57 protein-coding genes, 1 pseudogene and 2 riboswitches (1 of these 60 running past the window's edge) are annotated in these 57,671 nt (G+C 43.7%); of the genes and pseudogenes, 37 read left to right on the top strand and 21 right to left on the bottom strand.

Annotated elements, in window-relative coordinates; translation table 11 throughout:
• A protein-coding gene (locus D8S93_RS21795) for a class I SAM-dependent methyltransferase (protein WP_005397716.1) crosses the window boundary here: on the bottom strand, positions 1 to 441 show its 5' portion. Its footprint begins 183 nt before the window's first position; the window shows 441 of its 624 coding nt (coding positions 1–441); it begins with the start codon at positions 439 to 441; its stop codon lies beyond the left edge, outside the window.
• A gap of 5 nt (positions 442 to 446) precedes the next feature.
• Positions 447 to 902 carry an Lrp/AsnC family transcriptional regulator gene (locus tag D8S93_RS21790; protein ID WP_152815500.1) on the bottom strand — a complete coding sequence of 152 codons (456 nt, stop codon included), beginning with the start codon at positions 900 to 902 and terminating at the stop codon, positions 447 to 449.
• A 148-nt stretch (positions 903 to 1,050) separates the two neighbouring features.
• Between D8S93_RS21790 and D8S93_RS21785 the strand changes: the two genes are divergently transcribed.
• Positions 1,051 to 1,977, top strand: a complete 927-nt coding sequence (locus D8S93_RS21785; protein WP_047008123.1) for a DMT family transporter — start codon at positions 1,051 to 1,053, stop codon at positions 1,975 to 1,977.
• 94 nt (positions 1,978 to 2,071) lie between these two features.
• On the top strand, positions 2,072 to 2,734 hold the full coding sequence (locus tag D8S93_RS21780; RefSeq protein WP_047008122.1) for a flagellar brake domain-containing protein: 663 nt from the start codon (positions 2,072 to 2,074) through the stop codon (positions 2,732 to 2,734).
• 2 nt (positions 2,735 to 2,736) lie between these two features.
• On the opposite strand, the gene D8S93_RS21775 is transcribed toward D8S93_RS21780, so the two are convergent.
• From D8S93_RS21775 to D8S93_RS21735, 8 genes are all read right to left on the bottom strand, one after another.
• Positions 2,737 to 3,774: a DUF2955 domain-containing protein gene (locus D8S93_RS21775; protein WP_046875880.1), complete on the bottom strand. Its 1,038-nt coding sequence runs from the start codon at positions 3,772 to 3,774 to the stop codon at positions 2,737 to 2,739.
• A gap of 12 nt (positions 3,775 to 3,786) precedes the next feature.
• The gene (locus tag D8S93_RS21770) at positions 3,787 to 4,845 is read right to left on the bottom strand and encodes an HlyD family secretion protein (protein WP_152815497.1); all 1,059 of its coding nucleotides are present in this window, start codon (positions 4,843 to 4,845) and stop codon (positions 3,787 to 3,789) included.
• A 35-nt stretch (positions 4,846 to 4,880) separates the two neighbouring features.
• Positions 4,881 to 5,336, bottom strand: a complete 456-nt coding sequence (locus D8S93_RS21765) for a MarR family transcriptional regulator (protein ID WP_005397727.1) — start codon at positions 5,334 to 5,336, stop codon at positions 4,881 to 4,883.
• 296 nt (positions 5,337 to 5,632) lie between these two features.
• Positions 5,633 to 8,209 (bottom strand): quorum-sensing autoinducer 2 sensor kinase/phosphatase LuxQ, encoded by a 2,577-nt coding sequence (gene luxQ, locus D8S93_RS21760; RefSeq protein ID WP_152815494.1) that lies wholly within the window; start codon positions 8,207 to 8,209, stop codon positions 5,633 to 5,635.
• Positions 8,209 to 9,306, bottom strand: coding sequence for an autoinducer 2-binding periplasmic protein LuxP (locus tag D8S93_RS21755; protein WP_152815492.1), 1,098 nt, complete (start codon positions 9,304 to 9,306; stop codon positions 8,209 to 8,211). The genes luxQ and D8S93_RS21755 overlap by 1 nt, the downstream gene beginning before the upstream one ends.
• 320 nt (positions 9,307 to 9,626) lie before the next feature.
• Complete coding sequence (locus D8S93_RS21745) at positions 9,627 to 9,947, bottom strand: GIY-YIG nuclease family protein (protein WP_012842363.1); 321 nt, start codon at positions 9,945 to 9,947, stop codon at positions 9,627 to 9,629.
• The gene (locus D8S93_RS21740) at positions 9,944 to 10,594 is read right to left on the bottom strand and encodes a YceH family protein (protein ID WP_152815489.1); all 651 of its coding nucleotides are present in this window, start codon (positions 10,592 to 10,594) and stop codon (positions 9,944 to 9,946) included. The genes D8S93_RS21745 and D8S93_RS21740 overlap by 4 nt, the downstream gene beginning before the upstream one ends.
• A 165-nt stretch (positions 10,595 to 10,759) precedes the next feature.
• Entirely contained in the window at positions 10,760 to 10,984 is a 225-nt protein-coding gene (locus tag D8S93_RS21735) for a hypothetical protein (protein WP_005397742.1), read from the bottom strand.
• A 220-nt stretch (positions 10,985 to 11,204) separates the two neighbouring features.
• Here D8S93_RS21735 and D8S93_RS21730 point away from each other — a divergent pair, with 220 nt between their 5' ends.
• Both D8S93_RS21730 and D8S93_RS21725 read left to right on the top strand, forming a co-directional pair.
• Positions 11,205 to 11,519 (top strand): DUF496 family protein, encoded by a 315-nt coding sequence (locus tag D8S93_RS21730; protein ID WP_005373603.1) that lies wholly within the window; start codon positions 11,205 to 11,207, stop codon positions 11,517 to 11,519.
• Positions 11,520 to 11,640: 121 nt separating this feature from the next.
• A complete protein-coding gene (locus D8S93_RS21725; RefSeq protein ID WP_065646232.1) occupies positions 11,641 to 12,978 on the top strand; it encodes an MATE family efflux transporter in 1,338 nt (445 codons plus the stop codon).
• 62 nt (positions 12,979 to 13,040) lie between these two features.
• Here D8S93_RS21725 and D8S93_RS21720 read toward each other — a convergent pair whose 3' ends face one another.
• Positions 13,041 to 15,677, bottom strand: coding sequence for an ATP-binding protein (locus tag D8S93_RS21720; protein WP_152815485.1), 2,637 nt, complete (start codon positions 15,675 to 15,677; stop codon positions 13,041 to 13,043).
• A 615-nt stretch (positions 15,678 to 16,292) separates the two neighbouring features.
• Between D8S93_RS21720 and D8S93_RS21715 the strand changes: the two genes are divergently transcribed.
• Together D8S93_RS21715 and D8S93_RS21710 are read left to right on the top strand one after the other, a co-directional pair.
• Positions 16,293 to 17,726 carry a glyceraldehyde-3-phosphate dehydrogenase gene (locus tag D8S93_RS21715; RefSeq protein WP_152815482.1) on the top strand — a complete coding sequence of 478 codons (1,434 nt, stop codon included), beginning with the start codon at positions 16,293 to 16,295 and terminating at the stop codon, positions 17,724 to 17,726.
• A gap of 240 nt (positions 17,727 to 17,966) precedes the next feature.
• A complete protein-coding gene (locus D8S93_RS21710) occupies positions 17,967 to 18,188 on the top strand; it encodes a hypothetical protein (RefSeq protein WP_005397748.1) in 222 nt (73 codons plus the stop codon).
• Positions 18,189 to 18,333: 145 nt separating this feature from the next.
• Here the strand turns inward: D8S93_RS21710 and D8S93_RS21705 are convergent, their stop codons facing one another.
• The 3 genes from D8S93_RS21705 to D8S93_RS21695 form a co-directional block, all read right to left on the bottom strand.
• Positions 18,334 to 18,948, bottom strand: a complete 615-nt coding sequence (locus D8S93_RS21705; RefSeq protein ID WP_152815479.1) for a LysE family translocator — start codon at positions 18,946 to 18,948, stop codon at positions 18,334 to 18,336.
• A 95-nt stretch (positions 18,949 to 19,043) separates the two neighbouring features.
• Positions 19,044 to 19,958: a LysR family transcriptional regulator gene (locus tag D8S93_RS21700; protein WP_005396380.1), complete on the bottom strand. Its 915-nt coding sequence runs from the start codon at positions 19,956 to 19,958 to the stop codon at positions 19,044 to 19,046.
• A gap of 42 nt (positions 19,959 to 20,000) precedes the next feature.
• Complete coding sequence (locus D8S93_RS21695) at positions 20,001 to 20,456, bottom strand: Lrp/AsnC family transcriptional regulator (RefSeq protein ID WP_005396378.1); 456 nt, start codon at positions 20,454 to 20,456, stop codon at positions 20,001 to 20,003.
• A 327-nt stretch (positions 20,457 to 20,783) separates the two neighbouring features.
• On the opposite strand from D8S93_RS21695, the gene yjeH reads away from it, so the two are divergent.
• Entirely contained in the window at positions 20,784 to 22,046 is a 1,263-nt protein-coding gene (yjeH, locus tag D8S93_RS21685; protein WP_152815476.1) for an L-methionine/branched-chain amino acid transporter, read from the top strand.
• Here yjeH and D8S93_RS21680 read toward each other — a convergent pair whose 3' ends face one another.
• Positions 22,047 to 23,492 (bottom strand): PLP-dependent aminotransferase family protein, encoded by a 1,446-nt coding sequence (locus D8S93_RS21680; protein ID WP_152815473.1) that lies wholly within the window; start codon positions 23,490 to 23,492, stop codon positions 22,047 to 22,049. It abuts the gene before it with no gap.
• A 100-nt stretch (positions 23,493 to 23,592) separates the two neighbouring features.
• Here D8S93_RS21680 and D8S93_RS21675 point away from each other — a divergent pair, with 100 nt between their 5' ends.
• Positions 23,593 to 24,249 carry a pyridoxamine 5'-phosphate oxidase family protein gene (locus D8S93_RS21675; protein ID WP_152815470.1) on the top strand — a complete coding sequence of 219 codons (657 nt, stop codon included), beginning with the start codon at positions 23,593 to 23,595 and terminating at the stop codon, positions 24,247 to 24,249.
• Positions 24,250 to 24,313: 64 nt separating this feature from the next.
• Here D8S93_RS21675 and D8S93_RS21670 read toward each other — a convergent pair whose 3' ends face one another.
• Positions 24,314 to 25,315 carry an AraC family transcriptional regulator gene (locus D8S93_RS21670; protein WP_152815467.1) on the bottom strand — a complete coding sequence of 334 codons (1,002 nt, stop codon included), beginning with the start codon at positions 25,313 to 25,315 and terminating at the stop codon, positions 24,314 to 24,316.
• Between the two features lie 107 nt (positions 25,316 to 25,422).
• On the opposite strand from D8S93_RS21670, the gene D8S93_RS21665 reads away from it, so the two are divergent.
• The 14 genes and pseudogenes from D8S93_RS21665 to D8S93_RS25365 all read left to right on the top strand — a co-directional run bounded on the left by D8S93_RS21665 (position 25,423) and on the right by D8S93_RS25365 (position 40,082).
• On the top strand, positions 25,423 to 25,749 hold the full coding sequence (locus tag D8S93_RS21665) for an MFS transporter (protein ID WP_046875867.1): 327 nt from the start codon (positions 25,423 to 25,425) through the stop codon (positions 25,747 to 25,749).
• On the top strand, positions 25,749 to 26,972 hold the full coding sequence (locus tag D8S93_RS21660) for an HlyD family secretion protein (protein WP_152815464.1): 1,224 nt from the start codon (positions 25,749 to 25,751) through the stop codon (positions 26,970 to 26,972). The genes D8S93_RS21665 and D8S93_RS21660 overlap by 1 nt, the downstream gene beginning before the upstream one ends.
• A 98-nt stretch (positions 26,973 to 27,070) precedes the next feature.
• Positions 27,071 to 28,393, top strand: a complete 1,323-nt coding sequence (locus tag D8S93_RS21655; RefSeq protein WP_152815461.1) for an ABC1 kinase family protein — start codon at positions 27,071 to 27,073, stop codon at positions 28,391 to 28,393.
• A 112-nt stretch (positions 28,394 to 28,505) separates the two neighbouring features.
• The gene (locus tag D8S93_RS21650) at positions 28,506 to 29,852 is read left to right on the top strand and encodes a magnesium transporter (RefSeq protein ID WP_005396363.1); all 1,347 of its coding nucleotides are present in this window, start codon (positions 28,506 to 28,508) and stop codon (positions 29,850 to 29,852) included.
• An 805-nt stretch (positions 29,853 to 30,657) separates the two neighbouring features.
• Complete coding sequence (codB, locus tag D8S93_RS21645; protein ID WP_152815458.1) at positions 30,658 to 31,896, top strand: cytosine permease; 1,239 nt, start codon at positions 30,658 to 30,660, stop codon at positions 31,894 to 31,896.
• A gap of 9 nt (positions 31,897 to 31,905) precedes the next feature.
• Positions 31,906 to 33,183, top strand: coding sequence for a cytosine deaminase (locus D8S93_RS21640; RefSeq protein WP_152815454.1), 1,278 nt, complete (start codon positions 31,906 to 31,908; stop codon positions 33,181 to 33,183).
• Between the two features lie 250 nt (positions 33,184 to 33,433).
• The gene (locus tag D8S93_RS21635; protein ID WP_046875861.1) at positions 33,434 to 34,072 is read left to right on the top strand and encodes an HD domain-containing protein; all 639 of its coding nucleotides are present in this window, start codon (positions 33,434 to 33,436) and stop codon (positions 34,070 to 34,072) included.
• Positions 34,073 to 34,831 carry a helix-turn-helix domain-containing protein gene (locus tag D8S93_RS21630; protein ID WP_152815451.1) on the top strand — a complete coding sequence of 253 codons (759 nt, stop codon included), beginning with the start codon at positions 34,073 to 34,075 and terminating at the stop codon, positions 34,829 to 34,831.
• A 146-nt stretch (positions 34,832 to 34,977) separates the two neighbouring features.
• Positions 34,978 to 36,831: an MFS transporter gene (locus tag D8S93_RS21620; RefSeq protein WP_152815445.1), complete on the top strand. Its 1,854-nt coding sequence runs from the start codon at positions 34,978 to 34,980 to the stop codon at positions 36,829 to 36,831.
• Positions 36,832 to 36,948: 117 nt separating this feature from the next.
• Positions 36,949 to 37,566, top strand: a complete 618-nt coding sequence (locus D8S93_RS21615) for a triacylglycerol lipase (RefSeq protein WP_152815442.1) — start codon at positions 36,949 to 36,951, stop codon at positions 37,564 to 37,566.
• Between the two features lie 104 nt (positions 37,567 to 37,670).
• A riboswitch (FMN riboswitch) is annotated at positions 37,671 to 37,811 on the top strand.
• Between the two features lie 113 nt (positions 37,812 to 37,924).
• Positions 37,925 to 38,581: a 3,4-dihydroxy-2-butanone-4-phosphate synthase gene (gene ribB / locus D8S93_RS21610; protein ID WP_005373655.1), complete on the top strand. Its 657-nt coding sequence runs from the start codon at positions 37,925 to 37,927 to the stop codon at positions 38,579 to 38,581.
• Between the two features lie 105 nt (positions 38,582 to 38,686).
• Positions 38,687 to 39,232, top strand: a complete 546-nt coding sequence (locus D8S93_RS21605) for a glutathione peroxidase (RefSeq protein ID WP_152815439.1) — start codon at positions 38,687 to 38,689, stop codon at positions 39,230 to 39,232.
• A 10-nt stretch (positions 39,233 to 39,242) separates the two neighbouring features.
• Entirely contained in the window at positions 39,243 to 39,686 is a 444-nt protein-coding gene (locus D8S93_RS21600; RefSeq protein WP_005396352.1) for a DUF3429 domain-containing protein, read from the top strand.
• A gap of 152 nt (positions 39,687 to 39,838) precedes the next feature.
• Positions 39,839 to 40,082 (top strand): annotated as a pseudogene (locus D8S93_RS25365) (hypothetical protein).
• A 70-nt stretch (positions 40,083 to 40,152) separates the two neighbouring features.
• On the opposite strand, the gene D8S93_RS21590 reads toward D8S93_RS25365, so the two are convergent.
• Both D8S93_RS21590 and D8S93_RS21585 read right to left on the bottom strand, forming a co-directional pair.
• A complete protein-coding gene (locus D8S93_RS21590) occupies positions 40,153 to 40,752 on the bottom strand; it encodes a thiol:disulfide interchange protein DsbA/DsbL (protein WP_152815437.1) in 600 nt (199 codons plus the stop codon).
• An 84-nt stretch (positions 40,753 to 40,836) separates the two neighbouring features.
• Positions 40,837 to 41,217: a hypothetical protein gene (locus D8S93_RS21585; RefSeq protein ID WP_041853088.1), complete on the bottom strand. Its 381-nt coding sequence runs from the start codon at positions 41,215 to 41,217 to the stop codon at positions 40,837 to 40,839.
• 284 nt (positions 41,218 to 41,501) lie between these two features.
• On the opposite strand from D8S93_RS21585, the gene D8S93_RS21580 reads away from it, so the two are divergent.
• The 10 genes from D8S93_RS21580 (at position 41,502) to D8S93_RS21535 (ending at position 50,623) form a co-directional block, all read left to right on the top strand.
• Entirely contained in the window at positions 41,502 to 41,798 is a 297-nt protein-coding gene (locus D8S93_RS21580; protein WP_005396349.1) for an isoamylase early set domain-containing protein, read from the top strand.
• Between the two features lie 214 nt (positions 41,799 to 42,012).
• Positions 42,013 to 42,726, top strand: coding sequence for a response regulator (locus tag D8S93_RS21575; RefSeq protein WP_005396348.1), 714 nt, complete (start codon positions 42,013 to 42,015; stop codon positions 42,724 to 42,726).
• On the top strand, positions 42,726 to 44,021 hold the full coding sequence (locus D8S93_RS21570) for an ATP-binding protein (RefSeq protein WP_152815433.1): 1,296 nt from the start codon (positions 42,726 to 42,728) through the stop codon (positions 44,019 to 44,021). Before D8S93_RS21575 ends, D8S93_RS21570 begins: the two co-directional genes overlap by 1 nt.
• A gap of 117 nt (positions 44,022 to 44,138) precedes the next feature.
• Positions 44,139 to 44,531: a glycine zipper family protein gene (locus tag D8S93_RS21565; RefSeq protein WP_152815430.1), complete on the top strand. Its 393-nt coding sequence runs from the start codon at positions 44,139 to 44,141 to the stop codon at positions 44,529 to 44,531.
• A 143-nt stretch (positions 44,532 to 44,674) separates the two neighbouring features.
• Entirely contained in the window at positions 44,675 to 45,031 is a 357-nt protein-coding gene (locus D8S93_RS21560; protein ID WP_012842368.1) for a diacylglycerol kinase, read from the top strand.
• A gap of 22 nt (positions 45,032 to 45,053) precedes the next feature.
• Positions 45,054 to 46,709 carry a phosphoethanolamine transferase gene (locus D8S93_RS21555; protein ID WP_152815428.1) on the top strand — a complete coding sequence of 552 codons (1,656 nt, stop codon included), beginning with the start codon at positions 45,054 to 45,056 and terminating at the stop codon, positions 46,707 to 46,709.
• A gap of 123 nt (positions 46,710 to 46,832) precedes the next feature.
• Positions 46,833 to 47,765 carry a Gfo/Idh/MocA family protein gene (locus D8S93_RS21550; RefSeq protein WP_152815426.1) on the top strand — a complete coding sequence of 311 codons (933 nt, stop codon included), beginning with the start codon at positions 46,833 to 46,835 and terminating at the stop codon, positions 47,763 to 47,765.
• Positions 47,766 to 47,983: 218 nt separating this feature from the next.
• A complete protein-coding gene (locus tag D8S93_RS21545) occupies positions 47,984 to 48,415 on the top strand; it encodes a YccF domain-containing protein (protein ID WP_005373685.1) in 432 nt (143 codons plus the stop codon).
• Between the two features lie 633 nt (positions 48,416 to 49,048).
• A complete protein-coding gene (locus tag D8S93_RS21540; protein ID WP_006741201.1) occupies positions 49,049 to 49,387 on the top strand; it encodes a hypothetical protein in 339 nt (112 codons plus the stop codon).
• 387 nt (positions 49,388 to 49,774) lie between these two features.
• Positions 49,775 to 50,623 carry a patatin family protein gene (locus tag D8S93_RS21535; RefSeq protein ID WP_152815423.1) on the top strand — a complete coding sequence of 283 codons (849 nt, stop codon included), beginning with the start codon at positions 49,775 to 49,777 and terminating at the stop codon, positions 50,621 to 50,623.
• A gap of 143 nt (positions 50,624 to 50,766) precedes the next feature.
• Here D8S93_RS21535 and D8S93_RS21530 read toward each other — a convergent pair whose 3' ends face one another.
• On the bottom strand, positions 50,767 to 51,615 hold the full coding sequence (locus D8S93_RS21530; protein ID WP_152815420.1) for a pirin family protein: 849 nt from the start codon (positions 51,613 to 51,615) through the stop codon (positions 50,767 to 50,769).
• 391 nt (positions 51,616 to 52,006) lie between these two features.
• Here D8S93_RS21530 and D8S93_RS21525 point away from each other — a divergent pair, with 391 nt between their 5' ends.
• The 5 genes from D8S93_RS21525 to D8S93_RS21505 all read left to right on the top strand — a co-directional run bounded on the left by D8S93_RS21525 (position 52,007) and on the right by D8S93_RS21505 (position 54,913).
• A complete protein-coding gene (locus D8S93_RS21525; RefSeq protein WP_005396336.1) occupies positions 52,007 to 52,216 on the top strand; it encodes a cold-shock protein in 210 nt (69 codons plus the stop codon).
• Between the two features lie 240 nt (positions 52,217 to 52,456).
• The gene (locus D8S93_RS25100; RefSeq protein WP_053807947.1) at positions 52,457 to 52,666 is read left to right on the top strand and encodes a hypothetical protein; all 210 of its coding nucleotides are present in this window, start codon (positions 52,457 to 52,459) and stop codon (positions 52,664 to 52,666) included.
• A gap of 50 nt (positions 52,667 to 52,716) precedes the next feature.
• A complete protein-coding gene (locus D8S93_RS21515) occupies positions 52,717 to 52,857 on the top strand; it encodes a PA3496 family putative envelope integrity protein (RefSeq protein WP_005396335.1) in 141 nt (46 codons plus the stop codon).
• A 250-nt stretch (positions 52,858 to 53,107) separates the two neighbouring features.
• Positions 53,108 to 53,207, top strand: a riboswitch (purine riboswitch).
• An 89-nt stretch (positions 53,208 to 53,296) separates the two neighbouring features.
• Positions 53,297 to 54,310 (top strand): adenosine deaminase, encoded by a 1,014-nt coding sequence (locus tag D8S93_RS21510; RefSeq protein ID WP_152815418.1) that lies wholly within the window; start codon positions 53,297 to 53,299, stop codon positions 54,308 to 54,310.
• A gap of 129 nt (positions 54,311 to 54,439) precedes the next feature.
• Positions 54,440 to 54,913: a peroxiredoxin gene (locus D8S93_RS21505; RefSeq protein ID WP_139061085.1), complete on the top strand. Its 474-nt coding sequence runs from the start codon at positions 54,440 to 54,442 to the stop codon at positions 54,911 to 54,913.
• A 51-nt stretch (positions 54,914 to 54,964) separates the two neighbouring features.
• On the opposite strand, the gene D8S93_RS21500 is transcribed toward D8S93_RS21505, so the two are convergent.
• Entirely contained in the window at positions 54,965 to 55,372 is a 408-nt protein-coding gene (locus D8S93_RS21500) for an SPOR domain-containing protein (RefSeq protein WP_006741205.1), read from the bottom strand.
• Between the two features lie 214 nt (positions 55,373 to 55,586).
• Positions 55,587 to 56,756 (bottom strand): D-alanyl-D-alanine carboxypeptidase family protein, encoded by a 1,170-nt coding sequence (locus tag D8S93_RS21495; RefSeq protein WP_152815511.1) that lies wholly within the window; start codon positions 56,754 to 56,756, stop codon positions 55,587 to 55,589.
• Between the last annotated feature and the right edge of the window lie 915 nt (positions 56,757 to 57,671).

Below are 57,671 nucleotides of genomic sequence, written 5' to 3'. Positions count from 1 at the left end.
TTTCTCTGCGGCCCGGTACATTTTCTCGATCATCTCAATGGTATGATTTGGATTCGCGGATTGATAATTCAATGATCCAGAAGCAAAGACATAATCACTACGGGGCAATACCAACGTTGAAAAGTCGCCGCATACGAACTCACTTTGAGTACGAAAGTCCCGCTTTCTGGCCTCAGAGATAAACTGTTTTTGCTGATCAATGCCAATATAACTTTGGGGGCGCAGATTGTTGAACTCAATAAACGCTAATAAGTCTCCGTAGCCGCACCCAATATCTAAAAGACTTGAACCGTCTAACGTTAACCCTCGGCACAAAGCTTCAAATCGACTGATTTGGCTGTACTTATCTCTCCATCCCAGCGTTCGCGCTCTGTCTGTACCGAACTGTCGGTATCGCTTTCGGTGATAGTGAGCAATCTTAAGTCTATCGAGGAATTTCATCTTTCTTATGCATAAATCGGCAAGCTTCCATTTCCTTTCACTTGTCTAATCGCCAAGTGCGTATGGATATCTTTTACGTTTTCTAATCGTTGTAGCTTTTTAGTGAATGTTTCATAACCAGCGAGATCTTTGCTGACCACTTCTAACAAATAATCATAAGCCCCTGATACAACATGGCACGAGATCACTTCGTCCATTTCAACAACAGCATGTTCAAATTCATCAATCGAAGAAGCTTGGTGGTTGTTCAAACTGACTTCAACAAATACGGTCATCGCAATACCCACCGTGTCTCTGGACACAATGGCTCGATAACCGCTAATTACACCCTCCTGCTCTAAACGCTTAATGCGTCTTGCACAAGGTGATGCCGATAATCCTACTTTGTCAGCGAGCTCTGCCGTAGTCAGGGTTGCATCCTTCTGCATCAAGTTGATCAGTTGCCTGTCAATTTTGTCCATTTATCCTTCCATGCCAATAATCACTAACAATTAACATTTATACGCGCTTTATCACCAACATCAAGCTTAATTACGTCAAACTTTGCCTCCCTTTGGCACGAGTTTTATTCAACAATTAACACATCATTTACAAATGGACATGCCGACAATGATCTTGGGATACGCAGCTATATTAACGACCTTACTGCTTTGGTCTGGTTTCTTTATTTCTTTAAAAGGGGGCGCAATTTCTAACTTGCAGCCAGCCGATATCGCGTTAGTTCGCTTTCTAATCCCAAGTTTAATTTTATTACCATTTGTGATTAAGCATAAGCAGGCGCTTCGCGTCGTGCCTAAACGCTACCTAACTGGTGTTGTGGTAGGGAGTGGCCTGCCCTACCTGCTGGTCGTCGGCACAGCTATGCACTTCGCTCCCGTGGCGCACGGCAGTGCATTGGTACCTGGCACTTTGCCATTATTTGTTTCTGCTATCGCGGTGTTGTGCTATCAACAGTCGCTGAGTGCTCACCGCTTAATCGGGCTTTCTACGGTGCTGTTAGGGATTTTCGTATTTCTTCTTTCTAATAGCGGTGCAGAGTACAACTGGTCTCAATTACAAGGCCACATCTTGTTTCTAACCGGTAGCATTATGTGGGCTGTTTTCACCATCAGTGCTCGTGTTGCTAACCTTAATGCGCATGTCTGTGCTGGATTCGTTGCAATCGCGTCTTTGGCACTGCTCATCATTGCGGTTGGCTTCGGATGGGTAGATAGTTACCTAGCGATAACGCCGATCAGTCAGTGGCCGTGGGAAGAATTATTTGGCCACGCGATGTTGCAAGGTGTCGGCGCAGGCTTAATCGCCTCTTTTACCTTTATCTATGCAATCCGAATTATTGGCGCCGAAGCCAGTGCTGCTTTTGGGTCATTAACTCCAGTCGTAGCGACACTTCTTGCCGTTCCAATTTTTGGTGAACAACCAGATTCACTGACTTGGTTAGCGCTGATGCTGGTAACCTGCGGCAGTATTGTGGCAAGCCAAATCTTTATGAAAGATGGAATGAGCCAAACTTATCGCCCACCACTTCACAGATAGCGATAATTTTACAAAAACTTTTGTCCTACTATCTTGAATAACAAAATGGCGTTTTGATAGCCTCGATTTAACCAATAATTAAAACGCCAATGTAATGCCTGCCACTCATACTAAAGATGAACTGCATAGGTTCCTCAAACCGGGAATGAAACTTTCGACTAATTTCGAGTTTGGGCCTAAGGACCAGTATACGTATCCCACCACCTATCTTGGGATGAAAGAGAACGCGTATTTGATTCTTGATATACCGATGCGTTTGCTTGAAGAGCAAGTGATGAGAAAACTCCCAAACGCCGATGTCATCGTGCGTGGTGTATCAGATACGGAGTTAGGCCATGTCATTGCATTTAAATCCAGTGTTCTAACAACTGCGGTTCGTCCTTCGCCCCTTTTATTTATTCGAATTCCAGGAACATTTGCAACCAAACCAGTCCGGGAACACGAACGATATAAGCTGCAAATGGACTGTAAGATTGTTCACGCGGGGAATGTTTACGACGGTAGCCTTATCGACTTCTCACTGGCAGGTATTGGTATCTCAACCTTTATAGAGCCTGAATTCAACGTTGGTGAAAGTGTCACTATCGACTCTTCTCTAAGTCACTATATCGGAGAAGAAAATCGGTGTGTCATTGCCAACATTAAGAAGTTGGTGAAAGGCTGGGTAATAGGAATTAAGTTTGAAAGCCCAATAGCGATGAGTCACGAGCTAAAAACAGAGTTACTGGAGCAGTCCTTTCTAACCAGTAACGTCTGAACTTACTGCTGGCTAAAGCGCGTCGCCTCAAAGCTGTTGAGCACTCTGTGCACCGCATAGGTCACGAGCAGAGTGACAACAATAGCAAACAAAATACTACTCACGCGATACAGCGCGCTGAACATTAAATCGCCATCCGGGGTCAGGTATTGGCCAAATAAAATACCTAATGTAGTTAATCCGCCAAACCCAGCTCCTGACCCACTAGACTCTTTTACATGCATATAGCTGAACATCATCGCGCCAATCCACAGCAATGGGACGATAAACAGCAAGGTATCCGACCAATCGTATAGTACGAGCTGCCCAGCAATACCAAAGGTTACCCCCATCAAGGTCCCCATTGCTCTTTTGCGCGCATACCCTAAAGCACCGTTCCAATGCATAGGAAACAATAAAAGCAAGGTTGTCGCCTGAGCGGACATAGAATCACTGAGGTCAAATAGCTGGAATACAAGGAAAGACATTGTAGCGATGCTCGCCCCCATAAGGGCTTCATGACGCATGCGGTGACTCTGTTTAGGCTGAGATGGTTTTGCCGGTGGCTGACGAGGCTCTGCATCAGGGATCAAAAATGTCACGACGTAGGCCACGATCACTGAAATAACATTCGCTTGTAGGTTGCTGAATATCAGATCATTTAAGTCGGTTGTTGGATAACTCGCAAAATGCAGCATGATGCTCAAGCTCAGCACACTATTTGCCCCAAACAGGAATAAGCTCCCTTTTGACATACAGGCGAACTTATACAAAAACAACCCGAAGGCGATGATCGTCATCATTCCAGGATGTCCACCAAATAGCCCACCAAGAATACCGACCTCTAATCCGCATACGACCGCTGAAAAAATCAGCTGTCGTGCGGCATGCAGGCTCATGACTGGTACCATTCCAAGTAACAACATCGGTGTTACGGTAAAAAATACGCCATAATTCCAGCCAAAGACCTTACATAAGGTGAAGCCAATGGTCGCGCCAGTTGCAATGCGCAAACACTGACGGAAGTCGTTTTCCGACATGGGATGATCCCATAACTTCATATCGCCTCCCCGTTAATAAATGTAATGAAGAAGACTCAAAAATCGGATCTGACATCTCGCTAACCAGCCAGATAACGAGTTTTCTGGCAACAGTTGCACAGTCGCACGTGCCCCGGCCGGAAATGCGCGCTGTTGAGGTTCATCGATAGCTAAATGTAAACGTAAACGCTGCGCGTCTCTCACCCAACGGTTTGAGTCTGTCGGTGTCGCTAAACGGCCATCCGCATCAAACTGGCCCGAGCTTACCCCCGCATCCACACTCGTAATACGAGCTTCAAATACGGCACCTGGCAAGCTATCAAAGGCCACTAACGCCCGACTGTTCTGATTGAAGTGTTGCAGACTCTTTTCACGAAAGTCGGCAATAATATCCACGTCATCCGAGACTAAAGCCACAAGAGGCGTACCAGCTGCCGCATAGGCACCCGTTTCCAGCTGCAAGTTAGCGACAACGCCATCATGCTCAGCAATTACTTGAGTGTAAGACAGATTAAGTTCCGCTTGTTTTAGCTGGTTTTGTGCCACGCGGATATTTACATTCGTTGCACCTAAATCGCCTCGGTTTACTTCCAACTCTTTTAAACGAGCGCGCGCGGCCAGTAAGTTTGCTCTGGCGGCCGTTGCACTACTTTGTGCGTCATCACGCTGTTGTTGCGAGGTGCCATTGCGATGAAACAATGTATCAAGACGTTTGGCTTCGCGAACTTTTTGCTCGGCGACAATTTTGCTCGCTTCAACGTCCGCTTTTGCCGCTGCAATAGAGGCATCAAGCTGTTCATTATTTTGAATCACACGCTCAAGGTTAAGTTGAGCCTTTTCTACGGCGAGCTGATAAGGCTGTGGATCAATCTGGAATAGTAGATCGCCTTGGCTTATTTCTTGGTTGTTGGCAACATAAAGATGCGTAATCTGTCCACTCACACGGGGAGCTACTTTAGTTACCACTCGCGTTGCCATTGCCTGAGGCGTCAATGGCATAGCGAGATCTGCGACTAGAAAATAGGCAAAGACAAGGACAAACGCGACGCAAGAATACTTGATCCAACGTGCGAATTTTTGATCTGGAGTCATAGGCGTTTACTTCTCTTTTAATTCGGGTTTCTGACTTATTCGCTAAGTGAATCAAGTGCATTGTGAGCAATCTGATCTAGGATCAATGAAAGCTTTTGAAGCTCTTGGTCATTGATTTCCGTCAGTAGCTTGCTCCGTACTTGAAGAATTCGAGTCTCCATTTGCTTGAGTAGGGTTTTACCTTCTTCTGTAAGGCTAACAATGCGTGCTCGCTTGTCATGCTCACTGCAATGGCGAGTGATCAGAGATTGCTCTTCTAATAGCTTTAATGTGCGCATCAGCGATGCCAACTCAATCTCAAGCGCTTCAGCCAAATGCTTCTGACTAACGTTGTCGCCCATTCGATAAAGTTTCCATAACGCAGTCCAACGCGGGTACGTCAGGTTTAAAGGCTCCAACTCGCGATCTGCAACCATTTTCCACAAACGGGCAACACGAGATAACTTTTCAGCCAGAGAAAGGTCGCGCAAACTGTTGATGTCTTGAATCATAAGATCTACTCAATTACTTAGCTTGCTAAGTAATATAAAATAGTTAGCACGCTAAGTAAATAAGTTTTTGTGATTTAAATCACATAGAATATGCCATTGGGGAACAAGTTTGCGTAACGTAGTACTTGGGTTGAATAGTAGTGATATACGACACTAAAGGTGATATCAGCACTCCTGGCTTATCAACAAGTGAAGCATTGAGATACAAAAAAAGCACAACCCTAAGTTATGGCGTTGTGCTTTTCGGTTTAGTGAGCGATTGAATTATCAATTGAGGCTCATAGCGAATGAGTTCATCACGTTCGTTCAATTAAGAATCGCTGCTTGAAGTCAACAAAGGCTTCATGCAGCGCATTTTCTTTAATCGGTTTGAGCAATACGTAATTCGCGCCCGCCTCCATAAACGCATCACTGGTTTCTTTCGCCGTATCGGCAGTACAAGCATAAATTGGCGTGCCTAGCTTCAGCTTCTGTCGGATCTCTTTGGTTGTTTCAATTCCTCCAAGATGCGGCAGTTGGTTGTCCATCAAAATCAAATCGTAAGTATGATCTTTTAAGAACTCCATCGCTTCCAACCCATCTTTTGCCCAATCAACCTGCATTTTGTACTTGTTACAAAATGCTTTGAGAATGAAAGCATTAGTATGGTTATCTTCTACCAACAGTACTTTTAGACTCTCTGCGAATAACTCACCAGGTTTAACTCTCAAGCTTGAATCAAGAGGGGTAAGCACTCGTTCACGATCTTTCACTGGCATTGTAATAACAAAGGTCGTGCCTAAACCTTTTTGACTACGTACTTGAACGTCACCTTCCAGCATATCGACGAGGCTTTTCACAATGGTCAGTCCCAAGCCACTGCCACCGTATTCTCGAGTGGTCGTTGCTTCCTCTTGAACGAAAGGTTCGAACATTTGGTCAAGCTTATCGGGCTCTATGCCGATGCCCGTATCCGTAATTTCCACTACCAACACACTATTTTCAGCGCCGTAGAACTGCTCCAGTTCAGCATGCAAGCGTACGCTGCCCGAGGGGGTAAACTTAACTGAGTTACTGACTAAGTTGAATAAAATTTGGTTCAGACGAACTTGGTCAGTAAAGATTTCAACATTGGGATCAATCTTGTTTTCAATGACGAGGTTAACGCCTTTATTTTCGCAAATTGGACGATAAATGTTTTCTAACGTCCGAATCGTGTCAGTGAACGAAAACGGGTGCTTTTGAATATTAAACTTACCCTGCTCAATCTTCGAAAAATCCAAAATATCATTCAAAACAGCAAGTAAGTGCTCACCACTATGTCGAAGTACGTCGATTTGGTTATTCTGTTCTTCCGTTTCGACCGAGTCTTTTAATAATTGAGCAACTCCTAGAATACCATTGATTGGCGTTCGGATTTCATGGCTCATTTTAGCCAGAAAATCGGCACGTGCTTGGGCGGATTTTTCTGCCTCTTTACGTGCCAAGTTACTTTGTTTTTCCGCTTCAATAAGCGTCGTAATATCCTGACCTTGAACAATGATACCGCTGATATCACCGTCAACTCGAATCGGCGATAAGTTCCAGCGATATACCTTGTCTCCAATTGGTACATTGACGCCAGTTAACGTGGCTCCTTGAGCTGCCATTCGCAGGTGAGGCATCAACTTTTCTTTGAAGCTTTTAAACACTGGGTGCATGGTTTCAATGTCGTTTTCCATGACCAATTCTTTGCGGGCTGCCGGATTGATTTGGATGAGTACACCAGACTCTGACCACACCATAATCGGCGATAACGCAAAGTTAAACAGATCGCGGAATGAACGCTTTTGGGCTTCCAGCTCTTCAAAGGTGTTTTCTAGTGTCGAACCAATATGATCGAACTCCTCGATATCCGATCCGCCAAATCGTTCGAACCCTTTTTCTTCACGAGCCGAACGAGTGTATGCCATCAACGAGCCAAGCTCTTCGACGACTCGATTCTCAATCCACTCTTTGGTCATCAACGCAATCATCACCATCCCGATAACCGAAGCCAGCATCGCTAAAAGGTGCTGGATTTGCAGCGTCACAACACTCTGATTGTCTTGTACGGTTAGTAAACACAAATCCGTCGTGGCAGCATTGACTTCGATAGGGGTTTTAATAATCAACAACTGGTCAAGCTTTTGCTGAGATTCTCGCCGCTTCAGAACATCAAATATCTTGTACGCTTCATCTCCGACTAGTGAGCTGGCTAGTGGCGTATCGTTGGCCACCAAAACAACATTATCAACGTTCCCTTCGTTTTTTAGTCTTTCCATCAACCCGAAGTTGTTATCTAGAACAACAACATTGTAAGAATACCCCATCACTTCACCGGTTTTAGGTTGTAAAACCGGTACACGACGCAGTAACAGATGGCGAGTTCCCATTGGGGTATGTGAAGGAAGGTAATACCAATTGTTGCTAAAAGTCACTTGGCTCGCGAGATCATTGAGAATCAAGTTATTGATGCCATAGAAATGCGCATTCCCATCGTCCCAAATAATGCCTTGATGATCGGTGAGAAAGCGAAATTCTGGCGTATGAGAAGGATCACTCTGGTCAATACTCATGAAAAAGTAATTGAGAGCTTCTTCATCCCGTTCTGTATAAAAATCTAAAACAACATCACTCTTCGAGTTACTGTTGTGATGAATCTGAATCGCAGCAAAATGGCTATCAAAAATATTAAGAATCAGCGCTGACGTCTGTTGCTTAGTTCTATCCACTTCTTGCCAAATAATTTGCTTCGAGAAGTAATAACTCTGAACGAAGATGCCTAAAATGATCGGAGCAAGTACGAGAATGATTATTTTCGTAATAAGCGTCGACAATGAGCGACGCTTTCTTGTTTTTGATGTAGTTGTCATCAATTGTCTGAGTATCTAAATGCGCGTTTTCTTAATGCTTCAATTCTTTCTGGAGAATCAGATTTCGTGACGACTTCAAAATCACCAGAATAAACGGTTGGAACGGGTTTCCCTTCAAGATCCCACTTAATCGCTTCTGCCATTGCAATGCCAGTATCATCGTTCATACGCATAACAGTAACGTCTAACTCCCCTTTCGAAAGCGCTTCTAATTCTGCAGAGCCGCCACCCCAGCCGTTGATCATGACATCTTCACGCCCTAACTCTTTCAGCGCATCAACAGCACCTAGCGCCACATCTGTAGAACACGCATAAATAAAATCGACGTCAGGATATTTTTCCAAACTCGCTTTTGCTGCTTCGTACCCAGACTGCTTTGTCGCTTTGGTATAGTAAGCAGATTGTAGTTCAAAGTTGTTATCACGGTTGACTTGATTGATAAAGGTGTTGCCTCTGATATCGCTGATATACCCTTCTGAAAAGTAGAGCACACTATAATGGCTCTGTTTTGGAAAACGCTTACCAAACTCCACGGCAAGCTCACGGCTGCCTTCAGCATGATCAAAACCAACATAAAGGAACGGTTGGTGATCCTCCCAATCTCTTACCGGTGTAGTGATATTTTGTAAGATCAACTTGGTTTTCTTTGAGTCTAAGACGTGTTCAACAAACTTACGATGCCTAGTGGTATCGAGAGTGAAAATCAGATAATCGGAGTTGCTCTTCAGCGCTTCCATTAAAGACAAACTTTGTTGCTTAATATCTGCGTTGGGACGGGTAAATACTTGATTAAGTTGATAGTCGATATCGAGTTTATCTAAACGCTGTTCAAATGCGTCGATATTTCGAATCCAATAATCCGAAATCTGTTGACCTGGATAAACCACAGAAATTTTTAACGAACGTTTTTTGTCTCTTTCAACCGGAACAGGAGTCTCTCGCACGGCGTCAGCCAACGCATTCGTTAACTGCTTCTGTTCTGGAAACTGGTCTAAAAATTCTTGATATGCCCAATACCCATTGAGGACTTGAGTGGCTTGCGCTATCGGCGCGACAGTGGCCATTGACATCAGGGAGAATACTAACGCTTTTTTCATCTACTGCTCTTTTAGCTTTTTATGAGCCTAATTCAGCTCTATTCGTTACCTAGCCGAGTCATCCTTTACTCTTGTAATCTACCTTCCTCTGAGTGCCTGTTTCAATAATAAATTGGTTCTTAGTCTGAGTTGGAACGAATAAACGTTTATTGTGTACCTAATTGTAAGGTCACAAAATATCATTTCTCCTTTTCATACTCTGAGTGTTTAAACAGAACACCAACCCATTATGCGTCAGTTTGTTCTTACATGGTACTCCAAAACTAAAAAGAAACCGCCTCAGTGGACAGTTTCTTTGTTATTCGGCATGTCGCGAACGCTTATTTCGATAAAGCCATTTCTAACATCATCTGCTGATTTTCATCAACGACAATACTTGCTTTTGACGTAACAAGCAGCTCTTTCTTAGCTTTTGTTAGTTGCTTAATATAATACTCAGCCCGCATGGCAAGTGTCTTTGAATCAAAATCCGAAGACCACTCCAATACCAAGGGACCTTTTCCCTTTAAAGCTTTCGCTCCTTTGCCCGTTTGGTGCTGATTGAATCTTCGCTCAACATTGTTTGTGACACCGCAATACAGCGCATTGCGGTTATTTCGTATCAAATAGACACTCCAACGCTGCGCTGTATTTTCAATCATGAAAGTAGTGACTCGACCTTAGCTTTAAGTTCATCGAGCTCTTCTTTAAGCTGAGCAACTTCGAGCTCTAGCTGGCTGACTCGATCAGAATTAGAGCCAGCCGCTGACACTGGCACTGCTAGCTCAGAGACGTCAACGTCGCCACAGAACAAATGCATATAGCGTGATTCTCGCTTCCCGGCTTCACGCGGTAACTTGACCACTAATGGTCCTTTTTCTTCGCTTGCTAAGTGCTCCAAAACCGTTTCAACTTCTTTTACATCATGAAATGTCGCGAGACGATTGGTACGAGTGCGAATTTCCCCAGGCGTTTGAGCACCACGCAAAAGCATACAACATACGATTCCCTTCTCTTGTTCTGTCAGTTTTAAATCACCAAACTCCGTATTACAGAAACGGTGCTGATACTTGCTAACACGGCTGTTAAACGCACTTTCGTCACTGACGAGCCTACGTTCAATTAGAGCATCAACGGCATCGAGAACGTCTGACTCAGAGAGCGACATTACGGGATCACGGTTGCTTTTTTGATTACACGCGTTGGTTAAAGCGTTTAGGCTGAGGGGGTAAAGATCTGGGGTGGTGACTTCTTTTTCGATCAAGCAACCAATGACTCGTGCTTCAATTGCCGTTAGCTCAACTTTCATAATGCATTTCCTTATTATTTTTGCATTTGACTTGGTACCTAAATCGCTTCGATATCATGCATCATACATTGGCAAAGAGATGCAAGAAGCGTTAGCGATTCAGGTGTCGGTGTCAGGCTAAAGCATAGCGCAAGACCTGGCACCCTTTGCGAATCGGGTCAGGTATCAATGCTCCGAGAGAATTGGCACTTTCGTCAAATTGCCATCTTGATCAACCATCATTATTTTTGAACGATTCAGCTCAACTTCGATGATTTCGAGTTGCTCGCGAGCGTTGATATACGCTGTTTTTAACTTTTCAGCCACAGAGCGAGTGGCTTGCTCATTATCTTGACTACTTACTTGCTCCGCAGTGTTCCCAGAGTCCATATCAAGTTCATCATTTTGCATTCAATGGTGTTGATAATATAGTGAAGGCCACGTTATGACAATGAATCGATGGATTCTACGATGTTGCCCAAAACTCGATTAAAGAAGCGTGATTATGTGGACACATCGCAATTGGTTGAGAAATGTTCAACTCTGCATTGTGATTGATCTAAAGACTGTTATGCCACTGGATGTTGTGCTTTAATCGAGGGAGATATTCATAAAATTAGGAAAGAGAACTATGAGTAGCGTATTTGAAATCGTTAACCAAGCTCGTCGTAAAAACAAACTAAAACGTGAGCTGCTTGATAACGAAAAGAAAGTTCGTGATAACCGCAAACGTGTTGACCTTCTAGAAAACCTTCTAGATTACATCAAACCAGAAATGACTCACGATGAAATCGTCGCAATCATCAAAAATATGAAAGCAGACTACGAAGATCGTGTTGATGACCACATCATCAAAAGTGCAGAAATCTCTAAAGCACGTCGTGACATCAGCCGTCGTATTCGCGAACTGACTGAAGAAGACAAGCAAACTAGCGGCAAAAAATAAACGCTTGAGCTAGATTTTCCAACCCCGAGTAAGGCTACCTTACTCGGGGTTTATTTTTGTCTCTAAACTAAGCGCCGTGTACAATCAATCCAACTCTTATTCCTAACGCATTCAGCTTTCTATGTCCTCAACTACGACAAGTACACAACCAACACTTGCAAAACAATTATTTACGATGACTTGGCCAATGCTATTTGGCGTTCTATCTTTAATGAGCTTTCAGCTTGTAGATAGTGCGTTTATCGGTCAGCTCGGCGTTTTACCTTTGGCCGCTCAAGGTTTTACTCTTCCGTTGCAAATGGTCATTATCGGCATTCAAGTCGGTTTAGGTATCGCCACGACCGCTGTCATTTCTAAAGCGCTTGGTGCGAATGAAAGTCGTTATGCCAAACAGCTCGGTGGCTTAGTTTTGATGATTGGCTCAATCGGTGTAGCCGTTTTTGGAGGGCTAATTTGGCTTTTGCGCTACCCCATTTTATCTCTATTAAGTGCTCCAGAGTCTGTGATGCCGATTATCGACAGCTACTGGCCTTGGTGGCTGCTAAGTTCATGGACTGGCGCGGTTTTATATTTTTACTACAGTATTTGCCGAGCTAACGGCAACACCATGTTGCCTGGCACAATGATGATGGTGACCAGCGGTGTGAACCTTGTGCTCGATCCACTATTTATTTTTACGTTTGACTTGGGTATTAACGGAGCCGCAATAGCAACCATCGTTGCTTTTGGGTTTGGTATTTTAGTCGTCGCGCCTCGCGTAAAGAAGAATCACTGGGCAACAACGCAGTGGCAAGACCTCAACGTAGCTAAAAGTGTTGCGTCTATCGGTAACATCATGGGACCTGCGATGATCAGCCAACTGCTGCCTCCGTTGTCGTCCATGTTAGCAACAAAGTTATTGGCAAGCTTCGGGACCGCCGCAGTCGCCGCTTGGGCGCTCGGTTCACGCTACGAATTCTTTGCTATCGTTTCGGTGTTAGCGCTGACAATGTCTATGCCCCCAATGGTCGGGCGCTTACTTGGCGCAAAGAACTACCAAGATATCCAATCGCTAGTCAGTATTGCCGTAAAATTCATTCTGGGCTTTCAACTTTTGATCGCAGCCATTACGTTTGCCGTCGCAAACCCACTTGCACTACTGATGACCAGCGATGTTCAAGTAGAGCAAGTATTAGAAATGCATTTGCTGATTGTTCCCATCAGCTTAGGTTCACTAGGTGTATGTATGTTGATGGTTTCTCTTTGCAATGCATTAGGTAAGTCTTACACCGCGCTCACCATTTCAGCGCTACGCTTGTTTGTCTTTTTCCTTCCTTGCTTATGGGTTGGCGCTCAAATGGGGGGAATCCGAGGTCTACTGTTAGGAGCTTGTATCGGCAACATTCTGGCGGGCATTTCCGCTTACCTAACCTATCGACAAACCATACGTAAACTCGCTGGCGCTCAAGCAAACGCATAACAATACATGGTTAAAATAAAGCCCCTTTGATTGGGGCTTTATCGTCTTGAAATGTTATCGATTTAGGCGAGTTTTAATTCATTGAAGAGCTCAAATAGCTGATTCGATTTATAAGGCTTAGGTAAATAAGCATCCATACCTGCAGCAAAACAGTTGTGAATGTCTTCTTCCAAAACACTCGCGGTGAGCGCAATAATGGTCGTTTTCTCACGCCCGGCTTTCTTTTCCCAACGACGAATTTCTTTCGTCGCGGTCAGTCCATCCATCACCGGCATCATACAATCCATTAAAATTGCATCGAATTCTTCTCCCTTTGTGATGGCTTCCAACGCTTCTTGTCCATTGCTTGTTATCAAATAGTCATATCCTGCTTTATCCAGAAAGAAACTCGCTATTTTCTGATTCATCAAGTTATCCTCCGCGATTAAGATCCTCCTGTGAGAGCGCGACGTTCGATATTCAGACTTTGGAATACTATTAGTGACAGCGTCACTTGAAATGGTTTTTTCTACCTTCGCTAAATCGTCAATGACATGCTTAAATCGATTGCCAAGAAAAGGCAATGTGAGCACAGCATGTACTCTTTCTGCATTGTCGTAGGGAGTGGATAGATGATGCTGACAAATAATCACACGACGAAGATCATACTTGAGTGACAACTCATCTAAGGCTTCATCCGTATTGGAGTCGTCACTATGGCACAGAAATATGACATCAAAGTCATCGTTTATTGCTTTTACTTCATTAACATTATTCGCACCAAAGAGATTGATTTTCGCTAATCGACACTCTTTCAAAAGTTGATCAGCGTAATCGTAATTTGTGCAGATCAAGAGCCCTTTATTTATCACGTCCGAGCGCCAGCCAAACATCGGAATAACGTCAACCTCAATAGAGAATTCAAAGCATGTGCCCACTCCTTTTGTGGATGTCGCTATAAGCTGCCCTCCCATCATGGATACCAGTTGACGACAAATTGCCAATCCCAGCCCCGTTCCACCGAACTGCCTCGACACCCCTTCATCTTCCTGAGTAAAGGGTTCAAAAATCGTCGTTAACTTATCTTGTTCAATGCCTATCCCGGTATCTTCGACTTTAAACATCAGCGTTCCGCGCTCGTTCTCAGGTAACTCGTCATAACTGACATCAACACGTATATGACCGCTTTCGGTAAACTTGACCGCATTCGATACCAGATTCGTGATGACCTGCTTGATTCGATGATCATCAACCATCACTCGAGTTGGAATGTTTTCAGCTAAGTTAATCCCCAGCTCTAGCTGTTTAGATGTGGCTTTGGATTGAAATAAAACCATCGACTGGTACACCACCTCTCGGATATCGGCCTCGACTAACGACAACTCCAGTCGACCAGATTCGATTTTAGAAAGATCCAAAATATCGTTAAGCAAGGTAAGTAATGTTTGAGATGAAGAGTCAATGTCATCAACGACTTCTTGTTGATGGGAAGATAACGCGCTTTGAGAGAGTATTTCCGTCATGCCCATAATACCGTTTAGGGGGGTACGTATTTCATGCGACATGTTAGCAAGAAATACTGATTTAGCGCGATTAGCAGACACTGCTGACTCTTTAGCATGGAGTATTTCGTCTGTTTGTCTCTGCTTTTCTTCAACCACTCGATTAACTTGCTGAGCGAAAATAGTCAGTTCATCACTGCCATCGACTTTGACTTTCGTCTGTTTCTCTTCATCGTTGATCAGCGCCGTTAAGGTATGAATAATCGCATCTAGTTTGCTATTAACCCGAAACCAAGTGCCAAAGCCAAGCCAACAAAGCATGACGATAACCAAAATAACGCCAGAGGTAATCATCGCAATATTGGTCTTTTGTTCATGAACTTGTGTTAGGAGCGACTGCTCTGTTTGTTTCGTGAACCCATCAATGAGCACCTGCAAGCGTTGCACACGGAAATCGAGTTCTCTCAAATACGCTTCATAGTCACTACGTGACATGTCCCCTGACATTAATCGCCCACGAGATGCCAAATTTCTCTGATATCTCGGCGACGTAAACAAGCCTAGTAATTTATCAACTTGATCGTATGACCCTCCTAAATTTAAAAACGCATCCAAATTTTGCTGCTGTCGATCAATAGCCTGAAAAAACAGACTCTGACTCAACCGACTCTTAGGATCTTGAACTAGGCGATGCGTCAACCAGGCTTCTTTCTGTGTCCAAAAAGACAGCTGAGCAAGGTAAGCAATAAAATTCTGCATTCGAATACCGTCCTCACTGCCATACCACTGATGATTTTGTAGCAAAGAGCGCGACATATTTTGAAGCAGTTGAAATGCCCAATCGCCAAGGTCATCCATCTCGTCCAACCTACCGGATAATACCCCTAGCATGGCCTCTTTCAGCTCATCAGCATATTCCGCGGTATTGGGGTTACTGACGAATTTTTGATGCATGGAAGAAATAACACCGTCTTGTTCTTCTATATTAAGTGCGGCTGATGCTTGAAGCGTAGGCTGGCGGCGTGCTTTCTCTATGGAGTATATAAAGTGAGAGGCTTGGGATATCAACTGGAAACCTTGGATATTGATTACCGTTTGATTGAGACGGCTTACGCGCAACGCATTGTCAGAAAACTGCTGAACTGCAAAAACCACTATCACCACCGTGGGTAATAGTGCGAGGAGTGCTAAGCGTGTTTTTATTGATAATCTCAACATCCATCAGCCCAATGGTTGATCTCATCCGATTATTTAATACTAGACTAGTTTCTAGCATTGAAAGGCATATACGACATGGTTACTTTAAAACAACATTCACCTACCAAAACCATGGTCATTCCGCTTATTTCGCCATCGGTCAATGAAATGGTAATTGTGACTCGAATCATACTTTTTGATCTTCAAGCTGAGTACAAACAGTGAAGTTTCACTCATACCTAAGATGCACATCACTTTTCATAAAATTCCAAACCATATGTTCACCTATTTCGTTGCCTTATCGAGACAAATCACACAAAAATGCAAACGAATTAACAGTGACAACAAAACTAATTTGAAAACACACATTATCATCGCGAAAAAAGTGGATGACTTTTTAAATGTCAATACGTGAAAACCACCGCTTTAGTCACATTAATTCACCACTAACACGACCTTAACTAGTGTTTTACACTGGATTTAATTTTCCTAGCAGAATAAGGGCTCCGACCTTAGAATCCGCACACATAACTATTACAACCCGATTACATAACCCACCACACTCTTGCACGCTGCCGAAGAGGCAACAGCAGAGAGTATGGTTAGCCCCCAAAACGTGAAAGGTCTAATACAACAATGAGTCCAGAGAAATATCTCCAAGACTGGCAAACTAGCCAAACGATTGCTGAATCTATTTCCCCTCTAATTGGTAAGCTATATCGTCAAAAAGGAATCGAAGTGGTTCTGTTTGGTAAAACGCTTATCAATGCTACTACTATAGACATTCTCAAAACTCATCGCGTTGCAAGACGTTATACAGGCAGCCCACTCTCACTTGAGCACACAATGCCTATCATTCAAGCGCTATGTGAAATGAGCATTTCTTCGTGTCGTGTCGATGTTGGCCAATTGGCAACTAAGTACTGGAATGAGCATGACGATACTGCGTCTCTAAATGATTTCCTTATCACTGCACTTGATGGCGCACGCGATGCAGACTCTTCATTGAAAGCGCGTGATGTAGTTCTTTACGGTTTTGGTCGCATTGGTCGACTACTAACTCGCCTTCTGATCGAGAAAAGTGGCCCAGGTTACCCACTACGACTGCGAGCGATTGTGGTTCGTGGCGGCAAAAAAGGCGATTTAGAGAAGCGTGCTAGCTTACTGCGTCGTGACTCAGTCCATGGTCAGTTCAACGGTAGCATCGTGATCGATGAGGAACGTAAAGCTCTGATCGTTAACGGTAACTACATCCAAATCATCTACGCAAACAATCCAAGCGAAGTGGACTACTCTGCTTACGGTATTAACAACGCGCTTGTTGTTGATAACACAGGTGTATGGCGTGATTCTGAAGGTCTAAGCCAACACTTAGCGTGTCAAGGTGCAGAGAAAGTGCTGCTAACGGCACCAGGTAAAGGTGATATTAAAAACGTTGTATTCGGTGTAAATGAATCAGTTATTCGAGAAGATGACACCATCATCTCTGCAGCGAGCTGTACCACAAACGCAATCACGCCGGTTCTTAAAGCGCTGAATGATAAATATGGTGTCCTTTCTGGTCACATCGAAACCGTGCACTCATACACAAACGACCAAAACTTGATCGACAATTTCCACTCTGGTGACCGCCGTGGACGTAGTGCTTCTCTGAACATGGTTCTAACTTCAACTGGCGCAGCTAAAGCAGTAGCAAAAGCACTGCCAGAGCTAGCTGGTAAGCTAACAGGTAACGCAATTCGCGTACCGACACCAAACGTTTCGATGGCAGTCGCTAACCTAAACTTAGGTGAAGACGTAGACCGTGATTCACTGAACGATTACTTGCGTGAAATGGCGTTGAACTCTGAGCTTTCGGCACAGATTGACTACACCGATTCAACAGAAATTGTATCAACTGACTTAGTTGGTTCTCGCCATGCAGGCGTCGTGGATGGTCAAGCGACTATCGCACAAGACAAACGTTGCGTACTTTACATCTGGTACGACAACGAATTCGGTTACAGCTGCCAAGTTGTGCACTGTATGGAACAAATGATGGGTGTTCGTTACCAAACATTCCCTCGATAGGTGAACTTTGCTCCACAACGTTAACCACATAGCGTAACGGACAATATCTCATATTTGTTCTAAATAATAAGCGCAAAGCGCATTACTAATATTTTTCCCCGTTTATACGCCTGATCACCCTCAGGCGTTTTTTCATTTCGCTCATTTGACACTCTCCGGACAAAGTGAAGGCTATCATTCATGTTTTGTTCATGTTCACAGCATTAATCTGAACACATGAATTACAGAGAGGTCATGATTATGAATCGGATTATTGTTACCGCACTGGCACTGATTACGGGCTTTTTTACATTAGTATTTAGCTTGATCATTGCGATTCCGTTGACCATCGCAGCATTGATTACAGGCAAGCGTATTGAGAAGCGCGTGAAGAAAATGCAGAAAGAAATGCATGAAGAGTATGAATTCAATACTGGTAAAGCCGATGCTATCGAAGGTGAGTTCGAAGAGGTTCGCCGATAAGTAAATAGAATTTATATAAGTTTCTCTCCCCCGACTGCTCCTGAGAAACTTCTTGCTTTCACCCTGTCTTTACAATGGCAGGGTGCTTTTTTACAAAAAAGGCAGCCATCCGGGCTGCCTTTAATATTTTGTTGTCTTTGCAAATTTATACGGTTACGACCACTCGAAGTGCCAATAGCATGAGAACAATCCCTGACAAACGATCAATTAACACCGCTTTAGAACGAATTCTGTCCACTACTTTAGAGCTCGATAACACTAGGGTGATAAAGGTATACCAAAGCCCGTCCACAACAAATGGTGTAGCCACAATGATCATTTGATTGCTCAAATCATTACCTAGCGCTACAAACTGACTGAATAATGCGATAAAAAACAAGGCAATTTTGGGGCTTAAAATCGAGATAAAAAAACCTTCTCGAGCAGACTGGCTTACCGTTGTTTCTTCGCCTGACTCCAACTTCGCCGCCACACCGCCTTTCGAACACAGCGCATTGAACCCTAAATATGCAAGATATGCCGCGCCTGCAAGGCTGATCGTCTTGAACAACATCGGGCTTTGCTGCAAAACAACAGCGAGGCCAATCAGCGTAATAAAGGCATAAATGCCAATTCCAAAGGCGTGTGCCCAAGCCGTTGCCAAACCATTGATGCGTCCACCAGCCAAGGCATGTTTTGCCACAATCGCTAGGCTAGGCCCAGGTGACATAGCACCGAGTAAACACACGGTAAAAAGTGATAACCAAACTGTTAGTGTCATAAATAACCTCTCTCCATTTGAATTCAATCTATCAATTGAAGAGCTATAATTTGAAATCAAAGTTTCGCATAAAAGTCATGATTTAAAATCATAGCCTAATGGATGGAGTATTCCGATATTTTCATCACCGCGTGGATTTGCTCTCGCACCCATTGATGAGCTGGATCATTGTCGTATTTAGGATGCCACATCAGCCAGTATTCATGGGTAGGTGTCTCAAAAGGAAGCGCTTTATGAACCAAAGGCCAGTGCTTGGCCAAATTATTTGCAATGTGCTCCGGAACTACCATTAAGTGCTCACTTGAGACCAAACGATTTACCGCCGCAGAGAAAAAAGGCACTTTAAAGGTAACATGACGCATCAGCCCCCTGTCTTTTAGTGCCATATCGGTACTTGAGTCTTTGTCTCCCCCACCCGTCACTTGAATATGCGAATGACTAATGAGGTCCTCTACAGAAATCGAAGCCTTACCAGCTAAAGGGTGAGACGCCTTCATCAAACAAACTGACTTATCAGAACCAATATTGATGCTAGATACACCTTCAGGCTGAGTGGGATACATAGAAGAAGCAAGGTGGATTCCTAACTCGTGAAGCTTATCGATAAAATCTAGCTGCCACAGTCGATACGCCAAATCCAATTGTGGTGCTTGTTCACCCAAGTGAGATGCAATATCGGGCAAAACGTATTGTGCCACGTAATCGCTTGAGGCAATAACCAGCTCGCCTTGCCACAGTTGCGGCTCAAAAGGTTTGTCATCGAGTAAATGGTCAAACTCAGCCAGTAACGCATCAAGCTTTGATTTTAATGCTATTGCTCGCGGGGTTGGTATCAGCTGATTACCTTGCCGAATAAGCAGTGGGTCACCACACAGATCGCGCAATTGTGCAAGCTGTCGGCTAACCGCAGACTGAGTAATGTGCAAACGTTCTGCAGTTCGGCTGACATGACACTCTTCTAAAAGTACATGCAAGGACCTAAGTAGATTCAAATTGATGTTGTTTAACATACCGGCTCAAGAAGGTTTAATAAATAATGGCACCCATGATGCTTATTTCACAAACTGGTTGCCAGTCGTATTAAAGAACTCAGCTAAAACGGTATGAGTCATGAGGTGCCTTAGCTCTGGGTAACGTTGAATTTGATCTCTGATTTCGTTCAAACGAGTCATCGTAGGTACTTCGACAAAAACCATCATATCCGTTTCACCACTGATTGCATGGCACCATTTTACGCCATCGATTTTGTATAGTTCGTCGGCATATGATTCGCAATAATACGTGGATGTAGATTTATCGAACTTTAGAGCAAAATAAGCACAAATCGAGTCCCCGCCTGAAGAGGCAATTTCAGCGTGATACCCGAGAATCACTTTGTCATGTTCTAGCTTACGAATACGAGCAGTCACCGCAGAACGAGAAAGGTTTACTTTATCCGCAATTTCAGTCACCGACAGCCGAGCGTTGTGTCGGAGAAGATCCACAATCTTGTGATCAAACTTGTCCATATACTTACCAAGCTTTCCTTATTTTTCTCATTCTATACCCATTCTAACTGCATAAGAAACCAACATTTTGTTGGAAATATTTAAAACAACCGTCATATTGACGGTTCAGTAAATCATTTTGTTATTAAGATTTTGGATATGCTATTTGGTAAGCATGAGATGAGCACCGTTATCCATTCAAATAAAAGAGCGATAACGCATTGAAATCAAATACGCTTCTTATGCACTCAGCGCACTAGCGGGCTCATTAAACTCCAATAAATGAGATAATTAGAAGCCACAAGCGTTTTCGTCATAAGTCCTACAACATTGGATGAATCAATTAGCATGGAACAGCTCAAAAAAGACATTTCACTCACATCCGGTATCGCCCAACTATCCACAACATTAATGGGAACGGGGCTTTTTATGATACCAGCTATTGCAGCAGGCATAGCGGGTCATTTTTCACTATGGGCCTGGATTTTATTATTCATCGCCATTTGTCCTATTGCGCTGACTTTTGCCCAGCTAGGCAAGCGATATCCCAACGCGGGCGGAACCGCATTTTTTGTGCGTAAAGCATTTAACGCCAAGCTGGAAAGTAGTGTAGCTTGGCTATTTGTTAGTGTCATTCCGGTAGGGGTTCCGGCCGCGATTGCACTCGCCGCAGGCTTTCTACAGCAAATATTGCCAGAGCCTATTAGCAATAATCTGTTTGCACAAATTCTAACGGTATTACTTCTTGTGTTCGTCAACTTGATGGGCACTAAGTCATCAGGTCATTTACAAACTCTTATTGCTTTGAGTGTCTTTGCGCTCGTTGGCACATTTTTATGGAAAGGTGACGTTAACAGCGCCGATCTCGTGATGCCAGCTATCACACAAGAGTCAATTTGGCCTATTACCGCAGCGCTTGGCGTGATGTTCTGGTGTTTTGTTGGCATAGAGGCTTTTGCTCATATGGGGGAAGAATTCAAAAACCCTCAAAGAGATTTCCCTATTGCCATTATTGTCGGTTGTTTTGTAGCGGGAGCTACGTACTGGGCTTGCTCTGTTGTTATTTTAAAGTTTGGTGCATATGGTAATGCTCAATTCGATAATGCATCGATTCCATGGTTGAGTGCTCAACTACTTGGCGATGGGGCCAAATGGATAATCAGTTTGATCGGATTCTCCGCTTGTTTCGCGAGCGTTAACTTATACACACAGAGCCTAGCGCGAATGGTCTGGGCTCAAGCTCGGGAACATCGTCCTTACAGCCCACTAGCCAAGATTTCGCGTCGTGGTGTCCCTTTCTCAGCCACCTTATTAGTTGGCGGCGTACTGCTAATATCTTGCGTGATAGGAACGCTATCGCAGCTCGATCTGGAGTTTTTCCTAAAACTAGCAAATAGTGTATTCGTTTTGGTTTACATGTTGGCGATGTTAGCCGCTTATAAATTGCTTCGTGGGTTTGGTAAAGCGCTTGCGGGACTTTCTCTACTGCTTTGTACCGGTGTTTTTATATGTTTAGGCTGGTCAATGTTATATGCACTTGGCATTTTCACTCTACTTTTACTGCCTTGGAAACAGTGGCGACATAAACGACAAACACGCGCAGTTGAATAGTCACCGCTTCCCATGTCGAAAAATTAGGGCTAAACGTTGAATACCAGCGTCTATGTTCTCTAACGCGATATTACCGTAACCAAGCACGGCACCATGCCAGTGACGTGCTTGGAAACCTGGATGTTCATAATAGCTCAAAGGTCGCAAGATGATCCCTTCATGTTCTGCCAGTTTTGTAAAACGCAGCTCATCCATACCGTTTTGCCATTTCAACGTAATATGAAGTCCCGCCGCTTGGCTAACGACGCAAACACTGTCGCCAAAATGCTGTTGAATGGATAAATGTATCTGTTCATGCTTGGTTTTATATAGTCGGCGCATTTTTCGGATATGGCGCAACAACCCACCCTCGGTAATAAAATCCGCCAACGCTTCTTGAGTGTGCGTCGGTGAATCACCACTTAACGCATCTTTAACCACCAAACATTGCTCTACTAAACGTTCAGGAACCACAAGGTAGCCAAGCCGCAATCCGTTAAACATTACTTTACTGAAGGAACCCACATACAACACACGATCATCTCGACCCATTTGAGCTGCTAGCCCCTGTAAGCTGGTGTAGGGACGATGAGCAAACTGAAATTCGCTGTCATAATCGTCCTCGATGATCCAACTTGATTGCTCGACCGCCCAGTTGATGATCTTTCCTCTTTGCTCGGTATTGAGTGTGGTCCCCATCGGATATTGATTACTTGGTGTGATATACAGCGCATCGGCATCGCTTGAGGTCACCGCTTCCACATCAAAACCTAATTTCTCTCTTACGAACAAAGGCTCAAATTGATAGTTTTGGAACTGAATCAACTTCCGCATTTGCGCGTAACCTGGTTGCTCCATCAGAACCTTATCACCTTGTTTGAGCACTACCATCGTCGCAATTGACAACGCTTGCTGCGCCCCAGAGGTAATAATAATGCGCTCTGGGGAACAATTCACTGAACGACTTGATGCGAGGTAGTCAGCTAAAGCACAGCGCAATGCCCAACTACCCTGAATATCTTGATTCCCCAACAAGCAGGGGCGGGACATGTGGCGATTGAGTAACTTTTGCCACTGCGCCATCGGAAATGCGTCCAAATCCGGCACACCCGGTGCAAATGCGCGGTTGATATCAAAGTGAGTTTTCGGTGATGAGTCTCTCTGAACTGAATTAGGTTCAGGCAAGTACTGCTCCGGCAGTTCTACGGCAACATAAAAACCCGAACCTTTTTGGCTGTTCAAGTAACCTTCCGCCACTAACTGCTCGTAAGCAGAAATCACGGTATTCCTACTTAGATTAAGCGCCTGTGAAAGCTTCCGCGTAGAAGGCAACTTCCCATTCTTCACCCACAATCCTTGAACAATTTTCTTGCGAATAGCAAAAAACAACGCTTGCTGACGCGTTCCATCACTTTCTTTTAAATGTAGGTCACCGATATCAATCAAAGACAAACTGGATCCATCCATTAGTTAAAACTGGCTCTCTTTAAGCTACCAGTTAAACGCTACATTGCAATCAAAGAATGAGGATCAATCGCTCGTAATCATGAGCAAACAAGGAGAGACAATGCTATCCAACACCAATAGAACGGAAATTAAGAAAGGCGCACATAAAGCAGTCTCTGATGTTAGCAAACTGCACGCCATCATAGATGAAAGCCTAATCGCTCATATTGCGATAACCAACGAATCAGGCCCTGTGGTCATCCCTATGCTGGCATGGCGTGTCGATGATTACGTGTGTATCCATGGTGCCAACAACAGTCGACTGTTACGCTCACTCAAACAAGGAGTGCAAACGTGCTTAACCTTTACTTTGTTTGATGGTTGGGTATTGGCTCGAAGTGCATTTCACCACAGTGCGCATTATCGTAGCGCCGTGGTCTTTGGCCAGTTTGAGATGGTGGAGAATAACCAAGAGAAAGACAGGTTGCTGAATCACTTTATCGAACAGATCGCTCCTGGGAGAACAAAACAAGTCCGTTTGAGCAACGAAAAAGAGCTCAAAGCCACCATGCTGCTGCGTATCCCACTCACAGAGGCATCTGTGAAAATCAGCAATTTTGGCGTCAACGACGATGCGGAAGACATGGACATTCCTGTTTGGGCAGGTGTCCTACCCTACCGAACCGTCGTAGGTCCACTGCAAGCTTGTGAAGATTTGTATGAAGGTATCGCTGAGCCAGACTACCGCAGTGCCTACTCTAATCGTTGGGACAAGTAGCATAGCTTCCAAATCAAAGATAAAGCTCTGTTTTTGTTGCTTTATCTTTCCATTCTACAAACAATTACTTTTCTAAACGAGCGATGTACTGCTTGGGCGTTAATCCACGATGTTTCTTAAACATACGATTGAAGCTCGCCACATTGGTGTAACCAAGGCGCATGGCTATGTCATCAATACTCACGCGCTTACTCAATAACCCAGCCGCAACATTACTCAATACATAGCCGGATACCATCGAGAAGTTGAGGCCTAATTTGTGCAAACGACGTTGAAACTGCTGTTCAGATAAATCAAGCAGAGAAGAAACGCGCTCTAACGTTGGCAATCCATAATGGCTGCTGTAGTTCACCACTTCATAAATCACTTTCAACTCATCTTCTGGGTCGGGCATATTAAGCAAATCATCCAAATCGGAAAAACTCATCGCTAGACGGCTGTCTTCGCGATGGCTCACTTGGCGGGAAGCTAATCGGTCATCTCCCGGGATCCATATTTCTGTTTTTGGCTGACTCCATTCCACCTCGCAGCCGAAATATTCTCGGTATGATTCAGTATTTTTTCTCGACCCTGAAACCTTCACGCGCAAAGGCTGATAGTCTTTACCAAGAAATTCGCGTAGCACTTTAATCATAAATACCGCACAGCGGATACTATCGTGCACCTTTACTGACGTTTCTATAAACGGATTGTGGTAAGTCCATTTGATGATTTTACCCGACTGTTCGCCAGCAAAAAACGCCCCAGATTGTAAGTTACTCGCACCATAATTAACGCGTCGAATCGCGCTGGCTAAATCATTCCCAGAAAATAGCCAGCGTCCCACAGGTCCAAGCTTTTGCAGTTCAATACCTCGGCTGAGACTCAAAACCACATCTGGATCACTACTGGCTTGTTCAACACAACGATACCATTCTGCGACGGCTTTTAGCGGGATCAGTGTCATTGGGTTGTGAAACACTGACGACGGAATCCCCAGTTCATCCGAGCCCAAATTATATTTAGATAACGCGAGGTTATGCATGTTTAGAATGCCCATCGCGCGAATAAATCGAACCGTCTTCATTACCAATCACATCAAATTTAATCCTCTATTGATTGAATCTGTCACAAAGAAAGACCTAAATCAAATCCAGATCACAATACGCCAACCGTTTGATAGAGGAGTGTTTAATGAGTTTACTGAGTGTCCCATTTGTCGGTACAGGCGCAGATACGGCGTTACATGTTGTCGCTGCCGTCGTTTTAATCGCGAGTGTCGCGGGCGCGTGTTACGGCTTTTGGAAAATCCATGAGTTGCCAATTAATAAGGCGCACAGCAAAGACCATCATCAGATAGGGCTCATCACTGCGCTCACCTGGATAGGGTTTGTCTGGCACTGGGTTTGGGTGCTAGCTGTTATCTTTGCATTCGTTGATATGGAAAAAGCCATCATCAATCTGCGTGATACATGGAGAAGTAAACCGCAAACAGAAACACAGCCAAAAGAGGAAGCGTAATGTTAGAAGGTTTAGCGGTATGGGCTCTCTTCATCTATCTGCTGCGTTTGGTTGGCATGCCTTGGAACAAAGCAACCAAATCGTTCGCTTACCTAGGCGGCTTGGGTTGGTTAATGTTCGTCTGGGTAGGCCTCATCAACTTCACGCCGATGGATCTATCCGGCGGCTCAGTGGTGCAGTCACCACACATCCAATTGCGTCCAGATTCAACCAATGTGAAGGGTAAAGTTGACCACATTTACATTAAGCCAAATCAACAAGTTAAAGAAGGTCAGCTTATTTATGAACTTGACCCAACGCAATACGAAATCGCATTAAATCAGGCGAGCGTATCCGCCGATTCTGCACGAGTCGCATTAGCGACAGCAAAAGGCGACATCGAGATTGAGGAAGCGAATCATCAAGCATTGGTGCAAGATCTAGAAACATCAAAGAGCCAATTGGAAGCGGCGAAAGTTGACTACAAATTGCAGAAAAAGATGCTAGATCGTTATGTTGAGCAAAACCGAGTGGTGCAAAACACCATCACGGAAAGCGACATCGACAAACAATCGAGTGCGGTTGATATGGCACGTCACAACGTGTTAACCCTTGAGTCTCAAATTAAGAAGAAACAAGTCGATATTTCACGTGCAAAACTGGCGATTCATAAAGCAGAGCTCGCAGTTGAAACCAAACAAGCCGAACTGCGCCAAGCTGAAGAGCAAATTGCAAAAGCGCAATGGGATTTGAACAGCACCAAAGTTCATGCCCCAACAGATGGCTTTGTCACCAACTTTATCCTGCGTGAAGGTCAGCGTGTATCGATGATGCCACGTATTAATATGTACACTAACGAGAAGTACGTGCTGATGCGAGTCAACCACCAGGCGATTCGTAACATCAAACCGGGTCAGCCAGCGGAATTCTCTTCGTCCGTTTACCCAGGCAAGATCTTCTCAGCGACCGTCGAAGGCATTGTTGAAGCAACAGGTGAGTCACAAGGTAATCTGCTGGGTTTCGATGATTCTGTTCGCGTTACAACCGGCAAGAACTTACAGAACAAACACCACTTTGTTCGTCTTAAGATTGATGAGCCAGAAGGCTACGACATTCCTGTTGGCTCTGTTGGCCTCGCATGGGTCAGCGGTGAAAAACCGATAGGCTTCATGGCCTTCTTGGATGTGATTCGCGGGATCATCATTCGAATGAAGTCTCAGCTGTACTTCTTCTACTCCATCTAAACTCACAAACCGCCAGTTTCGCTGGCGGTTTTTTCATTTGTATCCAAACACATCCTTTTCCCGTATAACAATTAGTTAGTAAACAGCGGAGAAGATTCATGTCGGCAAAGGAAAGAAGCCTACCTACCCATCGTATCTCAAGGTTCAGCAAGTTCGCTTCACTTGCTACCCGTGTCGCAGGCAATGTGATTGCAGAAGGCACGAAACAAATCGCCAAAGGCAATAAACCAAAAGCGAAAGACCTCTTGCTGACGCCACAAAACATCGCACGGTTGACAGACCAACTTGCTCACCTACGTGGCGCTGCAATGAAGCTTGGTCAAATGCTCTCAATGGATGCTGGTGATGTTTTAGAACCTGAACTCGCAGATATTCTCTCCCGCCTTCGCTCCAACGCAGACCCAATGCCTGCAAAGCAACTGAACGGAGTCATGGAAAGTTCGCTAGGAACGAGTTGGAAAGCTGAGTTTCTATCATTTAACTTCAAACCAATCGCCAGTGCATCAATAGGACAAGTGCACCAAGCCTACAGCGATGCGGGCGATAACCTAGCCGTCAAAGTGCAATATCCGGGCATACGAAAAAGTATTGATAGCGACGTCGATAATGTCGGTACACTGCTCAAGGTCGTTGGGTTGATTCCCGAGTCTGTCGACTACAAAGGATTGCTCGAAGAAGCGAAAAAGCAACTGCATGATGAAGCCGATTACACCCGAGAAGCGCAATTTGCGATTCGTTACCATGATGCTTTGAAGGAGCATCCTCATTTTGTCGTACCAAAGATTCACACTGAAAGTTGCTCAGACTCCGTTCTCGCCATGGAATTTATTGACGGCGTACCCATTGAACACATCGAACATTATGATCAAAGTACGCGAGATTTTGTCATGCACAGTTTGCTCGAATTGCTGTTCAGAGAGCTGTTCGAATTCAAGATGGTGCAAACCGATCCTAACTTCGCCAATTACTTGTACATTGAAAGTACTCGCCAAATCGGCTTGTTAGATTTCGGTGCAACTCGCGAATACAGCGAACGATTCAGTGCCGGCTATCGCCAAGCCTTTGCGTCCGTCATGAATAATGACGAACAATGCTTGAATGACGCGCTTGAGCAAATTGGCTTCTTCAGCCAAACCATCTTACCTGATCAGCGCCAAGCGATTCTCGATTTAGTAAAAATGGCATGTGAACCCATGTTAGTCGATGAGCCATATGATTTTAAAGCCAGTAGCTTAGCGCAAAAACTTCGCGAAGCTGGCACTATTTTGAGCATGGAACAAGAGTACTGGCATACCCCACCTGCCGATGCCCTATTTTTACATCGTAAAATTGGTGGCATGTATTTGCTCGCAGCGAGAATTGGCGCAAAAGTGAACATTCGCCAATTGGTACAGCCATATCTCACTATCAACAGCGAATAGCCTATTGTTTTTCTGTTACTTTCAAGTACCTTGAGCAAGGCTAAGATGCATAGTTGTGCATCTCAATAACATGCCATACTTCCATAAAACGAATTAACTATCGGGGTACTCGGTGAGCAAGTTTCAAGATCTCTCCACTCTAATCCAGCAAATTGGCCAAGCCGAAGAAGCGGATCAAGTCGCAACGCTCAATGAATCTATTGAAGCGGGTCTCGAACCTGGCGCAGTCGCCCTAATTCTGGAAGCCTTTCCAATCGATGATCGTGTTCGCTTATGGCGAGCTTTGCCACTAGAACTGCATATCGACGTGTTAACGGAAATGCGTGCCGACGTACGTTTTTCTATCATCAATGCATTATCTGAAGTCGAGCTAAAACTCACCCTCGCTAAACTTGATAACTTATCGCTGATCGAATGGGCGGATTCATTGCCTGAGTCGATCATCAACGAAGCGCTCGCGTTAATCGAAAAAGATGAGTTAGAGCTTTACGATCAGGCAAACGAATATGAAGATGAAGAACTCGGCCACTGGGCTGAGCGTAAAATCATCACCCTGCCCTTTAATATTACGATTGGAACGGCTAAGCAGTTAATGGAGCGCTATAGCTACGACACACCTCAACAGGTCTACCTGATCAACCGTAATAAACAGTATCGAGGGACTGTCAATTACTACGAAATTTTACGTAGTGATCCTGATACTCGCTTGAAAACACTCGTTATTGAAGCGGTGACAGTGCTAGACAGTAAGATGATGCTTCCCGAAGCGGTAGAAGCATTAGAGCACAGCACACTGCCCGCTCTGCCTGTGACTGATGCAGACCAAACTCTGATTGGTGAAGTCGATTGGCAATTTGCATTAAGTACGCAACGTGAAATCTACGAAGCGCGCTTAATGGCCGGTACTGGTATGGATGAAGGCGATGACTTGTTTGCGCCAGTATTAAAAAGCTCACAAAAACGCGGCGTGTGGCTGGGCATCAATTTGCTGACTGCAATTTTAGCGTCTGTCACTATCGGGCTATTTGAAGACGTGATTGCTCAAGTGGTGGCTTTGGCCGTACTAATGCCAATTGTTGCATCGATGGGTGGCATTGCAGGCAGCCAAACGCTGACTCTAATGGTTCGTGCGATGGCGCTTAATCAGATTACCCCAGGTAACCGATTCAAATTCTTAAAAAATGAGTTGGGCATAGGCTCACTGAACGGCATTGCTTGGGCGCTAATCATCGGCGGGTTAGCCGGATTGTGGTTCCAATCGCCAGTTTTAGGCGGAACCATCGCGCTGGCCATTATCGTCAACATTATTACCGCTGCTTTATTTGGTGTGTTGATACCCATTATTTTGGATAAGTTTAAATTGGACCCTGCTTTAGCTGGCTCGGTGATTCTAACAACAGTGACAGATGTGGTTGGTTTTTTCGCCTTTTTAGGGACGGCGAGTTTAGTCATGCTCTAAAAAGTCCACTGTTTATTAATCAATCATTAGCATAATAGAGTCAAATTGCATAACGCAGTTGCAAATTGCAAACAAACTCAAACTTTAAGCAACGCATGTCACAGAAACTACGTATTTTAGGGCATATTAAAGTTGGCACAGTAACTGCATTATATAAATCGACCCTTCTTAAGCCGAGGGTCACCTAGCCAACTGACGTTGTTAGTGAACTTGATTTTGTTCACATGTATATAAGCCAATCGCACTCTTTGCGGTTGGCCTTTTTTTTATGTGGCTATTGCTCTCTTATCCTCTGACCGAGCTCGGTTGTACTTTTCTTGCCCACAACAGATTGTTTACTGTTTATAAAATTCAAATATTCGCCCACTAAACCATTAGAAATACCAGCTTCAACAAAAACAAATCACCTACATAAAATAAAACCAAGAAAACACACCCCAAAAAAGAACAAATAACGTCCAAACCGAAAATCTCATCATGAAATCGTTTTCTTTTCATAGAAATCGACTGAACAATCCAGAGTTATAGATAAATTTAATCCATAAAAACAAATAGCAATTCAAAACATTCATTTCACATAGAAAACCTGTCTATAAATCATAGAAAATACGTAAAAATAAACTTTTCACTTTTAGAACTTAAAAACCAAACAATTGTTATTAAAAGAAAAAACAGACACCAAAAATCAAGCAAACGTTTAAATTGCAATTTTATCATTGACTATTAAATTTACATCACGATAATACGCGCCGTTTGCCTGAAAACCAGGTGCTATAATTTAATATTTCAATGTGCGGAGGTAATAATGGCTGGAGACAATAACTACAGTCTTGGACCAGTTCCCAACACGGCCAGAAAAGGCGTGGCGTCACTAACCATGGTGATGTTAGGACTCACTTTTTTCTCCGCAAGTATGTGGACAGGGGGTTCTCTCGGTACTGGGCTCTCCTTTAATGATTTTTTCCTCGCTGTTCTCATCGGTAACCTAATCCTCGGTATTTACACTTCTTTCCTCGGTTACATCGGCGCTTCTACTGGTCTCTCTACTCACCTTCTTGCTCGTTTCTCTTTTGGTTCTAAAGGATCTTGGCTTCCTTCTGCTCTTCTTGGTGGTACTCAAGTTGGGTGGTTTGGAGTTGGTGTCGCGATGTTTGCGATTCCGGTGCATAAAGCAACGGGCATCGATACCAATACATTGATCCTCGTTTCCGGTTTGCTCATGACCGCGACCGTTTACTTTGGCATCTCAGCACTGATGGTGTTGTCAGCAATTGCCGTTCCTGCCATTGCGCTACTTGGCGGCTACTCTGTCATCGAGGCAGTAAATAGCGTTGGCGGTATTAGCGAACTGCAACAAGTTCAACCAACCGAGCCACTCGATTTTTCAATAGCTCTCGCGATGGTTGTCGGCTCTTTTGTCAGTGCTGGTACATTAACGGCAGATTTCGTGCGCTTTGGCAAAAAGCCGCGCAGCGCCGTGATGATCACCATGGTGGCATTTTTCATCGGTAACTCGTTAATGTTTATCTTTGGCGCGGCAGGTGCGTCGGTGACTGGTCAATCAGACATCTCTGAAGTGATGATTGCGCAAGGTTTATTGATTCCTGCCATCATCGTACTTGGGTTAAACATTTGGACGACCAACGACAACGCGCTCTACGCATCGGGTCTTGGATTTTCCAACATCACTGGCTTACCAAGTAAATACATCTCGATGGCGAACGGGCTTGTTGGCACACTTTGCGCTCTCTGGCTCTACAATAACTTTGTTGGCTGGCTAACCTTCTTATCGTTGGCAATTCCACCGGTTGGCGGCGTGATCATCGCTGACTTCTTCACGAACCGTAAGCGCTACGCAAACTTTGAAGCCGCCCAGTTCCAAAGCGTAAACTGGGCTGGCATTATCGCTGTAGCGATTGGCGTTGGTGCGGGACACTTCCTTCCTGGCGTGGTACCGATTAACGCTGTACTTGGCGGCGCAATTAGCTTCCTGATTCTTAATCCTATTCTTAACAAAAAAGCACTGGCTACACAGCCAGCGTAAGGAACCATCATGACAACACTACTGATCAAAAACGTAACGCTAAAAGGACAAGAAGGTCTACAGCAAATTTTGATTGAAGATGGTCAATTCAAGCGCATTGAAAGCAACGATGTGGAGCTTAGTCATAACGGTGACATCATCGATGCTGAAGGCGGTATGGCGGTTGCGCCTTTCTGCGAGCCACACATTCACTTAGATACAACTCAAACCGCAGGCGAGCCAAGCTGGAACATCTCTGGCACATTGTTTGAGGGGATTGAACGTTGGGCTGAGCGCAAAGAAATGCTGTCGATTGAAGACGTGAAAGCGCGCGCAAAACAAACCTTAAAATGGCAGATAGCAAACGGCGTACAACACGTTCGTACCCACGTCGATGTTTCAGACCCTACCCTAATTGCCCTAAAAGCGATGGTAGAAGTACGTGAAGAGATGAAAGAATGGGTAGATATCCAAATCGTCGCCTTCCCGCAGGAAGGAATTCTCTCTTACCCAAATGGCAAAGAGCTGCTAGAAGAAGCCGTCAAATTAGGTGCAGACGTTATTGGCGCGATTCCACACTTTGAATTCACACGCGAATATGGCATTGAATCGCTGCACTACGTGTTCGAATTAGCGCAAAAATACGACCGCCTGATCGACGTGCATTGTGATGAAATCGATGACGAGCAATCTCGCTTCGTTGAAACGCTGGCAGCATTAGCGCACAAGTTCGATATGGGAAGTAAAGTCACGGCTAGTCACACAACAGCGATGGGTTCCTACAACGGCGCATACGCATCTCGCCTGTTCCGTTTATTACGCATGTCCGGTATCAATTTCGTGGCAAACCCTCTGGTGAACATTCACTTACAAGGCCGTTTTGATGATTATCCGAAACGTCGTGGCGTAACACGAGTAAAAGAGATGCTGAATGCCAACATCAACGTCTGCTTTGGACACGATGACGTATTCGACCCATGGTATCCACTTGGTACAGCAAACATGCTGCAAGTGCTGCATATGGGTCTGCACGTGTGTCAGGTGATGGGTTACGACCAAATCAACAACTCACTGGATCTGATCAGCACCAATTCAGCACGTACACTGAACATTCAAGACAAGTATGGAATTGAAGAAGGCAAACCAGGTAGCCTACTGATTCTTCCTGCAGAAAATGGTTTTGACGCCGTACGTCGCCAAGTGCCGGTTCGCTACTCTGTTCGTCACGGTAAAGTGATTGCAGAAACACAGCCTGCGACGACTCATATTCATCTTGAACAAGCAGAGCAAGTGACGTTCAAGCGCTAAAAAGATCGGCGAAACGAAAAAGGCCTGACGACATCGTCAGGCCTTTTTGCTATTGGCAAACGTCACTGCTGTTCTGTGTCTTACCACCTTAATAGCCAACCGAACGCACAAAAATGCTATTTAAGATGACCCGAGACTCACTAAGTTGCATAAGGTTCTGATGGCTAAATCTCAATTACACTATCGAACTTGGAAATTCCTCTCTGCGTTCGGCATACTTCTGCCTTCACTTTAGTTGTAGATATAACTCATGACCTTATTAAGCCAGATAGAATCGCAATTTTTGGAATTTATGCAGCAAGAGATGCAAGTCGATGCGGCGCATGACATAAGCCATGTTCAACGGGTCGTAAACACTGCAAAAAAACTGGCTGTAGAAGAAGGCGCCGACTTATCTATTGTGCTTCCCGCCGCCTATTTACATGATTGTTTTACCTATCCGAAAGATCATCCAAACCGCAAGCAGAGCTCAATCATTGCAGCCAAAAAAGCGGTCGCGTTTTTAGAAAGTATCGATTATCCGCAGCAATACCATGATGCCATTGCCCATGCGATAGAAGCACACAGCTTTAGCGCTAATATCAGACCCAACACATTGGAGGCAAAAGTCGTTCAAGATGCCGACCGTCTGGACGCTTTAGGCGCAATTGGCATTACTCGCTGTATACAAGTGAGCACTGAGTTTGATGCGCAACTTTACGATGACAAAGACATCTTTGCTCAACAGCGAGAGCTCGACGATAAACAATTCACTCTGGATCACTTTCAAACCAAGTTATTCAAAATCGCTGAAACCATGAACACGGAGTCAGCGAGACGCGAAGCTCAAAAACGCAAAGCCTTTATGCAAGCGTATATAGAGCAATTACACGACGAGGTGACAGCATAAATGTCAGAAAGCTATACGTTAATTAAAGAGCTTAAACGCCAACTAAAGTTAGCTGGGCTGCATTATGCCGATGTTGCACAACACCTTGATTTAAGTGAAGGAAGCGTCAAACGTTTACTCGCTGAAGGTCAACACATTAGCCTTGAGCGCTTAGAGCGAATTTGCCAATTGATTGGCTTAGAAATGGCGGAACTGTTTAAGCTCGCGGCTGCGCACAATAAAGGTCTAGAGTCGCTAACATTAGAGCAAGAAAAGCAGTTGGTTGACGATAAAGCCCTGCTACTCGTGGCGATCTGTGTTGTAAATGGCTATCAGTTTGAACAAATCGTTCAGCAATACACCTTCAATGAGTTGGAACTGGTGCAAAAGCTTGCTCAGTTGGATCGTCTGAACATCATCGACTTGCAGACAAATAACAAAATTCGTTTGCGTATATCTCCGACATTTAAGTGGCAGATGGGCGGCCCTATTCAACGGTTCTTCCAACAGCAAGTTCAAGACGCCTTTTTCCAAAGCTACTTTTCCGGTGAAGATGAAAAGTTCTCCATGGCAACAGGATTGATGAGCGTACCAGCCAACAAGAAGCTACAACAGAAACTGCAAAGGGTCATCGATGAGTTTTATCAGGCTTGCCAAAGTGATAGCTCTCTCGATATGGACGAAAAGCACGGCACCTCTCTGATTATTACGATGCGTCGTTGGACGTTCCCTCTGTTTGAACCATGGGAAAGAAAACCTACTCAGAAGTCTCGAAATTAGTAACTCAACAAACAAATGGAAATGAAAGTAACGAATTTCGTTACTTTTGGTGACACCCAACGTCACTTGAAAGAGAAAGCTGGTTTAATCGTTCATTGAGCATAAAGTGCTTCCATCTCATTCGACTTTGTTTAATCGGGGCCAGCATGTTTTTCTCAAAACGCTTTTTTCCTTACTTTGTGACGCAGTGTCTTGGCGCACTCAATGACAACATCTACAAAAACGTTCTGTTATTGATGGTGACTTACAGCCAAATTGATAACCTACCAATATCCGTTAATCTATTTGTTAATTTGGCGGCTGGTTTATTCATCCTACCTTTCTTTCTATTCTCTGCGCATGCTGGTGCCGTCGCTGACAGCATGGACAAAGCCAAATTAATCCGACGTCTAAAGCTCATCGAGCTGGCTATCATGTCTTGCGCTGCAACCGCTATTGCCACCCAAAGTGCCATGCTGATGCTTGCTCTTTTATTTATGACAGGCACTCAATCGGCTTATTTTGGTCCTGTGAAATACGCCTTGCTACCACAAGCGCTCAAACCAAATGAGCTTGTTAAAGGAAATGCTTGGGTTGAAATGGGCACGTTCCTTTCGATTCTTATAGGTACGCTAAGCGCAGGCCTACTGCTAGCCATTCCTAATGGTACCTTGATTGCTTCTTGTGTCGTGATTGCCTTGTCTTTGCTTGGGTTTATGAGCAGTGTGAATATTCCAACGATGCCTAGCCAATCGACTGACAAAGCGAAATTTGAACCGATTTCTGGTTTAAAGAACACGTTAAAAGTGGCAAAAAAACAGAGAGGCATTTGGATGTCTATTCTAGCCATCAGTTGGTTTTGGTTCATGGGTGCGACTTACCTGACTCAATTCCCTAACTTTGCGCGTGAACATTTGTTTGCAGACAGCACTGTCGTTTCTTTACTGTTGGCATTGTTTTCCATTGGCATCGCGACAGGCTCTTGGTTGTGTGAAAAACTTTCCTTCAACCACGTTGAGCTTGGTATTTTGCCATTCGGTATCCTTGGTCTGACCGTCTTTGGCGTCTACTTGCTATGGGCAGTCCCAAGTTATCCATCACTTCCGGTGCACTTTTATGATGTGCAAAGCTTCGTTGCCGAATCCAAACATCTGCGCGTCATGATTGACCTGTTTCTTGTTGGTGTAAGCGGCGGTATCTTTATTGTTCCTCTTTATGCGTTCATCCAATCGCGTTCAAACAAAGGGGAATGTGCACGTGCCATTGCTGCTAACAACATCATGAATGCGTTGTTTATGGTGGTGTCTGCTTTGGTTTCGATCGTTGTACTCAGCGTACTAGAGCTTTCTATTGTGGAACTGTTTGCCATGATGGCAATAGGCAACTTCTTCGTGGCAATCTATGTCTATCGTCAAGTACCGGAATTTACACAACGCTTTATCAGTTATTTACTCAGCCATTGTATGTATCGTGTGTCAGTAACGGGGCGCCAACATATTCCTGAACAAGGTGCTGCGTTAATCGTGGCTAACCATGTTAGCTATGTCGATGCGTTGATTTTGATGGGAACCTCTACTCGCCCGGTTCGTTTTGTGATGGACAAGTCCATCAGCGAGCTGCCTGTTCTTAAATATGTTTTCCGTCATGCCGGTGTTATCCCTATCTGTTCCCCACGTAAGTGTGCCGATACTTACCGACGAGCATTTGAGCAGATTGAACAAGCGCTTAACGACGGTGAGGTTGTCTGTATCTTCCCTGAGGGTCGTTTAACGTCTAACGGTGAATTGGGTGAGTTTCGCCCTGGTGTGGAAAAAATCCTTGAACGTAATCCTGTTCCTGTCATCCCTATGGCGTTAAAGGGGCTTTGGGGTTCTTTTTTCAGCCACAAAGGCGGACATGCTCTCACAAAACGACCGACTCGTTTTTGGTCAAAAGTGGACGTTGTTATTGGTGAAGTGTTAAGCCCAGCTTCTTTAAATCGTCATCAATTGCAACAACAAGTACAGGATTTACTGGGCTAATACGCTTGCTATACCGATCAAACTTTTCAGCAAAACGTAAATATGCACCATAAAGCACAAGTAGTTCTTTGTTAATTAGAGTAGGATATCTACAACGTCATAAATCTAGGAGGTATTATGAAAATCATCATCTTACATGGTCTTTATATGCATGGGCTGGTCATGCAGCCTCTTAGCCAAAAGCTGAGAAAACTCGGATACGAAACGCAAGTACTCAGCTATAACACTGTTGCTATCAATGAGTCTTCACTGTTTGATTCTATTGATCATTCGCTTAATCCACTGACCACAAACGTGCTCGTGGGGCACAGCTTGGGAGGCTTGATGATTAAGCGCTATCTCGCCAACAGAAAGCCAACCACCAGCTTGATCTCTCATGTTGTCGCTATCGGTTCGCCTCTTAAAGGCGCGTCCATAGTAGGTAGGATTCAAGATCTCGGATTGGGTGCAATTTTAGGCAATTCGCCACACCACGGATTAAACAGACATGATGACGCTTGGGATTTCCCTCAAAAACTCGGCAGTATCGCAGGAACGATGCCGATTGGCGCTCGCCCATTGTTGATCCGTAATGACAACACCATGTCGGACGGTACCGTTACCGTAGAAGAGACAAGACTGGACGGTATGCAAGATCATATCGAAGTGAAGCAAACGCATACGAGCCTGATTTACAACACCTTCGTGCCGCAGCAGATTGATCACTTTATTCGCACAGATTATTTCCGTCGATAGCACACTTTTCCATCATACAGATGGAATCGACTTTCCAAGCTATTCAGTTCGCAGTACTATCCTAGCTCCACTTCCTCACAACTTGGATGAAGTGGCACATTTTTAATTGTTCTCAGGGCGGGGCGAAATTCCCCACCGGCGGTATACTTTTTCAAGTGAGCCCGCGAGCGCTCGATTCGTCGAGGTCAGCAGATCTGGTGAGATGCCAGAGCCGACGGTTATAGTCCGGATGAAAGAGAATAAGAATACACCAGCATAGCGAGTCAGATTGCTAAGAGTGCTGGTGCACTTCTTTTTGATCGTATTTTACGACGATCTCTCATACCGCCCTGATTCTGGTGAAATTTAGGAGTTAACCATGAATCAGTCATCACTACTTGCCGAATTCGGCGACCCAATTACTCGCGTTGAAAACGCACTTATCGCTCTAAAAGAAGGCCGTGGCGTACTTCTTCTTGATGATGAAGATCGCGAAAACGAAGGCGATATCATTTATTCAGTCGAGCACCTCACCAACGAGCAAATGGCGTTGATGATCCGCGAATGTAGCGGCATCGTTTGTTTGTGCTTAACAGATGCTCAAGCGGACAAACTGGAACTGCCTCCAATGGTAGTAAACAACAACAGCGCAAACCAAACCGCATTTACGGTTTCTATTGAAGCGAAAGTTGGTGTAACAACGGGGGTTTCAGCAGCAGACCGAGTGACGACCATTAAAACGGCGGCAAACCCGCATGCGAAACCTGAGGATCTTGCTCGCCCGGGCCACGTATTCCCTCTGCGCGCACGTCCAGGTGGTGTAATGACTCGCCGTGGTCACACAGAAGGTACGATTGACCTGATGCAAATGGCAGGGCTTCAACCCGCTGGCGTACTATGTGAAGTGACCAACCCAGATGGCACGATGGCAAAAGCACCAGAGATCGTTGCGTTTGGTCGCCTGCACAACATGCCGGTACTGACGATTGAAGACATGGTAATGTACCTGAACCAGTTCGAGTTGAAACTGGCATAGTCAGATCTCAGCTCTTGAAAGAAGCCGCGCATTTGTGCGGCTTTTTTGATCGATCCTCTTTGCACTTGAGTAGTTATACTTATTGAAAACAAGGGGAACAACACCATGAAAGGATTACTGAAACTCGTCGCTCTCGTTGGCTTTATCTCCATGAGTTCGCTTGCTCTCGCATCTGAGTGCCCTGATATTCTTCAAGGTAAACAAAGGCTGTTAAATTCAACAGAAGAAGTCGACCTATGCGAAAGCTTTAAGGGAAAGACGCTTCTGGTCGTCAATACAGCAAGCCAGTGCGGCTTCACTCCTCAGTTCGAACAGTTAGAAACCCTCTATCAAACTTACAAAGAGCAAAACTTCACCATCATTGGTTTCCCGAGCAATGACTTCCGACAGGACAGAGGAAGCGAAACAAACACAGCGAAAGTCTGTTATCTCGATTACGGGGTCACCTTTCCAATGATGGCTCGCTCCTCAGTATTAGGCGTAGATGCAAACCCCGTATTCAGCGAGATTACTAACCAAGCTGGCATCAAACCAGAATGGAACTTCTATAAGTTTCTAATTAGCTCCGAAGGCAAAGTTATTGCTACTTTTCCAAGCTCCACTTCACCGACAAGTACTACGCTTACCAATATGATAGAGCAACAATTGTAAGGTGACGACCATGACAACACGCTCAACCATGCTACAACTCGGTTACTTAGGCTTGGTTCCATTTGTGTTTAGCTTAGGGCTGATTTTCACTGACATCTCACTCTTCAATTTAAGTGGCCAGCAATTTTTCATCGCATATAGCGCCGTTATATTAAGTTTTTTATCCGGCATCCTTTGGGGTAATGGCATTGAGCATTACTACCACCGCCTTAGCCGAAATATATTAATTCTCAGCAACCTTTTTGTCTTACTGGCTTGGGGCGCATTACTGCAGGGCCACAAACATTACGCGGTCGCTACCCTACTCTTAGCAATTGGGTATCTTGCTGTTTGGTATGCAGAAAAACTCGTGAGGAAAGTCGAACAAGACGCCGAGCCCAAGGGATATCAAGGAATGAGGAGCAAACTGACCTTCGGCGTAATCGTGATGCACGGATTGGCTTTAGTTTCATAGCCTGGTCTGTCCAGTGCTAAGATCACAAAAAAACGTCTTTTTATAAAACAATGTTCATTTCGTGAATGCACACATATTTTGAACACTGTTTTGTTTCATTTATGAATCAATCCACATATAAGTATTTCAAAGCATTCACAAAGGATATGAATATGTTTTTTCGCAAACTTTTGTTTAGCACAGCGATGATCAATGCAACGACAGGTTGCGTGTCTTACCAGGCACAACAAGCCGCCGCTCAAACAGTAAACAATAGGTGCCGTGCTTACCAATGTGATTAAAACCACGATTGCTCAGCCATGTAATGTCGCAATCACTGCAGCTAGCTTGTTTTATCCGCATGCCATATTTATGACTAGTGTTCCGACTCAAGCATGCACAAGCGTTCTTAGATAATGCGAAAGTGATAAGCATAAAAAATGGCGACTCTATCGTCGCCATTTTTAAGCATCAATGCTATTTATAGTTACAGCGTCAATAAGTAATTAACTAATTGATTGTACTCGTCGTAAGTACGAATTTCGTTGGCCAAAACAATGTATTTATTGTTCACAACCACACCTGGAACCCCTCTTAAAGTGCTGGCTGCAAATTGTTTGTCAAAGCCTTTCTGCATTGAGTTTACGGCAAAGCTATTGTAAGCGGCATCAAACTTCTTACCTTCTACGCCATTATCAACGAAGAGCTGTTTCAGCTCAGCGTCATCTTTTGGCGCTTGTCGCTTTTGATGAATTTGGGCAAACATGGCAGGAATCATTGTATCTTCAACCCCGAGCGATACCATCGTCGCGTAGGACTTGGCCATCGGAATCGCCATATCTCCGCCCATGAACCCCACATGTACCTTTTCAAACGTTGCCTCTTTTGGCAGAGCAGGTTTTAAACGCTCAATAAGCGACTCAAACTTGTAGCAATGTGGGCAATAAAAAGAAAAGAATTCCGTCACAACAGGTTTCGATGCTTTCTTAACATCCAGAACTTTGTAGTGCTTCCCTTCTTCAAATTGCGCTGCGTGAGCGGTAAAAGTCAGTAAAAGTGCACTACATAAGGCAAGTAGTTTTTTCATTGTTTATTTCCTTGTGGCATTCAAATGCCAAATCATTTCATTTGGTAAAAGGGGGGGAAACCCCAAGTAATTTGAGATGAGGAATTAAACAATCGGAGGACGATAAAGCTTGGTGATCACTGTCACTACTTTTTCGACTAAAGGCCTATCAATCAATGCAAGGCTGTAAGGAAGAAGCAGTAAGTCGTTTTGAGATAAGTTGGCGGGAATTTTGACCATGCAGGAAGAGCTACAACTCGTGTGAGACTGTTGCACCTTATTGATAGTTGACTCATCGTGATGTAATTCTACGCAGTCGTCATTGACGCCAAGTTGTTTGTGCAGAGCAGCCTGTTGAACAATAATATCGCGTACTTCAATTGTTTTCACCGGGGCTGAAGCCTTCGCCATAGGAGCGACACTGCTCAAAAGCATAGCGGCTAAACAAACTATCGCGGTCAACAATGTACGGTTAAACTTCAACATAGCTACATCAACAAAAATGGTGATTTAAGATAATACATGATAACGGTTTGACTTCAAGATACGGACTCTGAGTTCCGCCTCGCCTAAAAACTTGGTACGTTAACGGTTCCATATCCTTGAGGCATCTCAATACCGCTCCCCTCTCACAAGAACTCATAGCGATTAAGCTATTCATCATTTAGATAGTTCTTCACCTGATACCAGCGACAATTCGATAAAACTTGAAATCGTTATGAAACACGAGTAATAGTTAGAACAGTTTTTGTACGAACAAGGAAAGATCAATGCTTAAAAAGAGATTCTTTAAGACAAAAGATGAAGTTGAAGTCACGTTCGAGCTAGATAAAGACCAGTGGGACTCCATCCATATTGCTGGGGATTTTAACAACTGGCAGCCAGAACCGATGAAGTTAGTGAAGAAAAGCCGTCAATTTAAATTTAAAACGCGCTTACCTAAAGAGCAGAATGTTCAGTTCCGCTACTTGCTCAATGATGCAAAGTGGGAAAACGATCCTCAAGCCGACGCTTATGTTCCCAATGCTTTTGGCAGCGACAACAGCGTCGTGTGCACCACCGAATAAAACGTAAGTTCACTCTAATATTCCATATTAAGGCGCAGCAGTTGCGCCTTTTTTAGCCTCTTCATAATGTGATTAATGATTAAGTTTGAATCATTACTTGGGGTATTTATCGAATCAACTCATCCGATAACCTTATTCTGAGAAAGCTTTATTTGAAATAATTCGTAAATTTGTTTAAGTTCCAGTGATATTAAATATTGTATACATCACTCAAATGAACGCACAACAAGTCAAACCATCTTTAATCATCGTGGAAGACGATCCCAAATTACAAGCTATGCTGGGAGAGTATTTTGTTGAACAAGGTTTCCAGGTCAAATGTATCGACAACGGGACAGACGCACCCGAAGCGATTATTGACACACAGCCAGACGTGGTTTTGTTAGATTTGATGCTACCTGGACAAGACGGCCTGAGCGTATGTCGTCAAATCCGTGAATGCTACAAAGGCAAAGTGTTGATGCTGACAGCGAGTGATGACGACTTCGATCACGTCGCCGCATTAGAAATTGGCGCCGATGACTTTGTTACCAAGCCAATCAAACCTCGCGTGCTGCTGGCACGCATTCGCATGCTATTGAGAAGAAAAGAGGCAGCCTCTACCGAGTCCGAAAACGGTCTACAAATTGGAGTACTGTGTTTAAACCGATTACGTAAATCATGCGTCATGAACCAGGAAGAAATTGCGCTGACTGACGGTGAGTTCGATTTATTATGGGTTCTCGCAACACACGCAGAAAAAACACTCTCACGTGAGTGGTTAACGAAAACACTACGTGGTATTGAGTACGACGGTACAGATCGCACCATTGACAACCGTATTGTGACATTGAGAAAAAAATTAGGCGATGCCTCTTGCTCTCCACAAAAAATCATCACGGTTCGCGGCAAAGGCTACCTATTTATGCCTGATGCATGGAATGAATAATGAGACGGATTTATCTGGAAAGCTTTGTCGGTCTTATCATTCTATTTATGGTGAGTTTGTGGGGTTACGAATTCTTGGTCTATGAGATCAACACAGATTACGATTACCTGCTACAAGAGCAAGAAGGTCAAGCTTTCCACGATCTTATCTATCCTATCTACGAAGAGCACGGACTAGAATACACTCAGCAACAGCTTGAGCAATTTGCCACGTCCAGCCATCGCTTGTTGATTCCTCACACGCTCGAAGAACTTCCAGAAGACATCAGAAAAGCATTTGAAAGTGACACCTCTGTTAACGTTGCTTACGACGAAGAAAGGGATATATGGTTCCGCCTAGATGCGGACACCCCTATTTTCAAAATGATCGATGATCCGGATAGCTCAGTTATTCAGGCGATTAACTTTGATGACAACATTGTATGGTTATTCTTTTTAGCCGGATTTGCTCTGTATTGCATACTGCTGATCTGGTTTTTGAGCCGTCGAATTCGTGAGTTAGAAAGAGTCACGGTAGAGTTTGCTTCAGGCAACTTCAAAGCACGAGCAAGCACCTCAAGTGCTAAGTCCGTTGGAACGCTGAACAAAAGCTTTAATACGATGGCTGACAAAGTTTCTCGCCTGATCACTAGCAATAAAATGCTGACCAATGCAGTTGCGCATGAATTACGCACTCCTATTTTTCGTTTACAGTGGCAAGCTGACTTGTTATCGGACTCTACATTAACCGAACAACAGAAAAAGCATGTACGTAGTATCGTCGAGGACATTGACGAGATGGAAGACATGGTTGAAGAGCTGCTTTATTACGCCAAAATGGAACGCCCAGATACGGCGTTGCAAACAGAAAACGTAGCGCTCGCCAAGTTAGTTAATGAGTTAAAACAGAGATGGCAAAAAGAGACCAAATTATCAATCTCACTCAATGAAACAAACTCTGAAAACGCGCGCGCATTCGCCGATCCAAAACTGCTAAAGCGTGCCTTGGATAATCTGCTACGCAATGCAATGCGATACGCAAATACTCAAATTATGGTTGAGATAAAAAGTGATCAGCAAAGCTACTTAATCCATGTACATGATGATGGTATAGGTATAGAAGAGCAGCATTGGCCTCACCTTTTTGAAGCATTTTATAGCGCCGATGAGTCCCGAAACAAAAACACCAGTGGATTTGGGCTTGGTTTGGCGATCGTCAGGCAGATAATGGAACTTCAACATGGTGAGGTTTCGATTTCTCATAGCCCACTTGGTGGTGCTTGCTTCACACTTCGTCTTCCAAAATCAGACAGTTAAGTTAACGTCTTTCCTCCTTTACAGAAGACGACACTTCAATACACTCCAGCGACAGAGCCCAACAATAAAACAGTGTACATTTAATCCATAAATTCACAGAACAAATGGATAATACTCATGTACAAACCTTTTATTCTGGTTATGACTCTTGCCTCTACTCTTAGCGCTTGTACTTATAATCAAAAGCCTGTTGTCGACATGACTAATGTTGATCCTGCTAAATATGAACAAGATTTTCTTTATTGCCAAGGGTATGCGGACAACGTAGACAAAACGGAAGCTGCAAAATCTGAAGCCGCTAATGGCGCAGTTACAGGTGCACTAATTGGGGCAGCAGCTGGAGCGCTAGAAAGCGGGATAGGTGGGGCTGCTGTGGGTGCCGCTGCAGGCGGTGCTGTAGGAGCAGGGGCCGGAGCGTTGAGTGGAAGCAATGACTCCACCAGAACACAATCTCTTGTACTGCGAAAATGCCTTCAGAATAAAGGCTATACCGTCTACGACCTTGATTAATTCAACTCTTTTTTCTTATTCAAACCCTATATCGTTGTGTGATGAATGCCATTCACAAATGTTTCACGCAAGAACGATTAGTCTCATTTCATCGTTTGGATAGATGCACAATCTAAATTATTAAGCTGTAGTAAGGTCATATTTTGAAGCCAGGTAAAACAGGTCTACGCCGTGTCATGGATGCGACCGGCTATTCATTTCAGGGATTGAAAGCCGCATGGAAATACGAAGCCGCCTTCAGACAAGAATTGATTCTAGCCTTAGTGCTTTCCGTCTGTGCTTTTTTCCTTCCAGTCACCACATTTGAAAGAGTACTGATGATCAGTAGCCTGTTATTGGTCCTGATCGTCGAACTTATTAATTCCGCCGTAGAAGCGGTTGTCGACCGTGTTAGCGATGACTGGCACGAGCTCAGTGGTAGAGCCAAAGATATCGGCTCGGCTGCAGTATTTGTTGCGCTCACTCTTGCCCTTTTTGTTTGGGCTTCGTTCTTGCTCTAATTTTGATTCAAGACATTTACTTATGAAGACACATAATTTGCAACAGAAAGGTATCTCGTACGTTACCTTTACTTTCTTGTTGGCACTCTATTTCGCGCTGGTTGTAAACATTCCTATTTACAAAGAGCTGAATGGTATTTTTTCAAGCCTAGATAATGTCAAAATTGGTTTTATTATTACGATACCCATTTTCTTTCTTGCCGCGCTCAATTTCCTTTTTAACTTATTTAGTTGGCCTTGGGTTGGAAAGCCATTCTTTATTATTTTGCTCATAATTTCGAGTATGGTGAGCTACGCAAGTTACAACTATGGCACGCTTTTCGATTCTGGAATGATTGCTAATATTGCTGAAACCGATTCGAGCGAGGCAAGCTCTTACCTGAGTACTTATTCTGTAATCTGGACGCTACTTATGGGGGGCGTCCCTGCGATGATTGTCTATAAGGTCAAGTTGCAATCTCAGCGCCACCAATTGCTATATTTTTCTCTCACGAAGTTGGTATCGATGTTGTCATCTCTTGCAGTAATTGCTGTTATTGCCAGTGTTTACTACCAAGACTATGCATCTGTCGGTCGCAATAACAGCTATCTGAAAAAAATCATTATTCCCACTCAATTCGTTTACAGCGCGACTGGGTATGTAAAGGAGAAATACTTCACCACGCCAGAGCCGTATCGCGAGATTGGAATCGATGCAAAGCAGTCAGATAGCGCAGTAAAGCAAGCACAGAACAAGCCGACACTACTGGTGTTTGTTGTCGGAGAAACCGCTCGAACACAGAACTACCAACTCAATGGCTATAAGCGAGAGACAAACCCTTACACCAGTAAGCTGGATGTGATTTCATTTCAAGAGGTTGCGTCTTGTGGCACTGCAACTGCAGTATCTGTGCCTTGCATGTTTTCTCAGCTCACGCGAAGCGAGTTTGAACGGACCAAGGCAGATAACCAAGATAATGCTCTCGACATCATGCAGCGCGCTGGAGTTGACCTCATCTGGAAAGAAAATGATGGCGGAGACAAAGAAGTCGCCCACAAGATCAAGAAAATTGAAGTGAACCGAAAGCAAGCAAGTCCTCTGTGTAACGGTCAAACCTGTTACGATATGGCGCTGTTAGATCACTTTGATCAAGAAGTTGCGGATATGCACGGCAACCGCGTTGTCGCCATGCACCTTATAGGAAGCCATGGTCCTACCTACTTCCAGCGTTATCCTAGAGACAAAGCGTTTTTCAAACCAGACTGCCCACGTGCAGATATAGAAAACTGTAGCGTCGAACAAATCGTGAATACGTACGACAATACGATACGCTACACTGATCTTGTGTTGGCAGAAACCATCAACAAACTCAAAGCATTAGAGTCTCAATATAATACCGCTCTCATCTACGTATCGGATCATGGTGAATCATTAGGCGAAAACGGATTGTTCTTACATGGCATGCCTTACGGCCTTGCACCAGACTTCCAAAAACGTGTTCCTTTGCTCATGTGGCTATCTTCCGGCTTTAAGCAAGTGAAACAAATCAACACCGACTGTTTGTCGAATGAAGCGCAAAAGGCAGGCCAGTACTCACATGATAACGTGTTCCACTCTCTATTAGGCGTTATGGATGTACAAACCCAAGCCTACGACGGCAAGTTAGATATATTCAAAGATTGCCGCACGACTTCCTAAGTGGACCAACAAAGCCTGACTCAAAATGTGAGTCAGGCTCTTTTCTAACAAGGCATTTAAACTCATCAACTTGCCAAGCGTTATACTACAACCTGCCATCCATACATCGAAATAAGGACTAGGATGAAAATTGGTATTATTGGTTTAGGAGATATTGCTCAGAAAGCATACCTTCCCGTTATCACTCAGCTTCCAAATATCGAACTTGTATTTTGTACACGCAACGCAAATGCACTTGAGAGTCTGGCTAAGCAATATCGAATCTCAGAGACCTGTCAAGACTACCAGCAGCTTCTGCACTTTGGCGTAGATGCTGTCATGATTCATGCGGCAACAAGCGTACATCCTCAAATCGCAGCATTCTTTTTGCAGCATGGAATCCCAACCTTTGTCGACAAACCATTAGCGGACAATGCTGATGACGTGGAAAAACTGTACGATATTGCCGAAAAAGAAAAACAACCACTTTATGTGGGCTTCAACCGACGTCATATTCCGCTTTACAACCAACACATGCCAGAGGTACAGCAAGGCAACATTTCTGACCTAAAATCGCTACGCTGGGAAAAGAACCGTCACCAACTACCAGGCGATATTCGTACCTTTATATTTGATGATTTTATTCACCCATTAGACAGTATTAACGTGACAGCCAAAACCGATTTAAAAGAGGCTTACATAACGCATCAGCTTGAGGGTGACCAATTGGCGCGTTTAGATATTCAGTGGCAACACGGAGATACTTTACTCCACGCTTCGATGAATCGTCACTTCGGTATGACTATGGAACGCGTTCAAGCTTGTTATGCAAATAAAGCAGTGGAGTTCGACTCCTTCGTTGAAGGGAGACGATGGCAAGCGAACCAAGAGCAAAAAATCAATTTGAAAGATTGGACGCCAATGCTGACGAGCAAAGGTTTCCATGCGATGTTGCTCGACTGGTTTCACGTCGTTGAATCTGGAAAAATCGCTAGTGAAGTAGTGAAACGCAACATTGCTAGCCATCAGTTAGCAGAGCAAATTTGTCAATATATCGAGAAAGTTACCTCTAGGTAGCTTAATTCTTGGCTATATGCTTAATCGAGTATTACGCTCTATACTAAAACAAAACGTAGCTTCAGGGAGTCATTCATTCTCTGTTAATACTTATGCGGCTATTCTATCAAGCAAGTGAATGAGGGAACGGATCACGTTTATTAACGGAGTGGTTCTAGTTTTACATTACGATACCCTCAGGAACCTGCATCGTCATATTCAAGAGTAAAGGAAATAGAATGAGAACACTCGGTAACATCATTTGGTTTGTATTTGGTGGCGTATTTATGGGGTTGCTATGGTGGTTTTTCGGTATCTTAGCCTTTATTAGCATCATCGGAATACCTTGGGGGCGTGCGTGTATCGTTATGGGTAATTTTTCCTTTTTCCCATTCGGAAAAGAAGCCATTTCACGCGATGAATTGACCAATGAAATGGACATTGGTACGAGCCCTCTAGGCGTTATCGGCAACGTCCTTTGGTTTGTCTTTGCAGGTCTTTGGTTAGCAATCGGTCACGTACTTTCCGCCGCAGCGTGTTTTGTAACCATCATTGGTATTCCTTTTGCACTCCAACACCTGAAGCTTGCGGTTATTTCACTCGCACCAATTGGTAAAACGGTTGTGTCGTCAGAAGAAGCTGCAATGGCTCGGTACAATATCAACCGCTAACAAACAGCCAATATACTTTCTATCCTCTGGGCAATCGTGCTCAGAGGGCAACTCCCGTCAAAAGTAAGCCTATTATCGCTATCGCATATTCAATAATGGTTGATTGTATATCCATACCGTCACCTTTAAGTTGAAGTTCACCCTAGCTCTGTACTACTTTACTTTTTTATTAATCAATGGATTAGCTTAACCCTCCAAGCTCACCCACGCTCAAAAATCAGTATTATTTCCGCTCATCTAAATTGAGTTCATTTACGAAAAGTCTAACTATAAGCATAGTTGATATTAATGATTTTTGACGATAAATAACTCACACCAATCCAGCGATAGTTCCAGCGTTTACTTTTTCTCAATAAACGTAAGCCGTTACGAAAGCGGATTTCTTCCCGATCAAAGCCACCACTTCGCATCACTATCGCTTTTCTTTAAAAGGCAACAAATATTCGTTGTTATCTTGAGTAAATTATTTTGTTTGTCGCATTTAAGTTCAATCAATATTATTCGCGACATCAGAGAAATAGACCATTGAGCTCCTTAGCATTTATCACAGACATAGAACGTAAAGCCCCTTTTTTGCTCGTTTTTCTTTTTACAAATGTTCTAACTCAACGTCTATTCAGACAGGAATACACCGTGGATAAATATCAAGCTGCTTATGCCAAACGTCTAGAGAAGTTAAAGGGTAATCAATCTCCAAAAACGATAGCCCGTCTTTCGGCTTGGGAGGCATTTCTTAACAAAGAGTACGAACTCCAAGACTTAGAATACCAACTATCAGACGCAGCACACCTACACTATGAACAATCTCATGTGAAAAATGATATTTCTTTTAAGGCGTTCAAGCGGGCGTTCTATAACGAATCCATCAAAATCTACAACCTAACCGATGGCGCATCTATACAGAAAGTATTCACTCCACTGCTCGCATTAACGACAGTTTGGGTGCTATTTATCTGCTTTTTTGACAAGTGATCATCACTTTTATTAGAACAATAAACTTAGGGCGCTTGCATCATGATTCCAAGCGATAACCAGACGCACAACGCCCCACTTAAATATAAAAAAGGAGTTTGATCTTGTATGTCTAAGATGACACTTCTTTTAATTACAACAACGATCAGTATCGGAATTACAGGCGCCGCTTTCTGTGTGGGAATGACATATTTAATCAGTGCGCTTTCACTAAATGAGCTGCTCAATAACCTGTAACTCCCTAGGCTTAATATGAAAAGGGCATCCATCGATGCCCTTTTCTTTTACTTAAGGAGATGCCCTAGCACTTAGGACCACTTGGGTATAAAACCGTTATGCGTTAAGCTGCATTCTATTCATCCAATAGGTAAAGAATGGAACACTGTGATGGAACAAGTAGGAGAGCGTGCGTTGATTGTCGAAGGTGGTGCGATGCGAGGTGTATTTTCTTGCGGCATACTCGATCATTTTCTCGCTAACGATTTCTCTCCATTTGATAGCTTTTGGGGCGTATCGGCGGGCGCAAGTAACTTGGCGGCGTATTTAGCTAAAATGCCCGGGCGCAACTTAAAAATCTATCTCGATTACAGTTTAAGGAAAGAATTCATCTCACCATCTCAGATTCTACGTGGCGGCGATATGATGAACTTAGATTGGATGTGGAACGTCACTCTCGAAGAGCTTGGCATCGACAAATCCGCACTAAAAGCGGATTCGAGACCTTTCTTTTTAGGCGTAACACGTCAAGACAATGGCCAAGCCGAGTACCATACTCCCAATGTCGACGAGCTCGCAGAAACAATGAAAGCCAGCAGCGCGCTTCCCGTACTTTACCGAAATGGTGTCTTACTGAACGGCACCCGATACGTTGATGGCGGGGTTTCTGATGCACTTCCTGTCGCAGAAGCAATAAAGCGAGGAGCCAAAAAGATTATGGTTTTACGCAGTCAACCCTCTAGCTATCAAAAGCCGAAAGGAAAGTTCAGCGCACTAACCAAACGGATGTTGAAAGAAACGCCAGGATTAATTGAGCCGATGTTGACGCGTGAAGTTCGCTACAATCAAACGTTAGCACTGATCGACAATCCACCATCGGGAGTCGAAATCATCCAAGTTTGTCCTCCCGAATCATTTAAATTAAAACGATTGAGTCGCTCGCCAGTACCATTGCGCCAAGCTTATGAGTTAGGTATTGAAGCAGGAAAAGAAGCCATCATGCGATGGAATCAGAAGTAGAAAAAAGCCACGTGGATTAGACGTGGCTAACGCAAATTCGATGGCAGTGGATTATCGTATTTGCTTCTGGTCGAGCCCAATGGTCAGGCTCAAAACTGTTGATAACTGCGCTACTCACAGAAAAGGGAGTTAGGATGTTGATGCTAGTAGCTTTCAAATAATCCTGAATTGTAGTCTTGGATTGCTTGTTCTATTTCTTCCATGCTATTCATTACAAAAGGGCCATAGTGAACCACTGGTTCATTGATTGGTTCGCCAATAAAAATCAGAGCACCACTCTCCTTTTCGGCTTGTAATTCAACCCATTCACCTTTCGATAGAATCGCCATTTCGCCTTGATTGATCTCACGATCTTTTACCTTAATACGTCCTTTATAAACGTAAATCATCATGTTGTGGTCTTGCTCCGTGGTCAAATTCAAAGCGTGACCAACCATCGCTCTCCAATCGGCCACCGTGGCAGCAACACCTGTTTCTGTTAGAGGCCCCTTAATACGTTCGTTGCTTATAGTCAGATGACCAGCAATCAAGCGCACAACGCCCGAGCTTTGAGTTTCGAATTCCGTTATCGTTTCAGGTTGAAAGTCATGATATTGAGCCGGTGACATCTTATTTTTCGCAGGCTGGTTTATCCAAATTTGGAAACCATGCAATTCACCTTCCTGCATAATAGGCATCTCACTGTGAATGACGCCTCTTCCTGCCGCCATCCATTGAGCGCCACCAGAACGAAGCTCACCAACATTATCCATGTGGTCACGATGCTGGAAATGACCTTTCAACATATAAGTAAGCGTCTCGATGCCGCGATGAGGATGAGGAGGAAAGCCACCCACATAATCAGCACGGTCGTCAGACTTAAGTTCATCCATCATCAAAAATGGAGAAAAACTCTCATTATTAAACCCTGCTACTCGACGAATTTTCACTCCGTCACCATCAGCAGTGGGTTGTGATTGAATAAGCTGACGAATTTCTCTGAATGTGCTCATACTATTTCTCCTCGTTTACCTTTGTGGCCGCTTGCAAACCGCATGTTCAGCCATGGCTATCGATATGGTTCTATTTTAGATTGAAGAAAAATAATCATGAGTCTTGCTATTTGAGCTACTTATTCAAATTTTTCGAACAGCACACTTATCCAAGCTATCGACATATATTTAAAAATAAGTGTAGCTATTTCCTAAACAAGGTGTATAGTAGGCCTTGGCTCTTAGAAGAGAGCTGTTAATGCAACATTTAGTTTAAGTTTCCTCTCAGTAAAATCTTGAATCCCCCAATTCAGACACCTGCGTACAACTTCCTCTTGATTGAACATTCAATAGCTTAGAAAAGATCCACAAAACAAATTCAAATTTTAATGTTTAATTCAAAGGTATTTTTATGTCTAAAGTAAACGGCTCAGTAAAATGGTTTAACGAAACTAAAGGCTTTGGCTTCCTATCTCAAGACAACGGTGGTCAAGATGTATTCGTACACTTCAACGCTATCGTTTCTGACGGTTTCAAAACACTGACTGAAGGTCAGAAAGTAAGCTTCAACGTAGAGCAAGGTAAAAAAGGTCCTCAAGCGACTGAAGTAACTCCTCTATAAGACTGCTTTTCTTGGTGTAGCATCCCCATGCTGCACCAAACCTCTCTCCTTCAAAAATATTCTCACATTAATCACTCAGCCTAATATCAGGCATTGCTTTGTGCTACCTAAAATAAATAGGATAGTACTGCTTAATTTATTATTTATAGGAAAAATCATGTCCTCAAAAAGAACAGGCCGTCAAAGGCATTGGTATCAATTACTTAACAAAGACAAAATCACTAAGAAACAGGAGAATAAATGTTAGAAATTGAATTTAATCTAGAACAACCTCACACCTCTTGGAACGCTAAAATACATCAATTAAATGGTGATATTTTACGAAGGCACGTATTACCTAAGCTTCATTCTCATAGTTACATGATCGATTTTGAATATTGTGAGAAAACGCAATCTGGAACTATTCTCTGTGATTCAGGTTCAAAGTTAGGAAGTTTTACTGTTAACTAATTCAGTTTTCATGCATTAATGAATGATGCAACTAATTTGGAAGGTATCCAATGGCTAGAAAAAGTAAGAAGCAAGCAGAAAAAGACAAGAAAGAGTCTGAGCAAAACGCGGCGGCGGTAAAACAAAAAACGCGACGCCGTATAGAAGACATTATGGAACAAAGAGAATTTGACAAGTTATTTGATCTATAAGCTATCCTTGACTCTCTCAATTCTCTCTCTGCTCCATCGTTGTGCAAGGTACCGCCACCTACCTTTGCTCAAACGAAGCCTCACTCTTTTTCTTCACTTCTAACAACACGATAAGCCTCGTGCACGCTTAAAAGCCAATTTGCTCCTCTATACCCAAGTGACTTATACGGTTGCCAGTTACTTTTCTTAGAAAAACCCTTCGACTACTGACAACTAGGTTATTTGCGTATAGCCAAATTGAGAATTTTGCGTATAATCGCCTCGTTTGCTTCGTATAACCCCAATGATATGGTTTGGGGGTCTCTACCAGTTCCCGCAAAGTGCTGATTACGAAGAGTTGAGATCATCGTGGGTCTTACTCTTTGTGATAGCGTTCGATTTATTCTTATCTATACCTATTCTTAGAGTAACTGCATCCACAATACACATAAGGTGGAATATGAACGCATTTATTCAAGGTCTTCCAAAAGTAGAGCTGCACTTACATATCGAAGGTTCACTTGAGCCAGAACTTCTCTTCAAGTTAGCACAACGAAACGGCATCGACATTCCTTACTCTTCTCCGAGTGAACTACGCAGCGCGTATCAGTTCGAAGACTTGCAGTCATTCCTTGACCTTTATTACCAAGGAGCGAATGTTTTGCGTACAGAGCAAGACTTTTACGATCTCACTTGGGAATACTTACTGCACTGTAAAGCGGATAACGTTATTCATACCGAAATCTTTTTTGACCCACAAACGCATACAGAGCGCGGTATTGACTTTGACACCGTGACCCACGGGATCGCTCGCGCACTACAAGATGGGCACGAGAAGCTCGGCATTACTTCACAAATCATTGCGTGTTTTCTCCGTCACCTTTCAGAAGAAAGCGCCATGGAGACTCTGCAAGCCGTTCTGAAACACCGTGATAAGATCATTGGTGTCGGTCTAGATTCTTCAGAACAAGGCCATCCACCAGCTAAGTTCAAACGAGTATTTAAACAAGCGGTAGAAGCAGGCTTACTGACTGTTGCTCACGCAGGTGAAGAAGGCCCCGCACAAAACATTACCGATGCAATTGAAATGCTTCACGTCAGCCGCGTGGATCATGGTGTTCGCTGTGTTGAGGATGAAGCATTAGTCGAGTCGTTAATTGAAAGCAAAATGCCACTGACGGTATGTCCATTATCGAACCTTAAATTGTGTGTATTTGACGATATGAAAGATCACAATATTGTCGAGCTACTGCGCAAAGGTGTCGCTGTGACGATTAATTCGGACGATCCGGTATACTTTGGTGGTTACATGACAGATAACTTTTTAGCCGTCAACAACGCACACCCAATGAGTAAGAATGAACTAGCTCAATTCACAATGAATGCGATTGATGCTAGCTTCATCGATAATGAGTTGAAAGCGAAGTATCGCCATCTCGTTAGTCAATACGTAAGTCAGCATGAAGCGTTGTAATAAAGCCATCAGTGCTACATCTTGGGTCAAACACTTAGGTGTTAAAACCTTACAAAAGCTCTGTGGTTAACCGCATTTATAAGCGCTAGACTGAGAAAGCTAAACTAGCACACAAAAAGGAATAAAATCATGATTCAACAAGGCCAAGCTCTACCAGTTGCGACTCTAAGCGAATTGACTACCGATGGTATGGTTAACCACGACGTGACTGAGCTGTTTGCAAACAAGAAAGTCGTACTCTTCGCTGTACCTGGCGCATTCACCCCAACGTGCTCGGAAGCTCACCTACCAGGCTATGTGGTATTAGCCGACGAGTTGAAGGCAAAAGGTATTGATTTAATTGCGTGTGTTTCTGTAAACGATGCATTTGTGATGCAAGCTTGGGGCGAAGCCCAAAACGCTTCAGAAATCCTGATGTTGGGTGATGGCGACGCAAGCTTTACTAAAGCATTAGGTCTTGAAATGGATACCGGCGGCTTTGGTGGTATTCGCTCACAACGCTACGCCATGATCATTGAAAACGGCATTGTGACCAAACTTAACGTTGAAGAACCAAAAGAGTTTGAAGCGAGCAAAGCAGAAACGATTTTAGCGGCGCTTTAAGCTTACCCTTAGATACAAAAAACGGAAGCCATTGCTTCCGTTTTTTGTTGGCTAACGCATTCTCACAACACTCGTTTGTTGCTTACGCTGCATTTCCGCAAAAGTCAGCACAAATGGGGATGACTGCTTTACGCGGCTCGGCAGTGAAGAAAGCGCATTGTAGGCATCCTGTTTCGTTTTAAAATCACCAACAGTTACCGTATACCAACGCGTTCCTCGGCTGTTTTTCCAGTTAACCCAAACCGGATGCTTAGGATCGATATAACGAATGTAATCTTTCACATCTTTTTCTTGCTTTAGCGCGAGTACCTGCATCGTGTAATGGTTTGGGTTTAAATAACCATACGCATCCTGAGAGGTCATTACTCCAACACATTGGCCACTATCGACCTGCTGCTGGTAAGGCATAGCGCAGCCCATGAGCGATAAAATCAATGTCAAAGATAAAATCTTGTGCACGTGTCACTCCATTTTTGTTCTAGTTTCTTTTCTCTCGCACTCAAAAACACAAAAACGCTTCTAATTAGGCGAAAATAGACCCATACGAGAAGGTTCGATGTTTTAGCGCAACGAGTATTCCAAAAAAGTAAGGCGACCACGTTGGCCGCCTTAGTAAATTGATTTAATAGAACAATAACAAGATAGAGTGATAATGGCAGAAGTTAGCTGTTTTTTAGAGCCAACTCGCGACCAATTGCTTAAACCAGTCTAAAATTCGCTTGAATAAGCTGCCTTCTTCCACCGATTCCAACGCTACAAGTTCGGCTTCATTCACAACTTTACCTTCGACTTTGTAAAGCACTTTACCAACCACTTGTTGCTCAGAAATTGGCGCTACCAAATCGCCATTATATTCAACTTCAGCTTGTAGCTTTTTCACATCCCCTTTTGGTAAAGTGAGATAAACGTCATTGGCCACGCCCACTTTAAGCTCGTCTTGTTCGCCCATCCAAACTCGAGCGTTCGCAACTTCCGTTCCTGCCTCGGTTGGCATTACCGTATCGTAAAAGCGGAAGCCATAACTTAGCAGTTGTTTGCTTTCGGATTCACGGATATTCTCACTTTTCGCTCCCATCACAACGGCAATTAAACGCATATCACCTTGAGTCGCTGAAGTCGCTAGACTGTAACCAGCACCGCTTGTATAACCAGTTTTCATGCCATCGACATTCATACTGCGATCACGAAGCAAGCCATTGCGGTTATATTGCGTAATGCCGTTGTAGGTAAACGAGGTTTCGCTATACAGTGGGTAGATGTCAGGTAAGTCACGAATAATAGCTTGACCCAACTTGGCAATGTCATAAGGTGTTGAATATAAACCGTCACTGTCTAGACCATGAGGGTTGGTGAAAGCCGTGTTAGTTAATTCAAGCTTAGCAGCCCAACTATTCATCAAGCTTACAAACCCTGACTCACTACCTGCGACATGTTCAGCAATGGCCACACTAGCATCATTACCTGATTGAACAACCAGGCCACGGTATAAGTCAGATAAAGAAACGGAAGTATTGACTTCAATAAACATCTTTGAGGAATCTGGGAAGTTTTTTGCCCAAGCATTTCGGCTAATGACGACCTCATCATCCAAAGTAATATTACCTGCGTTAATTTCTTGACCAGCCACATAAGCCGTCATTAACTTCGTTAAGCTCGCAGGATTTAGCCGTTTATGTGCATCACGTTCAACCAGCACTTTCCCAGTGTGAAAGTCCATCAAAACATAGCCACGAGAACTGAGTTCCGGTGCATTTGGCACAACGGTTGGTGCTGCATAAGCCAACGAAGATACAGCAGCGAACCCTGTAATTAACACTGTGTTTAATATAGTACTTTTTCTCATCATGACATCTTATCTTAGTAGCATTTAAGGCTTACAAACGGTACCCGAATGAATTCAAAGCGCAGGGTTACCTAGGTAAAGAGCGAGTATATTGAAACGGCGCTCAGTTACAGCCACCTTGTTACGATTAGTTACTTTTACTCAATGTTTGTCGAGAATAATGAGAGGCAGGTAGAGCTTTCGTCTAGAAAGATGAGACAAGAGGCGAGAAATCATGCCGTTATGCTATGTAATTAGTGTTCAGAGAAAAAACCGTACAAGCCAGATCTAAAACTAAGCTTGTACGGGAAAAGATAGCTAAAAATTTTATCACTATCTAACTAGGGGCAACTAAGAAAATCTACAATTCAATTAATAATCCGAACTAATCATTTACTAACCAATGCTTCATCTCGGTCATAACAACATAATAATTTATTGTCAGAATTTCAGATAAAAATAAAAATTTAATTTATATATAACCTAAATATTATCTATTACTAGACAGGAGAAAAGTATAATTTCCCTTTCTTAAAACTAAGGGAGGCTTTTTTCGATGCCTTTGAGTTTGTATCGTCATCAGTAAACTGAGTGTAACAATGAGGGATAAGGCATCCGGCTTTAGCGCGAAAAGATAAGCCACTGTTATTTAAGTTCACTCTCTGCTTTTTTATCACTAAAGACTTTAAATTTCGGTTACCTTCAGTTTGTATAGCAATTCTTTCACGTACCCCAACCCAGTACGACTCAAACGACGACATTATACATATCCTCTTTCATGGTATAAGTAGTTGTAATTAAACATTGCTCAAAGCTAGATGTAGAATTAAGTAAATTATTTAAATTTTATTTATCTATAAATTTTGATTTAAATAGATTAACCTGCACATTCCACACAAAATAAAAGGTTATGTCAAAGATTAATTATCATTAAGT

Source organism: Vibrio sp. VGrn 2, from assembly GCF_009361695.1.
GTDB lineage: Bacteria > Pseudomonadota > Gammaproteobacteria > Enterobacterales > Vibrionaceae > Vibrio > Vibrio diabolicus.
This window is presented reverse-complemented; position numbering and strand designations above follow the sequence as displayed.

Excerpts from the sequence above, each read along its gene's own strand:
- D8S93_RS21535 (WP_152815423.1), top strand. The coding sequence starts at position 49,775 with ATGGAACAAGTAGGAGAGCGTGCGTTGATTGTCGAAGGTGGTGCGATG.
- D8S93_RS21525 (WP_005396336.1), top strand. The coding sequence starts at position 52,007 with ATGTCTAAAGTAAACGGCTCAGTAAAATGGTTTAACGAAACTAAAGGC.
- D8S93_RS21590 (WP_152815437.1), bottom strand. The coding sequence starts at position 40,752 with ATGAAAAAACTACTTGCCTTATGTAGTGCACTTTTACTGACTTTTACC.
- D8S93_RS21630 (WP_152815451.1), top strand. The coding sequence starts at position 34,073 with ATGTCAGAAAGCTATACGTTAATTAAAGAGCTTAAACGCCAACTAAAG.
- D8S93_RS21555 (WP_152815428.1), top strand. The coding sequence starts at position 45,054 with ATGAAGACACATAATTTGCAACAGAAAGGTATCTCGTACGTTACCTTT.
- D8S93_RS21635 (WP_046875861.1), top strand. The coding sequence starts at position 33,434 with ATGACCTTATTAAGCCAGATAGAATCGCAATTTTTGGAATTTATGCAG.
- D8S93_RS21575 (WP_005396348.1), top strand. The coding sequence starts at position 42,013 with ATGAACGCACAACAAGTCAAACCATCTTTAATCATCGTGGAAGACGAT.
- D8S93_RS21785 (WP_047008123.1), top strand. The coding sequence starts at position 1,051 with ATGATCTTGGGATACGCAGCTATATTAACGACCTTACTGCTTTGGTCT.
- D8S93_RS21495 (WP_152815511.1), bottom strand. The coding sequence starts at position 56,756 with ATGAGAAAAAGTACTATATTAAACACAGTGTTAATTACAGGGTTCGCT.
- D8S93_RS21725 (WP_065646232.1), top strand. The coding sequence starts at position 11,641 with ATGTCCTCAACTACGACAAGTACACAACCAACACTTGCAAAACAATTA.
- D8S93_RS21605 (WP_152815439.1), top strand. The coding sequence starts at position 38,687 with ATGAAAGGATTACTGAAACTCGTCGCTCTCGTTGGCTTTATCTCCATG.
- D8S93_RS21510 (WP_152815418.1), top strand. The coding sequence starts at position 53,297 with ATGAACGCATTTATTCAAGGTCTTCCAAAAGTAGAGCTGCACTTACAT.
- D8S93_RS21675 (WP_152815470.1), top strand. The coding sequence starts at position 23,593 with ATGCTATCCAACACCAATAGAACGGAAATTAAGAAAGGCGCACATAAA.
- D8S93_RS21790 (WP_152815500.1), bottom strand. The coding sequence starts at position 902 with ATGGACAAAATTGACAGGCAACTGATCAACTTGATGCAGAAGGATGCA.
- D8S93_RS21705 (WP_152815479.1), bottom strand. The coding sequence starts at position 18,948 with ATGACACTAACAGTTTGGTTATCACTTTTTACCGTGTGTTTACTCGGT.
- D8S93_RS21735 (WP_005397742.1), bottom strand. The coding sequence starts at position 10,984 with ATGCAAAATGATGAACTTGATATGGACTCTGGGAACACTGCGGAGCAA.
- yjeH (WP_152815476.1), top strand. The coding sequence starts at position 20,784 with ATGGAACAGCTCAAAAAAGACATTTCACTCACATCCGGTATCGCCCAA.
- D8S93_RS21770 (WP_152815497.1), bottom strand. The coding sequence starts at position 4,845 with ATGACTCCAGATCAAAAATTCGCACGTTGGATCAAGTATTCTTGCGTC.
- D8S93_RS21515 (WP_005396335.1), top strand. The coding sequence starts at position 52,717 with ATGGCTAGAAAAAGTAAGAAGCAAGCAGAAAAAGACAAGAAAGAGTCT.
- codB (WP_152815458.1), top strand. The coding sequence starts at position 30,658 with ATGGCTGGAGACAATAACTACAGTCTTGGACCAGTTCCCAACACGGCC.
- D8S93_RS21545 (WP_005373685.1), top strand. The coding sequence starts at position 47,984 with ATGAGAACACTCGGTAACATCATTTGGTTTGTATTTGGTGGCGTATTT.
- D8S93_RS21765 (WP_005397727.1), bottom strand. The coding sequence starts at position 5,336 with ATGATTCAAGACATCAACAGTTTGCGCGACCTTTCTCTGGCTGAAAAG.
- D8S93_RS21775 (WP_046875880.1), bottom strand. The coding sequence starts at position 3,774 with ATGAAGTTATGGGATCATCCCATGTCGGAAAACGACTTCCGTCAGTGT.
- D8S93_RS21695 (WP_005396378.1), bottom strand. The coding sequence starts at position 20,456 with ATGGACAAGTTTGATCACAAGATTGTGGATCTTCTCCGACACAACGCT.
- D8S93_RS21670 (WP_152815467.1), bottom strand. The coding sequence starts at position 25,315 with ATGAAGACGGTTCGATTTATTCGCGCGATGGGCATTCTAAACATGCAT.
- D8S93_RS21745 (WP_012842363.1), bottom strand. The coding sequence starts at position 9,947 with ATGATTGAAAATACAGCGCAGCGTTGGAGTGTCTATTTGATACGAAAT.
- D8S93_RS21715 (WP_152815482.1), top strand. The coding sequence starts at position 16,293 with ATGAGTCCAGAGAAATATCTCCAAGACTGGCAAACTAGCCAAACGATT.
- D8S93_RS21755 (WP_152815492.1), bottom strand. The coding sequence starts at position 9,306 with ATGAAAAAAGCGTTAGTATTCTCCCTGATGTCAATGGCCACTGTCGCG.
- D8S93_RS21550 (WP_152815426.1), top strand. The coding sequence starts at position 46,833 with ATGAAAATTGGTATTATTGGTTTAGGAGATATTGCTCAGAAAGCATAC.
- D8S93_RS21620 (WP_152815445.1), top strand. The coding sequence starts at position 34,978 with ATGTTTTTCTCAAAACGCTTTTTTCCTTACTTTGTGACGCAGTGTCTT.
- D8S93_RS21570 (WP_152815433.1), top strand. The coding sequence starts at position 42,726 with ATGAGACGGATTTATCTGGAAAGCTTTGTCGGTCTTATCATTCTATTT.
- D8S93_RS21665 (WP_046875867.1), top strand. The coding sequence starts at position 25,423 with ATGAGTTTACTGAGTGTCCCATTTGTCGGTACAGGCGCAGATACGGCG.
- D8S93_RS21530 (WP_152815420.1), bottom strand. The coding sequence starts at position 51,615 with ATGAGCACATTCAGAGAAATTCGTCAGCTTATTCAATCACAACCCACT.
- D8S93_RS21780 (WP_047008122.1), top strand. The coding sequence starts at position 2,072 with ATGCCTGCCACTCATACTAAAGATGAACTGCATAGGTTCCTCAAACCG.
- D8S93_RS21580 (WP_005396349.1), top strand. The coding sequence starts at position 41,502 with ATGCTTAAAAAGAGATTCTTTAAGACAAAAGATGAAGTTGAAGTCACG.
- D8S93_RS21720 (WP_152815485.1), bottom strand. The coding sequence starts at position 15,677 with ATGTTGAGATTATCAATAAAAACACGCTTAGCACTCCTCGCACTATTA.
- D8S93_RS21505 (WP_139061085.1), top strand. The coding sequence starts at position 54,440 with ATGATTCAACAAGGCCAAGCTCTACCAGTTGCGACTCTAAGCGAATTG.
- D8S93_RS21660 (WP_152815464.1), top strand. The coding sequence starts at position 25,749 with ATGTTAGAAGGTTTAGCGGTATGGGCTCTCTTCATCTATCTGCTGCGT.
- luxQ (WP_152815494.1), bottom strand. The coding sequence starts at position 8,209 with ATGACAACTACATCAAAAACAAGAAAGCGTCGCTCATTGTCGACGCTT.
- D8S93_RS21600 (WP_005396352.1), top strand. The coding sequence starts at position 39,243 with ATGACAACACGCTCAACCATGCTACAACTCGGTTACTTAGGCTTGGTT.
- D8S93_RS21730 (WP_005373603.1), top strand. The coding sequence starts at position 11,205 with ATGAGTAGCGTATTTGAAATCGTTAACCAAGCTCGTCGTAAAAACAAA.
- D8S93_RS25100 (WP_053807947.1), top strand. The coding sequence starts at position 52,457 with ATGTTAGAAATTGAATTTAATCTAGAACAACCTCACACCTCTTGGAAC.
- D8S93_RS21700 (WP_005396380.1), bottom strand. The coding sequence starts at position 19,958 with ATGTTAAACAACATCAATTTGAATCTACTTAGGTCCTTGCATGTACTT.
- D8S93_RS21615 (WP_152815442.1), top strand. The coding sequence starts at position 36,949 with ATGAAAATCATCATCTTACATGGTCTTTATATGCATGGGCTGGTCATG.
- D8S93_RS21740 (WP_152815489.1), bottom strand. The coding sequence starts at position 10,594 with ATGAAAGTTGAGCTAACGGCAATTGAAGCACGAGTCATTGGTTGCTTG.
- ribB (WP_005373655.1), top strand. The coding sequence starts at position 37,925 with ATGAATCAGTCATCACTACTTGCCGAATTCGGCGACCCAATTACTCGC.
- D8S93_RS21565 (WP_152815430.1), top strand. The coding sequence starts at position 44,139 with ATGTACAAACCTTTTATTCTGGTTATGACTCTTGCCTCTACTCTTAGC.
- D8S93_RS21655 (WP_152815461.1), top strand. The coding sequence starts at position 27,071 with ATGTCGGCAAAGGAAAGAAGCCTACCTACCCATCGTATCTCAAGGTTC.
- D8S93_RS21680 (WP_152815473.1), bottom strand. The coding sequence starts at position 23,492 with ATGGATGGATCCAGTTTGTCTTTGATTGATATCGGTGACCTACATTTA.
- D8S93_RS21640 (WP_152815454.1), top strand. The coding sequence starts at position 31,906 with ATGACAACACTACTGATCAAAAACGTAACGCTAAAAGGACAAGAAGGT.
- D8S93_RS21585 (WP_041853088.1), bottom strand. The coding sequence starts at position 41,217 with ATGTTGAAGTTTAACCGTACATTGTTGACCGCGATAGTTTGTTTAGCC.
- D8S93_RS21710 (WP_005397748.1), top strand. The coding sequence starts at position 17,967 with ATGAATCGGATTATTGTTACCGCACTGGCACTGATTACGGGCTTTTTT.